The 56,403-nt window shown below is 53.7% G+C and carries 56 protein-coding genes and 1 pseudogene (1 of these 57 running past the window's edge); 31 read left to right on the top strand and 26 right to left on the bottom strand.

Annotation, left to right across the window (positions count from 1 at the left end):
* The 7 genes from KOL70_RS16845 to KOL70_RS16815 all read right to left on the bottom strand — a co-directional run.
* Positions 1–198, bottom strand: the start of a protein-coding gene (locus KOL70_RS16845; protein ID WP_215481094.1) for an anti-virulence regulator CigR family protein. Its footprint begins 309 nt before the window's first position; only the first 198 of its 507 coding nucleotides appear in the window; it begins with the start codon at positions 196–198; its stop codon lies off the left edge, out of view.
* A gap of 285 nt (positions 199–483) precedes the next feature.
* Positions 484–795 carry a hypothetical protein gene (locus KOL70_RS16840; protein ID WP_215481093.1) on the bottom strand — a complete coding sequence of 104 codons (312 nt, stop codon included), beginning with the start codon at positions 793–795 and terminating at the stop codon, positions 484–486.
* Between the two features lie 193 nt (positions 796–988).
* The gene (locus KOL70_RS16835; RefSeq protein WP_215481091.1) at positions 989–1,684 is read right to left on the bottom strand and encodes a DJ-1/PfpI family protein; all 696 of its coding nucleotides are present in this window, start codon (positions 1,682–1,684) and stop codon (positions 989–991) included.
* A 91-nt stretch (positions 1,685–1,775) separates the two neighbouring features.
* The gene (locus tag KOL70_RS16830) at positions 1,776–2,429 is read right to left on the bottom strand and encodes a LysE family translocator (protein ID WP_236569452.1); all 654 of its coding nucleotides are present in this window, start codon (positions 2,427–2,429) and stop codon (positions 1,776–1,778) included.
* A gap of 74 nt (positions 2,430–2,503) precedes the next feature.
* Positions 2,504–3,370: an AraC family transcriptional regulator gene (locus tag KOL70_RS16825; protein WP_215481089.1), complete on the bottom strand. Its 867-nt coding sequence runs from the start codon at positions 3,368–3,370 to the stop codon at positions 2,504–2,506.
* 317 nt (positions 3,371–3,687) lie between these two features.
* Positions 3,688–4,041, bottom strand: a complete 354-nt coding sequence (locus tag KOL70_RS16820; RefSeq protein ID WP_215481087.1) for a DUF4406 domain-containing protein — start codon at positions 4,039–4,041, stop codon at positions 3,688–3,690.
* Complete coding sequence (locus KOL70_RS16815; RefSeq protein WP_215481085.1) at positions 4,035–4,628, bottom strand: NUDIX domain-containing protein; 594 nt, start codon at positions 4,626–4,628, stop codon at positions 4,035–4,037. The genes KOL70_RS16820 and KOL70_RS16815 overlap by 7 nt, the downstream gene beginning before the upstream one ends.
* 80 nt (positions 4,629–4,708) lie before the next feature.
* Between KOL70_RS16815 and KOL70_RS16810 the strand changes: the two genes are divergently transcribed.
* Positions 4,709–5,458, top strand: a complete 750-nt coding sequence (locus KOL70_RS16810) for a DeoR/GlpR family DNA-binding transcription regulator (RefSeq protein ID WP_058781963.1) — start codon at positions 4,709–4,711, stop codon at positions 5,456–5,458.
* Between the two features lie 149 nt (positions 5,459–5,607).
* Here the strand turns inward: KOL70_RS16810 and KOL70_RS16805 are convergent, their stop codons facing one another.
* The 3 genes from KOL70_RS16805 to KOL70_RS16795 form a co-directional block, all read right to left on the bottom strand.
* Positions 5,608–6,045 carry a VOC family protein gene (locus KOL70_RS16805; RefSeq protein ID WP_215481083.1) on the bottom strand — a complete coding sequence of 146 codons (438 nt, stop codon included), beginning with the start codon at positions 6,043–6,045 and terminating at the stop codon, positions 5,608–5,610.
* Positions 6,046–6,556: 511 nt separating this feature from the next.
* Positions 6,557–6,967 carry an ASCH domain-containing protein gene (locus KOL70_RS16800; protein WP_058776179.1) on the bottom strand — a complete coding sequence of 137 codons (411 nt, stop codon included), beginning with the start codon at positions 6,965–6,967 and terminating at the stop codon, positions 6,557–6,559.
* A 153-nt stretch (positions 6,968–7,120) separates the two neighbouring features.
* Positions 7,121–8,011, bottom strand: coding sequence for a DMT family transporter (locus KOL70_RS16795; protein ID WP_233209809.1), 891 nt, complete (start codon positions 8,009–8,011; stop codon positions 7,121–7,123).
* 106 nt (positions 8,012–8,117) lie between these two features.
* On the opposite strand from KOL70_RS16795, the gene KOL70_RS16790 reads away from it, so the two are divergent.
* The 6 genes from KOL70_RS16790 (at position 8,118) to KOL70_RS16765 (ending at position 16,296) form a co-directional block, all read left to right on the top strand.
* Positions 8,118–9,452 (top strand): PLP-dependent aminotransferase family protein, encoded by a 1,335-nt coding sequence (locus KOL70_RS16790; RefSeq protein WP_215481081.1) that lies wholly within the window; start codon positions 8,118–8,120, stop codon positions 9,450–9,452.
* 473 nt (positions 9,453–9,925) lie between these two features.
* Positions 9,926–10,912: an autoinducer 2 ABC transporter substrate-binding protein gene (locus KOL70_RS16785; protein WP_215481079.1), complete on the top strand. Its 987-nt coding sequence runs from the start codon at positions 9,926–9,928 to the stop codon at positions 10,910–10,912.
* A 257-nt stretch (positions 10,913–11,169) separates the two neighbouring features.
* Positions 11,170–12,690 (top strand): sugar ABC transporter ATP-binding protein, encoded by a 1,521-nt coding sequence (locus KOL70_RS16780; protein WP_127835124.1) that lies wholly within the window; start codon positions 11,170–11,172, stop codon positions 12,688–12,690.
* A complete protein-coding gene (locus KOL70_RS16775; protein ID WP_021508774.1) occupies positions 12,683–13,672 on the top strand; it encodes an ABC transporter permease in 990 nt (329 codons plus the stop codon). The genes KOL70_RS16780 and KOL70_RS16775 overlap by 8 nt, the downstream gene beginning before the upstream one ends.
* Position 13,673: 1 nt before the next feature.
* Positions 13,674–14,627 (top strand): ABC transporter permease, encoded by a 954-nt coding sequence (locus tag KOL70_RS16770; protein ID WP_058781969.1) that lies wholly within the window; start codon positions 13,674–13,676, stop codon positions 14,625–14,627.
* Between the two features lie 28 nt (positions 14,628–14,655).
* Complete coding sequence (locus tag KOL70_RS16765) at positions 14,656–16,296, top strand: FGGY-family carbohydrate kinase (RefSeq protein ID WP_104187689.1); 1,641 nt, start codon at positions 14,656–14,658, stop codon at positions 16,294–16,296.
* A 55-nt stretch (positions 16,297–16,351) separates the two neighbouring features.
* On the opposite strand, the gene KOL70_RS16760 is transcribed toward KOL70_RS16765, so the two are convergent.
* Entirely contained in the window at positions 16,352–16,759 is a 408-nt protein-coding gene (locus KOL70_RS16760; protein WP_021508771.1) for a Rid family hydrolase, read from the bottom strand.
* Between the two features lie 251 nt (positions 16,760–17,010).
* On the opposite strand from KOL70_RS16760, the gene KOL70_RS16755 reads away from it, so the two are divergent.
* The 9 genes from KOL70_RS16755 (at position 17,011) to KOL70_RS16715 (ending at position 25,882) form a co-directional block, all read left to right on the top strand.
* Positions 17,011–17,949, top strand: coding sequence for a GlxA family transcriptional regulator (locus KOL70_RS16755; RefSeq protein ID WP_215481077.1), 939 nt, complete (start codon positions 17,011–17,013; stop codon positions 17,947–17,949).
* 151 nt (positions 17,950–18,100) lie between these two features.
* A complete protein-coding gene (locus KOL70_RS16750; RefSeq protein WP_127835070.1) occupies positions 18,101–18,916 on the top strand; it encodes an SDR family oxidoreductase in 816 nt (271 codons plus the stop codon).
* Between the two features lie 56 nt (positions 18,917–18,972).
* Positions 18,973–19,734, top strand: coding sequence for an SDR family oxidoreductase (locus tag KOL70_RS16745; protein ID WP_058758698.1), 762 nt, complete (start codon positions 18,973–18,975; stop codon positions 19,732–19,734).
* Positions 19,735–19,779: 45 nt separating this feature from the next.
* On the top strand, positions 19,780–20,982 hold the full coding sequence (locus KOL70_RS16740; RefSeq protein ID WP_058758697.1) for an MFS transporter: 1,203 nt from the start codon (positions 19,780–19,782) through the stop codon (positions 20,980–20,982).
* A gap of 289 nt (positions 20,983–21,271) precedes the next feature.
* Complete coding sequence (locus KOL70_RS16735; RefSeq protein ID WP_215481076.1) at positions 21,272–22,270, top strand: ABC transporter substrate-binding protein; 999 nt, start codon at positions 21,272–21,274, stop codon at positions 22,268–22,270.
* Positions 22,270–23,307 carry an iron ABC transporter permease gene (locus tag KOL70_RS16730; protein ID WP_215481074.1) on the top strand — a complete coding sequence of 346 codons (1,038 nt, stop codon included), beginning with the start codon at positions 22,270–22,272 and terminating at the stop codon, positions 23,305–23,307. Before KOL70_RS16735 ends, KOL70_RS16730 begins: the two co-directional genes overlap by 1 nt.
* Positions 23,307–24,068, top strand: a complete 762-nt coding sequence (locus tag KOL70_RS16725) for an ABC transporter ATP-binding protein (RefSeq protein WP_132463501.1) — start codon at positions 23,307–23,309, stop codon at positions 24,066–24,068. The genes KOL70_RS16730 and KOL70_RS16725 overlap by 1 nt, the downstream gene beginning before the upstream one ends.
* Positions 24,069–24,079: 11 nt before the next feature.
* A complete protein-coding gene (locus KOL70_RS16720) occupies positions 24,080–25,330 on the top strand; it encodes an MFS transporter (protein ID WP_215481072.1) in 1,251 nt (416 codons plus the stop codon).
* Positions 25,331–25,495: 165 nt separating this feature from the next.
* Complete coding sequence (locus tag KOL70_RS16715; protein ID WP_104093502.1) at positions 25,496–25,882, top strand: VOC family protein; 387 nt, start codon at positions 25,496–25,498, stop codon at positions 25,880–25,882.
* Between the two features lie 114 nt (positions 25,883–25,996).
* On the opposite strand, the gene KOL70_RS16710 is transcribed toward KOL70_RS16715, so the two are convergent.
* The 4 genes and pseudogenes from KOL70_RS16710 to KOL70_RS16695 form a co-directional block, all read right to left on the bottom strand.
* Positions 25,997–28,096, bottom strand: coding sequence for a peptidase domain-containing ABC transporter (locus KOL70_RS16710; protein WP_215481070.1), 2,100 nt, complete (start codon positions 28,094–28,096; stop codon positions 25,997–25,999).
* A pseudogene (locus KOL70_RS16705) lies at positions 28,089–29,363 on the bottom strand (HlyD family secretion protein). The gene KOL70_RS16710 and the pseudogene KOL70_RS16705 overlap by 8 nt, the downstream one beginning before the upstream one ends.
* A gap of 49 nt (positions 29,364–29,412) precedes the next feature.
* Entirely contained in the window at positions 29,413–29,856 is a 444-nt protein-coding gene (locus KOL70_RS23630; RefSeq protein WP_215481068.1) for a CPBP family intramembrane glutamic endopeptidase, read from the bottom strand.
* Between the two features lie 469 nt (positions 29,857–30,325).
* Positions 30,326–30,679 carry a hypothetical protein gene (locus KOL70_RS16695; RefSeq protein ID WP_072208585.1) on the bottom strand — a complete coding sequence of 118 codons (354 nt, stop codon included), beginning with the start codon at positions 30,677–30,679 and terminating at the stop codon, positions 30,326–30,328.
* 860 nt (positions 30,680–31,539) lie between these two features.
* On the opposite strand from KOL70_RS16695, the gene KOL70_RS16690 reads away from it, so the two are divergent.
* Positions 31,540–32,307 carry a GntR family transcriptional regulator gene (locus KOL70_RS16690; protein WP_058775537.1) on the top strand — a complete coding sequence of 256 codons (768 nt, stop codon included), beginning with the start codon at positions 31,540–31,542 and terminating at the stop codon, positions 32,305–32,307.
* Positions 32,308–32,318: 11 nt separating this feature from the next.
* Here KOL70_RS16690 and KOL70_RS16685 read toward each other — a convergent pair whose 3' ends face one another.
* Positions 32,319–33,188, bottom strand: a complete 870-nt coding sequence (locus KOL70_RS16685; RefSeq protein WP_072209026.1) for an N-acetylmannosamine kinase — start codon at positions 33,186–33,188, stop codon at positions 32,319–32,321.
* Complete coding sequence (locus KOL70_RS16680; RefSeq protein ID WP_104093507.1) at positions 33,185–33,883, bottom strand: N-acetylmannosamine-6-phosphate 2-epimerase; 699 nt, start codon at positions 33,881–33,883, stop codon at positions 33,185–33,187. Before KOL70_RS16680 ends, KOL70_RS16685 begins: the two co-directional genes overlap by 4 nt.
* A 330-nt stretch (positions 33,884–34,213) precedes the next feature.
* On the opposite strand from KOL70_RS16680, the gene KOL70_RS16675 reads away from it, so the two are divergent.
* The 6 genes from KOL70_RS16675 to KOL70_RS16650 all read left to right on the top strand — a co-directional run bounded on the left by KOL70_RS16675 (position 34,214) and on the right by KOL70_RS16650 (position 40,236).
* Positions 34,214–35,227, top strand: coding sequence for a Gfo/Idh/MocA family protein (locus KOL70_RS16675; RefSeq protein ID WP_104093508.1), 1,014 nt, complete (start codon positions 34,214–34,216; stop codon positions 35,225–35,227).
* A 29-nt stretch (positions 35,228–35,256) separates the two neighbouring features.
* Positions 35,257–36,525 carry a sugar ABC transporter substrate-binding protein gene (locus tag KOL70_RS16670; protein ID WP_104093509.1) on the top strand — a complete coding sequence of 423 codons (1,269 nt, stop codon included), beginning with the start codon at positions 35,257–35,259 and terminating at the stop codon, positions 36,523–36,525.
* A 68-nt stretch (positions 36,526–36,593) separates the two neighbouring features.
* Positions 36,594–37,454, top strand: a complete 861-nt coding sequence (locus KOL70_RS16665) for a carbohydrate ABC transporter permease (RefSeq protein ID WP_058775541.1) — start codon at positions 36,594–36,596, stop codon at positions 37,452–37,454.
* Entirely contained in the window at positions 37,447–38,274 is an 828-nt protein-coding gene (locus KOL70_RS16660; RefSeq protein ID WP_104093510.1) for a carbohydrate ABC transporter permease, read from the top strand. The genes KOL70_RS16665 and KOL70_RS16660 overlap by 8 nt, the downstream gene beginning before the upstream one ends.
* Positions 38,275–38,298: 24 nt before the next feature.
* Positions 38,299–39,444 carry an ABC transporter ATP-binding protein gene (locus KOL70_RS16655; protein WP_104093511.1) on the top strand — a complete coding sequence of 382 codons (1,146 nt, stop codon included), beginning with the start codon at positions 38,299–38,301 and terminating at the stop codon, positions 39,442–39,444.
* 249 nt (positions 39,445–39,693) lie between these two features.
* On the top strand, positions 39,694–40,236 hold the full coding sequence (locus tag KOL70_RS16650; RefSeq protein WP_233210711.1) for a hypothetical protein: 543 nt from the start codon (positions 39,694–39,696) through the stop codon (positions 40,234–40,236).
* 227 nt (positions 40,237–40,463) lie between these two features.
* On the opposite strand, the gene KOL70_RS16645 is transcribed toward KOL70_RS16650, so the two are convergent.
* Positions 40,464–41,411, bottom strand: a complete 948-nt coding sequence (locus KOL70_RS16645) for a sulfonate ABC transporter substrate-binding protein (RefSeq protein ID WP_215481066.1) — start codon at positions 41,409–41,411, stop codon at positions 40,464–40,466.
* 241 nt (positions 41,412–41,652) lie between these two features.
* On the opposite strand from KOL70_RS16645, the gene KOL70_RS16640 reads away from it, so the two are divergent.
* From KOL70_RS16640 to KOL70_RS16630, 3 genes are all read left to right on the top strand, one after another.
* Entirely contained in the window at positions 41,653–43,707 is a 2,055-nt protein-coding gene (locus KOL70_RS16640) for an FUSC family protein (protein WP_215481064.1), read from the top strand.
* A gap of 106 nt (positions 43,708–43,813) precedes the next feature.
* On the top strand, positions 43,814–44,035 hold the full coding sequence (locus KOL70_RS16635) for a YdgH/BhsA/McbA-like domain containing protein (RefSeq protein ID WP_010615756.1): 222 nt from the start codon (positions 43,814–43,816) through the stop codon (positions 44,033–44,035).
* A 150-nt stretch (positions 44,036–44,185) separates the two neighbouring features.
* Positions 44,186–44,887: an aspartate/glutamate racemase family protein gene (locus KOL70_RS16630; RefSeq protein ID WP_088517497.1), complete on the top strand. Its 702-nt coding sequence runs from the start codon at positions 44,186–44,188 to the stop codon at positions 44,885–44,887.
* Positions 44,888–45,012: 125 nt separating this feature from the next.
* Here the strand turns inward: KOL70_RS16630 and KOL70_RS16625 are convergent, their stop codons facing one another.
* From KOL70_RS16625 to KOL70_RS16600, 6 genes are all read right to left on the bottom strand, one after another.
* Entirely contained in the window at positions 45,013–46,284 is a 1,272-nt protein-coding gene (locus tag KOL70_RS16625) for an alanine racemase (RefSeq protein ID WP_215481063.1), read from the bottom strand.
* 11 nt (positions 46,285–46,295) lie between these two features.
* Positions 46,296–47,033, bottom strand: a complete 738-nt coding sequence (locus KOL70_RS16620; protein WP_215481061.1) for an amino acid ABC transporter ATP-binding protein — start codon at positions 47,031–47,033, stop codon at positions 46,296–46,298.
* Complete coding sequence (locus KOL70_RS16615) at positions 47,030–47,674, bottom strand: amino acid ABC transporter permease (protein ID WP_021508751.1); 645 nt, start codon at positions 47,672–47,674, stop codon at positions 47,030–47,032. The genes KOL70_RS16620 and KOL70_RS16615 overlap by 4 nt, the downstream gene beginning before the upstream one ends.
* Positions 47,671–48,408 carry an amino acid ABC transporter permease gene (locus tag KOL70_RS16610; RefSeq protein ID WP_021508750.1) on the bottom strand — a complete coding sequence of 246 codons (738 nt, stop codon included), beginning with the start codon at positions 48,406–48,408 and terminating at the stop codon, positions 47,671–47,673. The genes KOL70_RS16615 and KOL70_RS16610 overlap by 4 nt, the downstream gene beginning before the upstream one ends.
* A gap of 53 nt (positions 48,409–48,461) precedes the next feature.
* The gene (locus KOL70_RS16605) at positions 48,462–49,298 is read right to left on the bottom strand and encodes a transporter substrate-binding domain-containing protein (protein ID WP_021508749.1); all 837 of its coding nucleotides are present in this window, start codon (positions 49,296–49,298) and stop codon (positions 48,462–48,464) included.
* Between the two features lie 193 nt (positions 49,299–49,491).
* Positions 49,492–49,884, bottom strand: coding sequence for a RidA family protein (locus KOL70_RS16600; protein ID WP_021508748.1), 393 nt, complete (start codon positions 49,882–49,884; stop codon positions 49,492–49,494).
* A gap of 381 nt (positions 49,885–50,265) precedes the next feature.
* Between KOL70_RS16600 and KOL70_RS16595 the strand changes: the two genes are divergently transcribed.
* From KOL70_RS16595 to zigA, 3 genes are all read left to right on the top strand, one after another.
* Positions 50,266–51,018 carry an IclR family transcriptional regulator gene (locus KOL70_RS16595; RefSeq protein ID WP_010615761.1) on the top strand — a complete coding sequence of 251 codons (753 nt, stop codon included), beginning with the start codon at positions 50,266–50,268 and terminating at the stop codon, positions 51,016–51,018.
* 150 nt (positions 51,019–51,168) lie between these two features.
* Positions 51,169–52,275 carry an ABC transporter substrate-binding protein gene (locus KOL70_RS16590; protein WP_104093516.1) on the top strand — a complete coding sequence of 369 codons (1,107 nt, stop codon included), beginning with the start codon at positions 51,169–51,171 and terminating at the stop codon, positions 52,273–52,275.
* 158 nt (positions 52,276–52,433) lie between these two features.
* Positions 52,434–53,651 (top strand): zinc metallochaperone GTPase ZigA, encoded by a 1,218-nt coding sequence (zigA, locus tag KOL70_RS16585; RefSeq protein WP_215481059.1) that lies wholly within the window; start codon positions 52,434–52,436, stop codon positions 53,649–53,651.
* Positions 53,652–53,692: 41 nt separating this feature from the next.
* Here zigA and KOL70_RS16580 read toward each other — a convergent pair whose 3' ends face one another.
* Complete coding sequence (locus tag KOL70_RS16580) at positions 53,693–53,926, bottom strand: hypothetical protein (RefSeq protein ID WP_058781352.1); 234 nt, start codon at positions 53,924–53,926, stop codon at positions 53,693–53,695.
* A gap of 57 nt (positions 53,927–53,983) precedes the next feature.
* The gene (locus tag KOL70_RS16575) at positions 53,984–54,664 is read right to left on the bottom strand and encodes an O-methyltransferase (protein WP_031279936.1); all 681 of its coding nucleotides are present in this window, start codon (positions 54,662–54,664) and stop codon (positions 53,984–53,986) included.
* A 93-nt stretch (positions 54,665–54,757) separates the two neighbouring features.
* Between KOL70_RS16575 and KOL70_RS16570 the strand changes: the two genes are divergently transcribed.
* On the top strand, positions 54,758–55,396 hold the full coding sequence (locus KOL70_RS16570; RefSeq protein ID WP_104187797.1) for a TetR family transcriptional regulator: 639 nt from the start codon (positions 54,758–54,760) through the stop codon (positions 55,394–55,396).
* Between the two features lie 135 nt (positions 55,397–55,531).
* Positions 55,532–56,353, top strand: coding sequence for a Cof-type HAD-IIB family hydrolase (locus KOL70_RS16565; protein WP_021508741.1), 822 nt, complete (start codon positions 55,532–55,534; stop codon positions 56,351–56,353).
* The last annotated feature ends 50 nt before the right edge of the window (positions 56,354–56,403 follow it).

Genomic DNA, 56,403 nt, shown 5'->3' with positions numbered 1-56,403 from the left:
TTCGTTTTTCGACGATGCGTAACCCTGCTCTTTATTTCCGTGCGCGCCATTATTACCGTGATTGCCATTGCCATTGCCATTGCCATTGCCATTGCCATTGCCATTGCCATTGCCAGGGTTTGCATAAGCCGGTGCAACAAAAACGGCGAAACCAATCATCAGAGCAAAGGTTGTTTTGAGCGTGCGTTGCGTGAGCATGACAGATGTCCTTAATAGTATGTGTTGCCTTATTGAAATATAGAACGAGGCGGCAATCTTAACCATCACCTCATTTCTGAAATATCAGTAATGTAATAAGCCGGACATGTCTGGGACTCACTCTGAACGCGGGCATTCCACTGCTCATCCTCTGAATCCAGGGAGGTACCTGCCGGCTCGTGACTATTGAGAGAAACGTCCGCTCGTCGCGCAAAGCGGACATTGACGCTTCGAATCAACTTAGAGACGAATCAGGACAACCGTTAGGTCGCCCTGAAAAGGGGGCTAAAGCGGTAAAACGGTTTCCACGGTGTGCTGAAAAACGTATGGATCGGAAAGTAACTCAGATTGTTCGTCATCCGGATACGTCACTGCCACGTGATAGTTTTCTCCCGCGAAGGTCTTTACTGACTGCAGATCCTTCCAGTAAGTTGCCAGAAAGAAATGCTCCCAGTCGCCCTGTGTTTCTCTGCGCACATAAGCGCCTATATTCCCTGCAATGCTTCGTGAATGTTTCACACCTGTCTTCTCAAGGTGTTTCGCAAAATCTTCAGCGTGTTTGAGTGGAACACAACCGTGCCAGGTCCTTACAATCATTCGTTTTTCCTCTTAATGTGGCAAGGATGTCACCCTAACATCGCAAGCCACTTAACGGTGTAATTTCTGTAGGGCACGTTCTTTAATGCAAAATAAATTTATGACGACAAAAGCCTATTTACTCTTACCTGTAGGTCCGTTTTTCGCTCATCGAGGCATTCGTCGGTGGGGAAGTCCGCTCCGTGCCGACCCGTTATTTCTGCAGTCTGCCTGCGGCTTTCAACGTTGCCTGTCGCCGCTTTTCAATAAATGGCGCAACCTGTTGCTGAGCTTTTTTTAGCTGTTCTTCAGATGCGGAGCGGGGCGAGCCACAGTCAAAGGGCGGGGCAGGGTCATATTCCATATGCAGCTGAATGTTTTGCGCGATATCCGGTCCGAACATCTCTGATACGACGCTGAGGGCAAAATCGATACCTGAAGTCACACCGGCGCCCGTTATGCGATTGCGGTCGCGTACAACGCGCTCATTTACCGGCTCTGCGCCCAATAGCGCCAGCTGATCCAGCGAAGCCCAGTGTGTCGTCGCTTTATATCCCTCAAGAAGCCCGGCCGCGCCCAGCACAAGCGATCCGGTGCATACCGACGTTACCAGCTTCGCCTGTTTACTTTTAGCCCGGATAAACGAAAGGACTTCTTCATCCTCCATCAGGTTTATCTGCCCCGGCCCGCCGGGAATACAGATGATATCCAGCGCGGGACACGCGTCGAACGTGGTGGTTGGCTGAATCGCCATCCCCCGGTCTGACACCACAAGGTCCAGATTTTTCCAGATGAGATGCACTTTCGTGTCTGGTGCCCGCGCAAAGACTTCAAACGGACCGGTCAGGTCAAGCTGCGTAAGCGCAGGGAACAGCAGCAGACCGATGGATGTTGATGCAGAATCATTCATAAATAATGCCTTCATCTAAAAGGTGATAGTGGCTTTGCCATCAGCAAAGGCAATGGTTGTGCAATAAAAAATGGAAACCCGTTACTGTCTGTCAGACTATCGAAATTAAATTAACCACGATGACACTCAATGCCAGGCCAATCAACATCATTCCTGAGATACGTTCCAGCCAGGGTAATAACCGGGAAAAGTGCTGAAGTACCAGACGATTGCCAATGAAAGCGGCGACCAGTAAATCCCATAGCAGCACGACACTAAACATCCATATGCCATAGACGACTTTCACATTCACCATCGCATCGCCGCCACCAATAAGCGTGGCCAGACTCACGTAAAACAGCGCATTCTTGGGATTGAGTATTCCGGAGAGAAAACCCATGCCCAGTTCACGGTAATGGTTCGAGGCACCAGCAGGCTGAGTTACTGATTCCGCTGTTTTGACGCTGCAGGCAGACAATGAGCTCATGCCAGCAAAGCGGATAAAAAGCAGACCGACATAGAGTAAATAAGCACAGCCCGCGAGCTGAATAACGATAAAACTGATGCTCTCAGGATGGAAAAGCGTGATACCGCTGAAGGCAGCCAGTATAAACACGCCGTTCGCTATGGCTATCCCTAGGCAGACATTGGCGGCGCGCCGCCAGCCGGCTCTGATTGAGGTGCGTGCCACGAGAAAAAAATCCGGGCCAGGCGACAGCAACGCCAGAAAATGCGCTGCTGCCACGATAAGAAATTGCTGCAACACGGTATTACCCTCTTAAAAATTTTTAACAGGGTGCAACTCCCGGGCAGGATTGTATTGAACAAAATTGCACTTGCTCAGGTTCGATAGCAGCCTGGCGTCACGCCAGTGTGGGCCTTAAATACGCGCTGAAAATGACTCTGGTCAGCGAAACCCAGCCGGTAAGCGATATCGGTAATATCACAGCCTGACTGAAGCCAGTGACGTGCTTTGTTTATGCGCAAATTAAGCTGATAAGCATGCGGTGTCATGCCAGTCGCAGCGCGAAATGCTCTGATGAGCTGATAACGACTCATGCCCGAGAGGTTTGCCAGCTCCGACAACGCCCACGGCTGCCTTTCAGCCTGCTGCAATACTTCAATCACGTTGTGTAATGCCCGACTGATGTCAGACGTCATGACAGGAAAGGCTTTCACCGGGCCGGTGCCATATTTACTGTCGCCAATAAACTCGATTAGCGCTGTATTTTTGTCTTCTGTACTGGCAGTCGAAAACAGGAGGTTATCCAGTTCACAGAAGCGATGATAGCGCTCTTGATTATTCGTCACCCGAACTTCACCTTGACTGATGAAGCCGCCTGAAACATCGTCCATTTCAGCAAGTAAAGCATTTAACCACGCGGCATCCATATGTAACATCTGATAGCTCCAATGCTTGTGAGGCAATGGATTACAGGAGTGAACCGCGCCGGCGGGAATAAAAACCATCATTCCAGGTTTTAAAGAACAGGGACCACCGGATGCGCCTGTGAACAGGCTGCCGCCTGCGTCAACTGCGCCAATTGAAAAGGTTGGATGACTGTGTGGTCTGTAACATGCGCGGCTGTGACACGCGCGACGACTTTCGACAAAATCCAGCGACGGATCGCGCCAGAACTCTGTACGAGTGGCTGCGCTGTCATTATCGCAATCGCAGTCGGAAGGGGATGTGCACGGAATGAGCATGCCTGTTTCCATCCTGGTACCAATTATCGTTGTCATGCCTGTGAGGCGTTAAGCCAGACACGATAGCATTAATTCAAATGCCTGACTCAGACTGGCACGATGTTGTCAGCCTGCTGCGGATAGGGCCGCCCGGTGTTATGAATCACTGCAACAGATGATGCAGAGAAACCACCATCTGCAATAGTGGCATATTTTCCGGGCATCAATAGGTTTGTTTTATTCGCGAAAAATACCCGTGTTTGAATGACGGCGACAAGCCAAATGTCCATAAGCCTGAATGGCCGCGCGGGCATCGTCGCCATCCAGTGAAAGCATAATCACCCGATCGGAATCTCATCTATGTGAGTATAAATTTTTAACCCGCGTTCTCTGCCAATCCGTATATCGTGATCGGCGCCTTGCGACGCGCCCGGCATACGTAAGATCGCGTCGCAATGCTGAATCAGCCGATGTGCAACCGGATAAAGATAAGCCTCACTGATTTCATCACCGATTGCCTGTGAACCTGCGGCGGCGGCAAGAGGTAATGCCAGCCATTCTCCAATTACCGGCGTATGCCCTTTGTGATAAACCTGCAGTGCGGCTTCGTCTAATTTCCGCATATTCGCGTCAATTAAAACCGGGTCTCCTTCGGTGCCGCTGCGCACAGGGCCGGCAATCAGGATCAGCATGGTATTGGCTCCTCAAAATGGACATTCATGGCAACGTATTGCAGTAACATTATGGTTTTCGCATCCATAATCTCCCCGCTGCGAATTGCGCTCAGGGCCTGAGTCAAAGGCCATTCCAGTACTTCAATATCCTCGCCCTCATCGGCAAGGCCACCGCCTTTGCTCTGGCGATCGTCATCAGCATATTCGGCGATAAAGAAATAGAGTTTCTCGGTAACCGAACCCGGACTCATAAACGCTTCCATAACTTTTTCAATATGCTGCACCCGGTAACCGGTTTCTTCTTCTGCCTCCGCGACAATGCGGGTTTCCGGCGAAGCGTTATCGAGCAGCCCGGCAGCCGCTTCAATCAAAAAACCTTGGTGACCATTAATAAAAACCGGCAGACGAAACTGGCGGGTCAGCACCACGCTGCGCTTTTGGCGATTATAGAGAAGCACGACGGCACCATTACCGCGGTCATACGCTTCACGCTGCTGCTCCTGCCACGAGCCGTCACGGCGCTGCAATTCGAAGCTGTAATTTTTCAGGGTGTACCAGTTGTCGGACAACAGCTGCTCACGGATATTGCGTATTTTCTGCTGCATAGCTTGCCTCCTGAAGATGACAAAACAGACGCTATCATGCATAATCGTGCAAATTCAAGAAAAAACGTGAGCGGGTAATTATGCTATCGAGCCAGCGTAAACAACAGATTCTGAAGATTCTGGCGGCTGAAAATCAGGTGATGTCAGGTGAGCTCAGTCAGCGTTTTGGCATATCCGAGGACTCAATACGCCGCGATTTGCGGGAACTGGCCGCTGAAGGATTGTTACAGCGCGTGCACGGCGGCGCGCTGCCGGTTTCAGCCGCGCTGGCATCCTTCGAAAAACGCAAAAACGTGCAAATGAGTTCCAAACAGTGTGTGGCACAAAAGGCGGTGAAGCTGATTCAGCCCGGTCAGGTGGTGATTATTGATGGCGGCACTACCACAGCAGAACTGGTGCAGTTACTGCCAGCGGACCTGGCTTTCACGGCGATCACTCACAGCCCCGGTATTGCGGTTGCGCTGGTGGATTTTCCGCGGGTAGAAGTGATAACGCTGGGCGGCTTGCTTTATCGCCACTCGGTGGTCGCGGTGGGATCGGCGGTCCATGAGGCGGCTGCGCGCATCAATGCCGATCTGTTTTTCATGGGCGTTACCGGCGTGCATAAAACGGCCGGACTTACGACCGGCAATTATGAAGAGGCTGGCATTAAACGCGCACTGGCAGGAAGATCCGCTGAAACCGTTGTCATGGTGTCAAAAGAGAAACTCAATTCCGCCTCTGCCTTCGCAATTGGTGACCTAGAGCTGGCCAATACGCTGATTGTTGATGGCGAGCCCGATAAAGAGCTGCGCCAGATTTTACAGCAGAAGCATGTCACGCTGTTGTAGTGCTAATAAGCGTGTTTTTGCAAAACAGATCGGTACATGATCTTCTATGGCCTGCCGGGTAAAGCGATCAATGTCGGCTGTGTGTCAGAAGCGGACGTCGAAAACGTCACTGTTTTAATTAGCGGATAACAGATCGTAGTTTATGGGCTTCAATGACTAAGCTCCATTAATTCAAGCGTCTGACCATCAGGGCTTTGTAAATATATTACTCTGGTTCCCTTCATCGGTCCTGACAACACTGTCTGGGGTTTACCCGGCGTCTTCCAGCCATAGTCCGATGCTTTGCTCAACAGCGTATCAAGATCCTCAACTGTAAAAGCAAAGTGAGCGTAGCCTGGGATATAAGGTGCTGAAGGTTCTGCTGGCTGCTCAATATTACTGTATTGTAGTAATTCAATTTTGATACCAGCCAGTTCAAGCAAAGCCATCCGTACATCAGCTCCCCTTGCACCTGTGACTTCATCGATTATGGGTCCAGACATTTTTCCTTCGCGTAATAATTCACCTCCAAGGATATGAGTCCAGAAGAATACGGAGTCTTCAATGTTTTTAACTGAAAAACCAACGTGATTAACACTTAAGATCATTCGATTACCTGCTGAGTTTCGAAAGTTGACCATCCAACTATATGATAAGCCTGCTTTATTGCTATACACTAAACGCGATGGGGTTTTTTCCAGGAAAAAGCATTACTGAAATCGGTTTAACTATGCATTTATGATGGATACACAGCAGCAGATGGATAGAAACCAGCTCCCGTTGATAAATAAGCAACCATGCTATAAGCCTTAATGCCGTTCAGTTAAGTCCCAAATTCACTTACCGCACATTTCGTAGCGGCGCGATTAATCGCGCCTACTAATAGCAGCACCGTGCCCATCAATGCTTCGCGCAATAAATTGCACCGCTACAAAAATGTGCCTGCTGTTTACTCTCAATTGATAAGCATTATGCTATAAGAATGCATTTTTTGTCGATAAATAGCTGATGACCGCTTCGCGCTCATAGCAGACATGGGCTTGTGCTCAGTCCTCTGTAGGCTAAAAGCGGATATTATTATTGATGGCCGCCGATAAAATGCTAACTATTTGCCTGATCTTACAGCACTTCCACCACTTCAAATTCTTCAGCAATCAACTCCATATCTTCTGAAAAATGACCTTCACGGCTAAAAAAGCGCTGGTGTTCTTTCTGCCAGAATTCAAGACTTAAATCGCCTTCACCTTCTTTGCGGGCAAACTCTTCTGTTACATCACAAAAACGCACCAGCCGCAGTGAAATCAATCTGATCACACAGACCGGGGTATTCTGACCATCAAGAATAATGTTATAGCTCCCAATCTTCGGAGCAGACTCCTCCTGCTGGTAAGCGGTAAACGATCCGCAGGAAGCTGTTTTGATGCCTTTTTTTACCAGTTCCGCCAGCTTGCTGGCCAGTTCCGCACTGTCACCCATTTGCCAGGCATCTGCGCCAGGATACTTCTTTTTTATTTCCTCAACCGCAAACATGAAAATTCCCTCAATCGTCGGTGAATGAAAAGTTTCATCGTTTATAGCATGAACTGTACCGGTATTAAGAATCAGGCTGATCGTCGCATATTGTGGTTCACTTTTTGCCCAACGCGGACACTTACGTAAATCCAGACGACATGAGGCTAAGGACTAATCTGCAAACCTGCGCGAGCCAACGACACACAGGATCACGCCCAGTGTTATGAGAATCATCATCGGCCTTACCGTTTCAGACAGTAACGTTGCTGAAAGTCCGAGACCAAAGAATGGCTGCAGCAACTGTAATTGTCCCACAGCGGCGATGCCGCCCGCAGCCAGTCCCCTGTACCAGAAAATGAAACCAATCAGCATACTGAACAGCGATACATATCCCAGTGAAAGCCACGCCTGCAGGCTTATTTCGCCCATGTTCTCCGGCAAGGTCTCCAGGGTGGCAACAAGCATCAGCGGCAGGGACATAATCAGTGCCCAACAGATAACCTGCCATCCTCCCAATTCACGCGAAAGCTTTGCACCTTCGGCATAGCCGAGGCCACACACAATCACGGAAGCCAGCATCAGAAGATCGCCGGTTACTGATACAGAACCTTTCTGGAGTAGGGCAAATCCCATCACCAGCAGGCTGCCGGCGACTGAAAAAATCCAGAAAGCCAGCCTGGGCCTTTCGCCTCCTCTGACAACGCCGAAAATAGCCGTCGCCATGGGTAGCAGACCGAGGAAGACAATAGAGTGAGCCGAGGTAACGTGCTGCAGCGCCATGGCTGTCAGAAGAGGAAAACCAACCACTACACCTGCAGCAACGACAACCAGAGAAATCAGCTGATGCCGCTGAGGACGAGCCTGACTTAAAAAGAGAATCAGCATAATGGCCAGTACACCGGCAATTGAAGCGCGTGAAAAAGTCAGAAAAAAGGGATCCATTTCCCGCACTGCTATGCGTGTTGCGGGCAAAGAGCCACTGAAGATGATCACGCCGGTCAGCCCGTTCAGCCAACCTGATTTCAGGCCAGAATGTGTATTTTTTACCCTGGTAACTGTCACAACAGACCTCATTAAGTTCGATAAATGATTTAACAGATAACGTTGACAGCCCCCATGCTAAGTACTAGCATTCAGGACAATCAAATAATTGTCATAGATACAATTCATGAAAGCTCGATACAAAGTCATCGTGGATGAATTCGCTTCCGCGATACGAACAGGCGCGCTCCTGCCGGGCGCCCGCCTGCCTACCCACAGAGCGCTGTCGGCTGAAAAGCACGTGTCACTGGCAACGGCTACCCGCGTTTACGCTGAGCTGGAAGCCATGGGGCTGGTGAGCGGAGAAACCGGAAGAGGAACATTTGTCAGGGAAATTTCGCTGCCCGCCGGGCTGGGTTTGGATCAGTACGCAGTGGCGTCTGACGTGCTCGATCTGAACTTCAACTATCCTACGCTACCGGACCAGGCGGAACGGTTACGCCAGGCAATGCGACAGCTGGCCACATCTGGCGATCTGGCTTCACTGTTGCGTTACCAGCCGCACGCTGGTAGGCAAAGCGACAGGGAGACAATCGCGTTATGGCTCAATGCCTCCGGCATGACCGCGTCTGCTGATGAGGTTTTGATTGTAAATGGCGCGCAGCACGGTCTTAGCATTGCTGTTATGGGGCTGCTGAAACCCGGGGATGTGGTGGCTGTAGATGCTCTGACCTATCCTGGCTTCAAAGCCCTGGCCAGCCTCTATCATCTGGAGCTGGTGGCGATACCCGCTGATGCCAGTGGACCGGACCTGACGGCATTCAGGCAAATCTGCCAACGCCGGCGCCTGCGCGCGGTGTATACCATGCCAACACTGCATAACCCGCTTGGCTGGGTTATGAATGATGCCCAGCGCAGGGAGCTGGCCCGGATTGCCAGAACGTTCGATCTTCTTATCATCGAAGACGCGGCCTATGCATTTCTTGTCCGTCGTCCACCGCCGCCGCTTGCCACTTATGCGCCCGAAAGAACCGTTTATGTTACCGGTTTTGCTAAAAGTGTCGCCACTGGCCTGCGCGTCGGTGCCGTGGTGTGTCCCGCTGAAATGCGAATTGCCCTGGAGCGAGCCATCAGGGCAACGACCTGGAATACTCCCTCCCTCATGGTTTCGATTGTCTGCGACTGGATTAAAGATGGCACACTTAAACGCTTTGAGGCGCTGAAAAGACGGGACGCGCGTCACCGGCAGGCGCTGGCGCGCAAAATACTTGTGAACTGTGAATGGGTAAGCCATGACAACTCTTACTTTATCTGGCTATCACTGCCTCAGGAAGTAAGGGCTGACAGGCTTGTTCACCGATTGATGCAGCAACATATCTCTGTTTCCACAGCAGAACCCTTCAGCACCTCAAACTGTGTGCCGCATGCTATTCGTCTGGCTCTTGGCTCAGTCACGATGAATCAGCTGAGCGAGGCCCTGGCGAAAATTAAAGAGGCTATTGAGTATGAGATTGATCTTTGAGCGCTGTCCGCTCCTCGCTCATAAGGAATTATAGCTGCGTGCATGTCCGACCTGCCTCTGGTGCGGATGTGGTTTCATCGTGCCCGGGCATCTGTACAGGCAGTGCAAAACCTCTGCGCCAGCTCCCGTGACGCTGTTCACAATCCGTGCAATTTAAAAGACACCGCGGTGACTTTCCAGTCGTAAAACCCTTAGCGTGGTGTTTTATATGTAACTTTATTGTTAATTTATAGATCTATTAATGTTGCAGGATGGTAGTGGAAGCCATCATAAAGCTCAAAAGCGTGCCAGAATCCTCTCTTAATTAACTTTTATTTAACATATGCAATTATATAATTTAACATTCATGGACTTCGCTCACATTTCCTTCACATCTGCGCGAAAACCTATGTACCGGTAAGTTAATCTCTGAGCGTGAATTAAATAGCAACCGCCTGTTCCCTATATCAGAACCTCATCAGAAAGGTACCAAAATGAAATTTAACCTCGCATTAGTCAGTGCATGTGTGGTTTCAGCGTGCATGTTATTCACAACACCCTCATTCGCTGCCAAACCTTACGATATCGCCGTTGTGGCCAAAGTTACCGGTATTCCGTGGTTCACCCGCATGGAAGTAGGCGTAAAAGAAGCCGCGCAGAAACTGGATGTCAACGCCTATCAGGTTGGCGCCTCGACGCCCGATCCGGCGCAGCAGGTCAAGGTGATTGAAGATCTGATTGCCAAAAAAGTTGACGCCATCATTGTGGTGCCAAACGATGCCAAAGTACTGGAGCCGGTACTGAAAAAAGCGCGCGACCAGGGCATCGTGGTATTAACCCATGAATCGCCGGACCAGCCAATTGGTCAGTGGGATGTCGAAACCATCGACAGCCAGAAATATGCGCAAGCCAATATGGACGAGCTGGCAAAAGATATGGGTGGCAAAGGCGGTTATGCCATTTATGTCGGCTCACTGACCGTGCCATTGCATAATGCGTGGGCCAATGCGGCAATCAAATATCAGAAAGAAAAATACCCGGACATGCATGAAGTCACGTCACGCCTGCCAGTGGCTGAAAATATTGATAAGTCATACTCCACCACGCTGGATTTGATGAAAACCTATCCTGATCTGAAAGGGATTATCGGTTTCGGCTCGCTCGGTCCGATCGGTGCCGGTCAGGCGGTTCAGCAGAAGCGGGCGAAAAATAAAATCGCGGTTGTCGGTATTGCGATGCCAGCACAGGCTGCGCCATACCTGATGCGCGGTGACATTAAGAAAGTCCTGCTGTGGGATCCAAAAGATGCCGGTTACGCCCTGGTTTCGGTGGCCGATCAGCTGCTGCAGGGTAAAGAAGTCACTAAAGACCTGAGCATTGAAGGTCTGGGCAAAGCCGATGTCGATATGGATAAGAAAGTGATTCGCTTTAATAAAATTCTCGAAGTAACGCCAGAGAATGCGAAATCACTTGGCTTCTGATCAGAATGTTTAACACCTTAATTTAACGGAGATAGATTATCTCCAGCGCCACACCAGGCAAATAGAAACAGATACGGCGTTGTATGTTGTGCTGTATCTGAACTTCTACTCAGAAATTGAAAACATATACCCTGAATAATTCGCGTCAGGCGCGGCGAAAGTCAGTGAAATTCGATGAGATTTAAATAAATGATTCGGATAAGCGAGCATCGTCAACACCCGACTGGAAATAGGATGGGCAGGCTTAAGGATCTATGATGAATACGCTCAGCACGTCCCCCGCCAATGCTGAGGCCTTTATTAGCCTCGAAAAAATCAGTAAAAAGTTCCCCGGCGTATTAGCACTGGATAATGTCAGCCTGACGCTGAATAAAGGTGAGGTGCATTGTCTGGCCGGGCAGAATGGCTGCGGCAAAAGCACCATAATTAAAGTCATTTCCGGGGTTTATCAACCGGAAAAAGGCGCGGCCATCACGCTGGACGGAAAACTCTTTCATACCCTGACGCCACAGCTATCTTCTTATTACGGCATTCAGGTTATTTATCAGGATTTGTCGTTATTTCCCAATCTGTCAGTCGCCGAAAATATCGTTATTCACCGCTATTTACCGGGCGGTGATTTCTGGGTACATCGCGAGTCAATGCGCAAAAAAGCACTGGCGGCGATGCAACGGGTCGGCGTTGCTCTGGATCCGGATCGTAAAGTTGAAAAGCTGTCGATCGCCGACCGCCAGTTAGTGGCAATATGCCGTGCCATCGCTGCTGACGCCAGCCTGGTGATTATGGATGAACCGACGGCGTCACTGACCCGCAGCGAGGTGAATGGTTTGCTGCGGGTGGTGAATGAACTCAAAGCCGCCGGTATCTGCGTGGTGTTCGTCAGTCACCGTCTCGATGAAGTGATGGAAGTGGCCGATCGTATCAGCGTGATGCGCGACGGCAAACTGGTCGGCACCTATCCGGCCAGTGAACTCGACAGCCATGAACTGGCGTTCCTGATGACCGGGCAGCGCTTCACCTATAGCCATCTGCCGCACCGGGCGCCCGCCGATGTGACGCCACTGCTGGAAATCAGCCAGCTGAGCCGCAAAGGGCAGTACCACGATATTTCGCTGTCGCTGCGCCAGGGAGAAATTACGTCGATTATCGGCCTGCTCGGTTCGGGCCGCACGGAACTCTGTCTGAGCCTGTTTGGCATGAGCCAGCCGGACAGCGGAGAGATCCGCATTAACGGCAAGGTGGTGAAATTCCACTCTAACCGCGACGCCATTCGTCACGGCATCGCCTATGTGTCGGAAGACCGACTGACGCAGGGGCTCATCATGGATCAATCCATTTATGACAACACGCTGGTATCGATTTTCGACAAGCTGCATACCGGCACCGGATTAATGGATCACCGCAAAGCCGCGGCGGTGGTTAAAGACCTGATCCGTGACCTGAACATTAAAGTCCCGGACAGCAGTTTACCGGTTAAAACGCTCTCCGGCGGCAATGCACAACGTATCGCCATCGCCAAATGGGTGGCGACGCGGCCCCATATCCTGATCCTCGATTCACCAACGGTAGGGGTGGATATTGCCAATAAAGAAGGCATTTACCGCATTGCCCGCGATCTGGCGGAATCCGGCATGGCGGTGCTGATGATTTGCGATGAAATCCCGGAAGCGTATTACAACAGCCATCGCGTGCTGGTGATGCGCAAAGGCGAACTGGTAGCGGAGTTCGCGCCGCACCAGAGCAGCGAAGCGCAGATTGCGGAGGTGATTAATGGGTAACAAATCGCTATCGAAACTGTTTACTCAGCACGAATTCTGGCTGGGATTACTGGTGCTGCTGCTGGTGGTGGGTCTGAGCGCCAGCAGCAGTGAATTTATGACGCTGGGTAACCTGACAGACGTCGCCACCAGCTATGCCATTCTGGGCATTCTGGCCTGTGGTCTGTTTGTGGTGCTGATTGCCGGCGGCATCGACATCTCCTTTCCCGCTGTCACCTCCATCGGTCAGTACGTGATGGCGAGCTACATCATTCATCACGGTGGCAGCTTTCCGCTGGCGTTTGCCATGTCGATGGGAATCGGTTTGCTGCTCGGCCTGGTCAACGGTTTTCTGGTGTACTGGCTGCGCGTGCCGGCCATCATTATCACTATCGCGACACTCAACCTGTTTTACGGTTTGCTGGTGTATCTGACTAACGGCACCTGGTTGTACGGTTTCCCCGACTGGTTTATGAATGGGATCAGCTGGTTCTCGTTCACCGCCGCCGACGGTTACGACTATGGCCTGACCCTGCCGCTGCTTTGCCTGTTGGGAGTGATCATCGTTACCGGCGTCCTGATGAATCGCACCCGCGTGGGTCGCCAGATTTACGCCATGGGCAGCAACCGTGACGCCGCATCGCGTCTCGGTCTGAACATCCTGCGGCTGCATTTTTACGTTTACGGTTTTATGGGATTGCTGGCGGGTATTGCTGCGGTGGTACAGGCGCAAATTACCCAGTCGGTGGCACCTAATTCCCTGCTCGGTTATGAACTGACGGTGCTGGCGGCGGTGGTATTAGGCGGCACCAGCATGACCGGCGGGCGCGGCTCGCTAACCGGCACCATTCTGGGCGTGATGCTGCTGGCCTTCCTGCAAAATGGCATGACCCTGCTGAGCATTTCATCTTACTGGCATCAGGTGTTCAGCGGCGCGATCATTCTGGTCAGCATTAGCAGCACCGCGTGGAACGAAAAACGCAAACTGGCGAAGGGGATGTGACATGACCACCTTAAACCGATTCTTCCCCGGCGACCGCATCATCCGTTTGCAGTTGCTGATCATTGTGGCCGTTGCCGTGCTGTTCTCCTTTACGCTGGGTGGCAGCTTTTACAGCGTCGGCAATTTCCAGTCGATCTCCTCGCAGTTACCGATTCTGGGCATGCTGGCGCTGGGGATGGGCATTACCATGCTGACCGGCGGGATCAACCTTTCGATCATTGCCGGTGCCAACGCGTGTTCGCTGGTGATGGCGGCGATTCTGGTGGCGCATCCGAACCAGCCGGAATATGTCGCGCTGGCGCTGCTTGCGGGTCTGGCGGTGGCGCTGGTGATTGGGGTGCTCAATGGCGCGCTGATCGCCTTTATCGGGGTTTCACCGATTCTGGCAACGCTCGGCACCATGACGCTGATCGCCGGACTGAATATTCTGCTGACCAACGGCGCGGTAATTTCCGGCTTCCCGCCGGTGATTCAGTACCTCAGCAACGGCAGCCTGCTGGGTATTCCGGTCGCCCTGGTGCTATTCCTGCTGGTGGCACTGCTGCTGTGGGTGTTTCTGGAACACACTACGCTCGGCCGCAGCCTGTATCTGATGGGTTCCAGCGAGCAGGCGACGCGGTTCAGCGGGGTCAACACGCATAAAGTCACCATCGCGGTGTACGTGCTTTCAGCTCTGCTCGGGTGGGGCGCGGCACTGCTGATGATGTCCAAATTTAACTCGGCACAGGCTGGCTACGGCGACTCCTATTTACTGGTGACCATTCTGGCCTCGGTGCTTGGCGGCATTAACCCTGACGGCGGTTTTGGCCGGGTGATTGGGCTGGTGCTGGCGCTCATCGTGCTGCAAATGCTGGAAAGCGGCCTGAACCTGATGGGCGTCAGTAGTTACCTGACCATGGCGCTGTGGGGTTGTGTCCTGATCCTGTTTATCGCTCTGCAAAACAGAAAATCATAAGCGAAAGCTTTTCAAGAAAGGAAAGAACATGGCGAGTTATTTTATTGGCGTCGACGTAGGAACCGGCAGCGCCCGCGCGGGCGTCTTCGATATGACTGGCCGTATGCTCGGCCAGGCCAGCCGGGAGATCACGCTCTACCGCCCGAAAGCTGATTTTGTTGAGCAATCCTCTGATGAGATCTGGCAGTCCGTGTGTAACGCGATTAAAGACGTGGTCAGTCAGGCGGATATCAACCCGATTCAGGTGAAAGGCATCGGTTTTGACGCCACCTGTTCGCTGGTGGTGCTGGATAAAGAAGGAAAACCGCTGACCGTCAGCCCGACCGGGCGCAGCGAGCAGAACATTATTGTCTGGATGGATCACCGCGCTATCACGCAGGCAGAACGCATCAATGCCACCGGCCATCGCGTGCTGGAGTTTGTCGGCGGGATTATCTCGCCGGAAATGCAGACCCCCAAACTGCTGTGGCTGAAACAGCACATGCCGACCACCTGGAGCAACGTCGGGCATCTTTTCGACCTGCCGGATTTCCTCACCTGGCGTGCCACCCAGGATACTACGCGATCGCTGTGCTCAACCGTCTGCAAATGGACCTATATCGGCCATGAAGACCGCTGGGATCCGAGCTATTTCCGCCAGATTGGCCTGGAGGATTTACTGGAAAACAACGCGGCAAAGATCGGCAGCGAAGTGAAAACCATGGGTGAGCCGCTGGGGCATGGCCTGACGCAGCGCGCCGCCGCAGAGATGGGGTTAATGGCGGGCACGGCGGTCAGCGTTTCGATTATTGATGCGCACGCCGGCAGCCTCGGTATTCTCGGTGCCAGCGGCGCATCCGGCGAATCAGCGGATTTTGACAACCGCATCGCGCTGATTGGCGGCACGTCCACGGCCCATATGGCGATGTCGCGCAGCGCGCGCTATATCGGCGGCATCTGGGGGCCGTACTATTCGGCGATTTTGCCGGATTACTGGCTGAACGAAGGCGGGCAATCCACCACCGGCGCGCTGATTGACCATGTGATTCAGTCGCATCCGTGTTATCAGGATCTGCTCAAGCAGGGCAAAGACAGCGGCAAAACCATCTATGAAGTGCTCAACGGCATACTGCGCAAGATGGCGGGAGAACCCGAGAATATTGCCTTCCTGACCAAAGACATTCATATGCTGCCTTATTTCCATGGCAACCGCTCACCGCGTGCCAATCCGACCCTGACCGGCACGCTGACTGGCCTGAAACTGTCACGCACGCCGGAAGACATGGCGCTGCATTATCTCGCCACCATTCAGGCGCTGGCGCTTGGCACTCGCCACATTATTGAGACCATGAACCAGAGTGGTTACTGCATTGATACCATTATGGCCAGCGGGGGCGGCACCAAAAATCCAATCTTTGTGCAGGAGCACTCCAACGCGACGGGCTGCGCAATGCTGTTACCGGAAGAGAGTGAAGCCATGTTGCTCGGCAGCGCCATGATGGGCACCGTGGCGGCGGGTGCGTACGACTCTTTACCCGAAGCGATGGCCGCCATGAGCCGCATCGGTAAGACCATCACGCCGCAGACCAACAAAATCAAAGAGTATTACGACCGTAAATACCGTGTATTCCATGAGATGTACCACGACAGCATGAAATACCGGCAGCTGATGCAGGGAAAAGTCGAATAATTGCCGAAGAAGCAGGGCTGTAATCACAGCCCTGTGACGTAAGCGGCGGTTGCGGTTATTTTTGCCCATCCGCCTGAAGCACCCTTTTCGCCACAATCCGCATTTCCACCAGGGCGTTTTCCGGAATGAACTCTGACACGCCGATGGCAGACCATGCCGGGTAGGGGGCTTTGATATACACATCTTTGACCTTGGAAAATACCCCGATGTGTTTTTTAAGATCGATATGAAAGGTGGTCATCTCCAGTATATGTTCATAGTCCAGTCCGGCAGCGTTTAAATACACACCCAGCTTATAAAACGCATCATGGAATTGTTCTTCAGGGTGGGTACTTATCGGTTTGTCTTTCCGCGCTGCCGTCACCCCGGAAAGATACAGGGTGCCATCGGCTTCGATAACGGGAGAGAAGTGCCAGTCATGGTAATAGTGCTGAAATTCTTCAGGAACGATCGATTTTTTCATGGTTTTTTCTCTGATTGATGACCTGGGCAATGGCCGCCTGTTTAAAATCGTATGCCTGGCGAACTGCCCGATCGGGTACTCTTAACATAAAACGGCGCAGAAGATCCGCAGCAGGTCGGTGTCATCGCCTTTTTTATTTTTCCGCAGGTGATACCGCTGAACGAAATCGGGTTATTGTCATCGCTCACCCTGCTTAAGATCAGGCCGGACACAGTGTGGCAGACGGTGCCGGACGACTGAAGGAGACGACGATGCACCGGGTAGGTTTACTGATTTCCGATGATTTTCAGGTTCTGGGATTATCCACGCTGAGCATTTTTGAGTTTGCCAATCAGGTCAGCGGCGAACCGTTTTATCACTGCACGGTTTATTCAGAGCGCGGTGGCACGGTGCAGTCCTCTGCCGGCTTCGGCGTCGACAGCCAGCCGATTCATGCCGACCTGGAAATGGATACCTGGCTGGTCGCGGGCGTGATGGCGCCGCTGGAGCTGCCGGCCACACCGGGTATCGTTGATTTTCTGCAGGCGCAGGCTCCCCGTGCCCGGCGGGTGGCCGGGATCTGCACCGGCGCGTTCGTGCTGGGTCAGGCCGGTCTGTTATCGGAGCGCCGCGCCACTACGCACTGGGTACATGCCCAGAGTCTGCAACTGCTGCACCCGACGACGCGGATAGAAGAAGACCGCATCTTTATTATTGACGATCACATCTGGACCTCGGCGGGACTCACCGCCGGACTGGATATGGCGCTGGGAATGGTGGAGAAAGATCTCGGTACCGAAGTGGCGCGCAGCGTGGCACACCTGCTGGTCATGCATCACCGCCGCTCCGGCGGACAGACGCAGCACTCTGAGATGCTGATGCTCTCTCCGCGCAGCGACCGGCTGCAGTCGGCGCTGGAATATGCGCGCAACAATCTCAACAAAGCGCTGACCATCGAAGACCTTGCGGATGCGGTTCACCTCAGCGCGCGGCAGCTCAGCCGCCTGTTCCGTTCTGAGACGGGCAAGTCGCCGGCCAAAGCCATTGAGGGATTACGACTGGAAAACGCCCGCTTGCTGATCGAGCAGAGCAGGCTACCGATGGAGGTAATAGCCCGTGAATCCGGCTTCCGCGATCGTCGACATATGCGGGAAGTGTTCATTCGCGGTTACGGCATCCCGCCGCAGTCGCTGCGTACCGGTAAAGCCTGACGCGCGCTGTCCCTCCTGAACGCCCTCTGATTATGATGGCCGGCATCCCGGTCATCATGTTGTCCGAAATCACGACCTTTCTCGTCAGCCGCGCCGGTGCGCGACTGCGTACTATGAATTCACCAACCCGATAACTGACAAGGTGAATATCATGACGCAGCAGACACACACCAACCGCGGCACTGCCGTTGTCACCGGTGCCTCTACCGGTATGGGCGCACTGTACGCCGGCCGCCTGGCACGTATGGGCTATGACCTGATCATCGTGGCCCGCAATCACAACCGTCTGAACCAGCTGGCTGAACACATCACCACCGACAGCGGTCGCAGCGTGGAAGTCATCACCGCGGACCTGGCCGATGCCGCACAGCTGAACGCGCTGGAAGAAAAGCTGCGTCAGGACGCGAGCATTACGCTGCTGGTGAATAACGCCGGCATCGGCACCCATACCCCATTGCTGGACAGCGACGTGGCGCAGATGAACGCCATGATTAACCTCAACGTCATCGCGCTGACCCGCCTGACCTATGCGCTGGTGCCGGGCATGGTGGCGCGCGGACGCGGCGCCATCATCAACATCGCCTCGATCGTCAGCATTGCGCCTGAGCTGCTCAACGGTGTTTACGGCGGCAGCAAGGCTTACGTGCTGGCGTTCAGTCAGTCGCTGCACCATGAACTGGCCGGTAAGGGGATTCAGGTGCAGGCCGTACTGCCTGGCGCTACCGCGACGCCGTTCTGGGATAACGGCGGTCTGCCGGTTGACCAGCTTGACCCGAACATCGTCATGAGCGCGCAGGAGATGGTTGATGCGGCGCTCACCGGCTTCGCCCGCGGCGAGCTCATTACCATTCCGTCCCTGCAGGACGAAGCGCTCTGGACCCGCTATGAGCAGGCGCGTCAGGCCATGATGCCGCACCTTGGCAGCGACGCGCCGGCTGAACGCTATCGGCCCGTCTCTGTGCACTGAACGCCCCCTTATTCAGAATCGCAATCCCAATAACTGTCCCATTAAGGAATCAGATCATGAAACTGACCGATAACACCATCTTCATCACGGGCGGCACTTCTGGCATCGGCCGCGCCATGGCAGAAAAATTTCATCAGCTGGGCAACCAGGTGATTATCTCCGGACGCCGCGAGGCGCTGCTGCAGGAAGTCACCGCCGCCAGTCCGGGCATGGACTATGTGGTGCTGGACGTCACGCGCGCCGACAGCATTCAGGCCGCCGCACACCACGTGCTGGAACGCTATCCGGCCCTGAACGTGGTCATCAATAATGCTGGCATCATGCCGTTTGACAACGCGGCGGGCGAACTGGATGACGCGCAGGCGGTGACGCTGCTCAACACCAACATTCTGGGACCAGTACGCGTCAGTGCAGCGTTTATCGAACACCTGAAGCAGCAGCCGGACGCGGTGCTGATTAACAACAGCTCGGTGCTGGCCTTCCTGCCGCTGGCGACCAACGCGCTTTACTCGGCCACCAAGGCCGCAATTCACTCCTATACCCTGTCGCAGCGCTTCCTGCTGCGTGATACCGGCGTGCAGGTCATCGAAATTTCACCGCCGTGGGTGGATACCGATCTGATTTATAAAAGCGGCGACCCGCGCGCCATGCCGCTGGACGACTTCATCAGCGAGACGTTTGAAAAGCTGGGTACCGACACCATCGAAGCGATTGTCGACCGCGTGCTGCCGGTGCGCGATAACCCGGGCGCGAACGAGCATACGCTGGTGAATCAGTTCAACCAGTCTGTGGCGAATAACCCGATTCCTGTTCAGTAAACATTTCAGGGGCAGCGCCCCTGAAGTTTATGCCGGAGAGAAATAATGAACGCTGTCATCACCTCTTCCCAGCGCCGCGCGCTGCGTGCGCTGAGCATTGCCTACTTCGTACAGGCTACCGGCGCGCTCTCTGTGGCTGGTAGTCTGCCCGCCATATCCGCTGCCTGGCAGCTGACTGATGCGCAGAGTGCGCGCTTACTGAGTGTTTTCGGACTCACCTTCGCGCTGGCGGCTCCGCTGGTACAGGTGCTGTTTGGTCACCTGCGCCGTCGCCGGCTGGTGCTCACCGGCATTGCACTGTTTAGCCTGGGCGCCTTCGCGTTTGTGCTGTCGCCGGGCTACAACGCACTGCTCGCCTCACGCATCCTGATGGGGGCCGGCGCCGGGTTCATCGGTCCGGTGCTGGTTGCGCTGGGCTCCGAACTGGTCCATGAACAGCAGCGCGGCCGGGCCATCGGCATGGTGCTGCTCGGGGTATCGATGGCAAGCCTTGCCGGTATTCCGCTCGCCGCCTGGGTAGCCAGCCTGTGGGGCGCGAAAGCCCTGTTTGTGCTGGTCGGATTGCTAAGTCTGCTGAGCGGGCTGAACATTTTGCTGACGGTGCCGGATGACAGTGCCGGGACGCGCATCCGCCTGCGTGAGATGGCCGGCGTGCTGGCCGATGGCAAATACCTGACGGCTTTCCTGGTAGTGTTTTTTATTACTTCCGGCGTTTACAGCTTTTACGCTTTTATCGCGCCGCTCATTCGCGACACCTACACTGGCGGCACGCATGCGGTCTCCGCAGCGCTGGCCGTGCTGGGCGTTGCCGGGGTGCTGGGCAATCTCTGGGTCACCCGCGCGGCGATACGCTTTACCGCTGAGAAGCTGCTGCTGAGCGGCATGACGTTGCTCATCGTCGATACGGCGCTGATCGCCGTGCTGCCGAAAGCGCTGGGCGTGCTGCTGGCGGCACTGGTGGTCTGGGCGTTTGCCACCGATCTGCTCTGGCCCAGCCAGCAGCGCCGGATCGTCGAGCTGGCATCAGTCCGCCATCGCGGCATTGCGCTGGCGCTGACCAGTGCCTTCATGTTTGGCGGTATCGGCTTTGGCTCGGCGGTCGCATCATGGATATATCCACTGGCCGGCTTTTACGGGCTGATCGGCATGTCGGTGGCCTTTATTCTGCTGGCGATGGTCAGTCTGCAGCTGTCAGAAAAGCGCAGGCAACCGGTAAACATCGCTGAGTGCGGTCAGCGTCAGGCCTGAATCGGTGGACGCCTCTTACCCGGTGCCGCGAAGCGAATGCTGGCCTGGCATGCTCTGCGTATTAAATACGTGACGCCAGCAGGGAAGGGGACCGGCTGGCTGCGGACAGGCTTTTACCGAACGTCCGGTATGCGATCCCGGCAGGCCCATGACGATGATAACTCAGGGAAACAATCTCCCGTTGACACCTTAAAGTGCCCATTGTATAAAAGCCCGCTTCGTTAATGAGTTTCATTTGCATTAAAGCGGCGCGGGCTTCTCAAAACAATATCAATGGGGATAGGGGTAAATGAAAAAGGTCATCTGCACGTTATGTTTGGTGTTTGCATCGGTTAGCTCTGCGCTGGCCACCACCTATCCTCTCACGATTGAAAACTGCGGCTATAAAGAGACCTTTACCAAACCGCCTGAGCGCGTGGTGGCGCTGGGGCAAAATACCGCAGAAATTTTGCTGCTGCTCGGCCTGCAGGGTAAGGTCATCGCCAGTGCATTCTGGCCGACTAAAGTGTTGCCACAGCTGGCTGAACAGAATGCAAAAATCAAAACGCTGACGGTTGAAATCCCCACCCTTGAATCCGTGCTGGCGCAAAACCCGGGCTTCGTTCCTGCCCAGACGCCGCTGCTGCTGGGACCCGAGAGCAAGGTGGCAAAACGCGAAGATTTAATCACCCTTGGCGTAAACAGTTATGTGTCGCCAGGAATGTGCGCCACCAAAAAAGCCGCAGGGGATATGTATGGCAGTCGCCAGCAGTTGTGGGATATGACGTACCTGTATCAGGAGATTCAGGACTTCGCCAAAATTTTCAACGTGGAAGATCGTGGCCAGGCGGTGATTGCCGATTTCAAAAAGCGTGAAGCGGCACTGCGTCAGGAGTTTGGTAGCAGCAAGAAAGATCTCTCGTTTGTGTTTTGGTTCTCAAGCTCGTCACCGTCTGCAGATGCCTATGTGGGCGGTAAAAACAGTCCATCCGGATTCATCGCTAACGTACTGGGCGGGCACAACGCCATCACGTCAGAAACCGAATGGCCGACGGTCAGCTGGGAGAGCATCATTGCTGCCAATCCGGATGTGATCGTGGTCTCCAGTCTCGATCGCAATCGCTGGGCGCTGGATAAGGCCGAAGAGAAAATCAAATTCCTGAAAAGCGATCCCGCCGTCAGCCAGCTGGATGCGGTGAAAAAAGGCCACATCGTGGTGATGGACGGCCAGGCCATGAACCCGACCATCCGCACTATCTACGGAGCCGAACAGGTGGGTGAGCAGCTGAGAAAACTGGAACTGAACTGATGACCATCGCTGTTGTTCAGGCGCGACAGGGGCTGTTCCTGACCGCCTCGCTGGTGGCTGCCGTGGCGTTATTATTGCTGGTGATTGCGACCGGTGTCAGCGTCGGGGAGCTGTCGATCCCGCTAAAAAGCGTCTTTTATGCCATCAGTAATAAAATGGGGCTAACGCACGTTCCCCTCAGCCGCATCTACGAAAGTGTGATTTGGGACTTTCGCCTGAGCCGGGCGCTGGTGGCAGCGTGTTGTGGCGCTGGATTGGCGATTTGCGGTGCCGTTTTGCAAAGCCTGCTGAAGAATGCGCTGGCTGAGCCTTATGTGCTCGGTGTCTCTGCCGGTGCCTCCACCGGGGCGGTTTCTGTCGTGGTGTTGGGCATCGGCAGCGGAGCCGTCTCGCTGTCGGCGGGAGCCTTCGCCGGCGCCTTCACCGCCTTTGCCTTTGTCGCTTTTCTGACGAAAGGGGCACGCGGCGGTAATGAACGCACCATCCTGGCTGGCGTTGCGGCTTCCCAGCTGTTTAATGCCATCACCGCTTATACCATCAGCACCTCTGCCAGTGCGCAGCAGGCGCGCGATGTGATGTTCTGGTTGCTGGGCAGCTTCAGTGGCGTGCGCTGGCCGGAACTCCAGCTGGTGCTGGTGGTGGTGACCTTCGGACTGGCCATTTGCCTCTACTATTCCCGGGCGCTGGATGCGTTCACCTTTGGTGACGATGCGGCTGCCTCGCTGGGTATTGCGGTGCCTCAGGTGCGCCTTGCGCTCTTTATCACCACCGCGCTTATCACTGCCACCATCGTCAGCATGGCCGGTTCGATTGGTTTTATTGGCCTAGTGGTGCCGCATGTCATGCGTTTCTTCTTTGGTCCGCTGCATCGCACATTGCTGATTGCCACCGCACTGGCCGGTGCCATTCTGATGGTGCTGGCAGATATCGCGTCACGCTTGCTGATTGCCCCGCAAAGCCTGCCGGTAGGCGTGGTGACCGCGCTGGTTGGCGTACCGTTCTTTGCGGTGATTATCTGGCGTTCGGGGAATAAATAATGAGTATCTCCGCTGACAACATTAGCTGGAAGGTCGGAAAAAAGGTCATCGTCGATAACGTATCGCTGCACATTTCCCGTGGTGAAACGGTAGGGCTGATTGGTCCAAATGGCTGCGGCAAATCTTCCCTCCTGCGCATCCTCGCCGGCCTGCGGCGCCCGGATGCCGGCAATGTGACGCTGGACGGGCAAAATATCGCCCGCATCGCCCGCAAACAGCTTGGCCGCCGGGTGGCATTCGTCGAGCAGCACGGCATGACTGACGCCAACATGCGTGTGCGCGATGTGGTGAAACTGGGGCGCATTCCGCATCATTCGCCATTCTCCAACTGGAGCGCGCACGATGACGAGACTGTGACGGCCGCTCTGCAGCGCGTGGACATGCTGGAGAAAAGTGAGCAGGGATGGCTGAGTCTCTCCGGTGGCGAACGTCAGCGTGTGCACATTGCCCGCGCACTGGCGCAAACGCCGAGCGAAATTCTGCTGGACGAACCGACCAACCATCTGGATATCCATCACCAGATGCAATTAATGCAGCTCATCAGCGAGTTACCGGTTACCAGCATTGTCGCCATTCACGATCTCAACCACGCATCGATGTTCTGTGATTCGCTGATCGTGATGCAGAACGGTCAAATCATCGCAACCGGCACGCCGCAGGATATCCTGACCGAGGCGCTGCTTTGGCAGGTATTCCGGGTGAAAACCAAAATTGAGATCTCCCGTTTCCATGGCAAGAAGCACATTCATTTCATTCTTTAGGGTCAGGTAGCATGCTTCCGTTCTCGCTGCGTCCTGTCTCTACCCTGCGCCCGGGCGTTTTGCTGGGCAGCCAGTTTGTTTTCAACATTGGCTTTTACGCGGTCGTTCCCTTTCTGGCGATATTCTTACGCGATGATATGTTGCTCTCCGGCGGCGTTATCGGGCTGATTCTGGGATTACGCACGTTCTCCCAGCAGGGGATGTTTCTTCTCGGTGGGGCGCTCTCTGACCGTTACGGCGCAAAGATCATTATCCTGTGTGGCTGTCTGGTCCGGATTGCGGGTTATCTGTTGCTGGCGCTGGGGCAATCGCTGTGGCCGATCATTCTGGGTGCATGTCTGACGGGCATCGGCGGTGCGCTGTTTTCCCCGTCGATCGAAGCGCTGCTGGCCAAAGCGGGAACGCAAAGCGAGGCCAAAGGCATGCGCGGCCGCGCGGAGTGGTTTGCACTGTTTGCGGTGTGCGGCGAACTCGGTGCCGTACTGGGCCCGGTGGCTGGCGCACTGCTGACCGGATTCGGTTTTCGCCAGGTGGCGCTGGCAGGGGCCGCGGTCTTTGTCATCGCGCTGATTGTGCTGTACTTTTTTCTCCCTGCTACAGGTAACAGCAAACAGGCGCTGAAAATAGTCTCCTGGTGGATGACCTTCCGCCAGCCGCGTTTTGTCGCTTTCATCGTGGCTTACAGCTCGTGGCTTTTGAGCTACAACCAGCTGTATCTGGCGTTGCCAGTGGAGATTCGGCGAGCAGGCGGCAGCGAGAAAGATCTCGGCCCGCTCTTTATGCTGGCCTCGGTGTTGATTATCGCTTTTCAGCTGCCGCTGGCGCGCTTTGCACGACGCGTGGGGACGGTAAAAGTTTTACCGGTGGGTTTTTTGTTGCTCTCCGCCGCGTTTGCCAGCGTGGCCCTGTTCGCGTCAACCACGCCGCCTGACGGCTGGCTGCGGTTAATCCCTGCGGTGTGTCTGGTGACTTTTCTGACATTCGGCCAGATGCTGCTGGTGCCGTCGGCCAAGGATTTGATTCCCCGGTTTGCCGACCCCGCGACGCTGGGTGCACATTACGGCGCCCTGGCCACCGCCGGCGGCTTCGCGGTGCTGGCCGGCAATTTAATGTTTGGACCGCTGCTGGACAACGCGCTTGTCCCTTCAACGCAGGCTATTTATCCCTGGCTGCTGCTGGCACTGTTTCCCCTGTGCAGCGCCGTTGCCATGAGCGTGATTTGTCGCCCGCTGCGCAGTGCGCCGGTCGGGAAACCTGAATAACCGTTGCTGCCATTCGGGTTATACCGCCGCGGTGCTGTAGCATGACGTGCACAACGCGGGCAGGGAATGTTGCGCAGGCTCTCATCGACAAATGACCAGCCCGATCATGTGTAAACTCTACCTGGTTAACAACACCCAGAAAAACGTTTTCAGGAGTCAAGCCAGATGTTTACGCACATGCGCATTGCCAGACCCGTCTCCCAGCTTGAACGATCGGTTCTGATGTTTAGTCAGGGACTGGGTCTGCAAAAAATTGCCGAATTCCACGATCACGACGGTTTCAATGGCGTGATGCTGGGGCGAAAAGACCTCGACTGGCACCTCGAATTCACCTGCTGCCCGGGACATCCCGTTATACCCTCGCCAACCGAAGACGATCTCCTCGTCCTCTATTATCCGGATGAAAATGCATGGAAGCTGGCATGCGAAACCATGATCGAAGCGGGTTTTAAACGGACGAACTCTTTCAATCCTTACTGGGATGTGAATGGGAAAACCTTCGTTGATCCCGACGGGTACCGGGTGGTGATGCAAAACAGGGCGTGGGGCTAGAGGGGACTAATTAGTGCGACGTTGCTGTTTGTATCTGTTTGCTTTTAATCTAAGCAGACATGATAAATGACGAAAAGCACCATGAATCCTTTTGTTGACGATATCCAACTGCGATCAATCCAGAGTAATAACTCTGTCAGCTGAGGCGATCGTACTTTCCCTGTGTGCGACAATGATTCTGGTAATGTTGAGCTCTCTGATTGCCCGGTTCACCATCGCTTCACTCTCATTATCCAACGCACTTGTCGCCTCATCCAGAAACAAAATTGATGGTTTTTTATAAAGTGCTCGCGCAATGAACAGGCGTTGCTTTTGTCCGCCAGAAAGCCCTTCACCCAGCTCGCCTATAAGAGTTTCATAACCCATCGGCATACGCATAATCACCTCATGAATGTAGCTGGCGCGGGCGCATTCTTTCATCCAGACTTCATCAGCCTCGTCTGCAAAACTACAGATATTTTCCCTGATTGAACCACTGAACAGCTTGTCATGCTGCATGACGCAGGCGATCATTTTATGGTAGTTATTGATTCCAATCTGCTGAATATCAACACCCTCTATCTCTACTCTTCCGCTGTCGGGGGAAAATAGCCCGCATAATATTTTAAGTAACGTAGATTTTCCTGCCCCGGAAGGGCCCGTGATTGCCACGCTCTGCCCCGGCAGGATTGAGATATTCATTTTACGAAATATGTAAGGTGACTGAGTGTCGTAACGATAGCTAATTTCATGGGTCTCCAGTCCTAAAGGCTTTAACCCTGTTTCGTAATAGCGGTCAGGTTTATGATTTTCCCGCGGATTTAGTGCAATATCGGCAATGCGTTCATTATGCAGGCTCATCATGCGCAGCTGTAATACAAACTCCGTCAGTGAACTGATGCGATCAGAGAATTGTCCCCGAAAAGCACCGAATGCAACAAACATTCCGATAGTCATTTGGTTATCGATAACCTGACTCGTACCCAGCCAAAGCACAGTAATTTGATCGCAGGCAATAATCAATGTGTTGATACCGCCAAACAGCATGTCCATTTTAGTAATGCGAATGCTGGTATTAATTGAGTCAATTTCAAGGTTTAACCAGTGGGCGGCGCGACGCCGTCCCATTCCCTGTATTTTTACAGCGGCAATGCCGTATAACGTTTCCATAAAGTAAGAACTGGCACGAGCTTCTCTGACAAGTGATTCTTTTGACAGCTGTCGGTAGCGTCCATAAGTTAGCAGGCGCAGCAATACATAAAGGACGGTAAATGCCATCACAATCCAGGTCAGCCATCCACCATAAAGCACCATCATAATCACCACTCCAATGACCATGATACTGTCCATGATGGCACCGACTATACTGGTGGTGAAAGTGTTGCGCAGCGTATCCAGTGAGCTAAATCGTGACTGGATATCACCCATCTTACGTCGCTCAAAATAGCTGAGCGGCAGACATAACAGATGACTGAAGAGGCTGGATTGCCACTGCACGTTTATAAGCGTTGCCATAATTAGTGCTGACCAGGCGCGTACCATACCGACTACGGCCCTAAGCAGGATGAAAAAAATCAGTCCGACGCAGATTACCGTCAGTAAACTCTTGTCTCCTGCCGGTATGGCATGATCCATTACCAGCTGTGTACCGATCGGCATTACCAGATTGATGGTTTCAAACACCAGCGACAGACAAAATATTTTACCGAGCGCTCGCTTTAGACCGTGTACGCTGCTAATAAGGGATCTGAGGCTAATTTTGTTGAGGACGTTTTCGGCAGTAAAATTACTCCCAGGACAGGCTTCCAGCGCCACACCGGTAAAACTCTGCGAAAGTTCTTTAAGGCTAACCGTCCGCCGTCCGCGCGCCGGATCGTGTAGCACCATGCGATTGTTCCTGGCGCTGACCAGCACTACAAAATGATTAAATTCCCAGTGTAAAATGCACGGCATCTTCAGAGCCCCAATCTCGTCGATGTCGAGCGAAAGAGGGCGGGTTTTCATTCCCAACTGTTCAGCCATATCCGTCAGTCCGGATAGCGAAGTACCGCGAGATGACAGATTAAACTGTTGCCTGAGCGCTATCAGGTCCACATTCTTGCCATAATGTCCGCAGATCATTGCCAGGCAGGCAAGGCCACATTCAGCAGACTCGGTCTGGTGGATCATCGGCAGTCGGTTGCGTAACTTTATTTCCAACTTCGCGACCAAAGTTTTAAAGGTCATTCTATTCATTGACTGGTCCTGAAGTACTGACCTTCATATCGTAGAAGGGGGCGATCATCCATTGATAGATTTTCCTTTTCTCCAGAAACATTGTGCTCTGCGCTTGAATGCCATTTTCCAGGCGCAGTCGTTTTCCGACATACCTGACTTCCTGCATTTCAGGCCTGACGATGACCTTGTAATAGGGAGAAACAGTGTTTAAAGCGGATGAGGGAGCGCTTCGGTAGCTGTGCATTTCCTGCAGCGATGCAGGCGTTCTTGAGATAACAGAAACCGTGCCGGCAAACTGGCCGAACTTCTCTACTGGGAAAGCCTCATAACGAATATTGACCCGGTCACCGGGATTAATATAAGGAATGGCGTTATCAGGGACCCAAAGCACCAGAGCGTAATATTCTATTTTTTCTGGAGTAATCTGTAGCAGGCTATCACCCGGATTAACCATTTGTCCCACTGTAACGCTCAGCGAATCTATACGACCAGCGGCTAGTGCCCGCACGATAATGGTGTCATCGGCATCAATACGGGTTCGCTCTTTTTGAAGTTCAAAGCGCTGTAGTTCCATCTGATAGATTTGATTGTCAAAATCGGCTGCCTGAGTATGGATCTGGCTATCCAGTGACGTTATCTGAAGAGAATTATTATCATTTTGAACTGACAAACCGAGAAGACTGTTCTGTTGCTGGTAATAAAGAGCTACCTGGCTAATGAGTTGTTCTTTGTTAACGAGTCCAAGCTTCTGATACTGGCGATAGTTATCCATATTTTCTTTCATGATACGGAGCCCTTCCTGTGCGCGACGCAGAATATTCGTAGAGTGCATGAAGGCTGAGATGTATTGTTCTTTTTGCTTCTCTAACATGTCCAGCGTAGCTTTCTTATTGCTTTCCAGGCGACTGACTATCTGTGAAATCCGGTTAAGCTAGTTGTCAATATCCCTGCGTTCATTTTCGCTTATGACACCGTTACGTGTACTTTTGCTTACATCAATTTGGTATACGGGCGAGCCTGCCTCAACTGATTGCCCTTCGTGAACGTATCGTTTTACAACTGTACCCTGAACACCGGAGTAGAGAGTTGCAGCGCGGGGATAAGTCGATATCTCACCTGAGACGTTGATCCTGCGGCTATAGGTTCCGGCGATAATGAATGTCAAAAATGCTGCAATAAAAAAGAAACACAGGCTCGCCACTGCCCAAAAAGGGATTCCGGGAAGCAGCAGTGTCCGGCCACGCAATCTCATCCTCTGATAATCAACCGCCTCCCTGCGAAACAATGTCATCTCCTTATAAAAGTATACTATATGGTGGGAAATCCTTTTTCATTTAACTGCCAAAAATATAGCTTTTATTTATGATGATACAATTCATCAGCGCATGCAGTATGACTGGCAATAATAATCCCTTTGACCGAACTCTCGCTGCTGTAAGCGTTAATGAAACAAAAAAAAGAATGATTAATGGCTTGTAGCCTGAATACTGAGTATGTAAAACGGCGAAGATCAGAGAGGATAAAATTGTCGCAGGGAATTTTGCTTTGAGAAAAATGGTCAGTGATCCGAATAGCGCACCTCTGATTGCAATTTCCTCATAAACAGGCGCCATTAAAATATAAGATATTTGTATAAAAATAAAGGTGATTGCAGGCAGGATTGTCTCAGAATGACTGTCATAGGTTTCTTCTTCGAAGAACAGTTTTGGGAGGATGAACTGTATAATCAAAATAATGGATAAATAAAGGATGAAATCTTTCAGGTTGAAATTTCCCACCCCAAAACCTTCTTTTTCTCTCAAAAAAAATAAAGAGGTGTAATAACCAGGATCTCCACCGTGAACATCAATGGGAAAAACATACCAGACACGATCGACATCATTCTTAACTGTTCAGGTAAAAGCAGTGGAGCCCCGGTAAGAATAACCATAACAATAAAAACAGATAAGAATAAATATCCATCTTTTTTGTTCATTTAATGTTACCATGTGCTTTTATATCATCTTTAAATAAAATCTTTATAATCTTACCGCCTAGCAACACAAAAGATATTAATGAGCTGATAGTGATGACTAACCTGGATAATTAAACGGGAGGTTTAAAGGTGTTGAATCCTGGGAAGATACCTGCACCACTGAGAAACAAAAAGCCAGTCATTATTGATGAAAATAAAATAATATTTTTTATGATAAGTTTCAATTAATCCTCCTTAATACCCGCCGCAAAAGAAGCGGCGGGTGATTATTTTTAACGGCTGCAGGAGCCACCCATTCCACCGGAGTTACAGCTTCCAGAAGAGCTATTATTACCAGAGTTATTTCCACCGTTACCGCTTCCTGTAAAGCAGCCGCCAGCAAATGCGCCACCCGCTATGCCCAATGCTACACCACCGATTCCCCCGGCTGCACCGGAAATAGCTCCGCCAATAATACCATTATTACAGTTTACCACGCCTGATTCATTATATCGGGGATTACCATTGGATCCTGAACTCGAGCCACCCTTATTACTGGTGTTATTACGCCCTGAGCTATAGGAGGAATCGTTACGACCCCCGGCTCCAGATATTTCGTCTAAAAGGTCTCTTGCGATTACTTTCATAAATAACTCCTGTTTATGGCTGTGGTGAGCTTAATAAAAAACATTGCCAGACAAACAAATACACCGTGAGTAATTTACTTTCAACTTTTTTATTTTTATGAAAACAAGACAAAACTGGTGTGATTTTGCTAATTTATCTTTTTGGTGATTTTATCTGGCGTAATTGAATAACGTTTCTGTTTAACGGTTTCCTGTTAATTCATAATTTTACGGTTTTATACGGAAATTATTTCTTTTGCTTACATGTAGTTTCTTAGATTTTAAGCAGTTATTTGATTTATCACTCATTTTTAGAAATATATACTGCTATACATTCTCTCCTATTTTCGGTTTTTTTTAACATGTGACTGGAAGATAAAATCTATTTTTTGGGGAGAGCATGGCTATGAGTGAGGGCGCAATTCGTACTATTTATGGCGCTCGCCGTATATGGGCGCTGCGGCAATAGGGGGCAGGACGGGAAGGCTCGCTTACCTCCGGATCGCTGAGCGCTAAGGTGGGTGCCATGCTGCGGGTTGAAGTAATCATCCGCGAACTTACGGCGATGGGGAACTTGTATTCAACGGCAAGCCAGCAGACGGCCAGTGCGACGCTACCTGTGCTGTTTTAAGTCTTCAGCCGGATCAGTAGCTGAAATGTCTGGCCTGAATCCGGCAGGTCAAACTGGTAGTTTTTCGACCTTTCATTATTCTTCATGAATGCCGGGATCTTCTCGCGGCCCCTCATCATTGCTGCATCCTGTTAAAATAACGCGAACCATACCAGAGGATACCAGTTTTGTTAAAACGGGAGTTTCATCCCTATGCCAGCAGGTAAACATCAGGTATCTTTGAACTCTCATGAGGAAGGGACGGCTGAGCATGGATACGAAATTCATCGAGACACTGAAAACTTACTGTGACGATACAAATCGTGCCGTCGGCCCGCTGTATCTTCGCCTCGAGAAAGGTTTTCGCGACATGATCACCCGCGGTGATTTGAAAGCCGGATACGCCATTCCAAGCGAACGCGAGCTGTCCGAACAACTGAACCTGTCTCGCGTGACGGTGCGCCGGGCATTGAGCGAACTGGCGAATGCGCAGATCATTATTCAGCGACGCGGTGCACGCAGTACGGTCGCTGGCAGAGTCGAAAAGCCGCTGTCATCGCTGACCAGTTTCAGTGAGGACATGATTTCACGTGGCTATCAACCAGGTGCCCAATGGCTTGAGAAAGAGCTGACGCACGCATCGCCTTCGGAAATCATTGCGCTCAACCTCTCTCCTGGCGCGCTGGTTTGGCGTCTGAAGCGCCTGCGAACTGTCGACGATCGTCCGATGGCCGTTGAAATTGCGGTTGTGCCACAGACATTTATTCCGGATATGAATGAACTGAAAGATTCCCTGTATGCCGTGTTTCAGTTGCATGGGTTCATGCCTGCTCGGGCGCTTCAGCGTATTCGTGCAGAACCGCTGAACCGCGAACACAGCCATCTGCTGGATATGCCAGCGCACAGCCCGGCATTACACGTAGAACGCCACTGCTATCTGGAAGATGGTCGGCCGATTGAATACACCCATACCTGGTATCGGGGCGACAGTTACGACTTTCTGGTTGAGCTACAGCGAGATATCTCGTCGGGCCAGTAAACCAGTGCCATCTAATTGCGCTGTGCCCAGTCAGCAGCGCCCAGTAAACCGGCATCACCCTCGCCCAGTGCTGCCGTCACGGGCAGGTTAAACAGTGCCGGGAAGGCCTGAAGTGCCTTATTAACCCGCGCTATCATGCCTTCTGCCAGACCTACGCTTCCACCCAGCACCACCTCCTGGATGTCTACAACCATGAGCGTATCGGCAATGGCCTGTGCTACAGCCGTGGCTGCGTTATCGAGGATCGCACTGGCCTGTGGTTCATCTGCCGCCAGGGAAAACAGTTCGCGGCTGTCGATCCGGCGGCCAAAAAGTGCCGTGGCCTGGCGGGCAAGGGCAGTGCCGGAAGCGATATGTTCCAGACAACCCGTGCGTCCACAACCACAGCGCCCTGCGTCCGGATCCAGCGGTGCAACGCTCACCGTCGCATGCCCGATATGTCCGGCCAGCCCCTGCGGACCAATCCGTAGTTTCCCGTCGCAAATGAGGCCACCTCCGACCCCGGTAGAAAGGGTAATGAAAAGCAGATCTGTACGATTATGCTGGCGTGGAAGGTACTCTCCCCATGCCGCAGCCTGTGCATCATTGAGCATGATCACCGGACAGTTAAACTGCTTCTCCAGCACTTCGCCCAGCGCAAAACCTTTCCAGAAGGGGATGGTGTTGAGATTAACCGACCACACGCGGCCTTCGCGCAAATAACCCGTTGCGGCAACAGCCACGCGCTCAACTGGATAGTCTGATTGGGTGACCTCGCGTAACGCCGCCAGAAAACCCGCCTCATCATGCTGCATGGGTACCTGCCTGCGAGCAATACATTCCTGCCCCTCAATCCATGCGGCGGACAGTTTTGTCCCGCCAATGTCCAGCGCCAGTATCATGCCGTTGTTCTCCCCTTAATCACGTCAGCCAGTGCTGCTTTGTACCAATCAGTGATGTGCTCGACGCGGGTGATGGCAGATCCGACCGTTACTGCAAACGCGCCTGCTTTCAGCGCTGCTGCGGCGTGATCCGGCGTGCGGGTACGGCCTTCCGCCATCACACGATAACCGCGAGCTGCCAGCGCTGAGATGAGTTCAAGGTCTGGTCGATCCATCGGCTGATCGGCAGTTTCATCGGTATAACCTGAGAGGGTGGTGCCAATAAAATCAAAGCCCATCTCAGCGGCAGCAATGCCATCTTTCAGTGACGAGCAGTCGGCCATAAGTAACACATTTGACTGACGGCCAAGCTTATAGAGATCTGTAACGGGAACCGGGCGCTGACGATCGGTAGCATCCACTGCAATAATGCTGGCTCCGGCAGCTATCAGATCAACAACGTCTTGCAGGAAAGGTGTAATGCGCACCGGCGAATCATCCAGATCACGCTTCACAATACCAATCACCGGGATTTCCAGCGACTTAGAAACCTGCTTCACGTTCTCCACACCTTCGATACGCACGGCACCCGCGCCTGCCAGTTCTGCGCTACGCGCCATCGCGACCACGATGTCGACGTGATCCATTGGCCCACCAGTTACGGGCTGGCACGAAACAACCAACTGATTTTTAAGTTTATTCACATCGAGCGTCATCTTCCGTTCCTGTTGGTTTTGCAATTACCCATCAGATAACCACAATAATACCAGATCTGTAAATTGGTATTTTAAAGACATACTTCTCGCACCGTGATGGTGCTCTGATTTTGACCAAAAGCACCATGATCGTGCTGGACAGCAGTCAGGATTAGGCGTTATAACAGGTTAAATATGTTGCAAAAATATTGATTTAACGCTGATTGCGTTGATATGCAACTAATTTTTACTTTGGTATTGATCTGGACTTATTCTGGCATGTTATTTGAATCACCTGATATGCCACGGGAACGTTATGTAGTTTTCAAACCAGGTACTGAGGAAAGTGAAATGACAGACAGCGTTATTAAAGTATGCGTCATTGGCGCAGGTTTCATGGGAGCAATGCATGCCCGCATCTGGCAGCAGATGTATGGCGTTGATGTGGTTGGCGTGGCCGACCCGGACCTGTCCCGCAGTGAAGCGCTGAAGGAGTGGATCCCGAAGCTGAACTGCTATGAAGATTTTAATCAGATGCTGGATCATGAAAAACCCAACATCGTCAGCATCTGCACCAAGGATGATTTCCACGTGGCACCGGCCCTCGCGGCCGCCAGAGTAGGTGCGCACATCTTCCTGGAAAAACCGATTGCCGCAACGATGGAAGACGGCGAAGCCATCATCCGCGCTGCCCGCGATGCCAACGTGAAGCTGGGTATTGGCTTCCTGCTGCGTTTCGACCCGCGCTACTCCCGTGCTCAGGAAATTCTGGCGACCGGTAGCGCAGGCGAAGTCAGCCACATTACTGCTCGTCGTAACAGCCCGGCAATTGAAGGTCCGGCCCGTTACGGTGGCAGCCTGCCGTTGCCGCTGCACGTTACGGTGCACGACGTGGACATGATCCTGTGGCTGCTGAAGCACACCCAGCCGGTGAGCGTGTATGCGCAGACCACCAACAAGTTGCTTGGCCATCTGGGTACCGAAGATTCCGTGTTCGCCATCATTCGCTTCGCGGACAGCACCGTCGTGAATCTGGAAAGCTCCTGGGCACTGCCGGCCGGTTCACGCACGCTGCTCGATGCCAAAATGTCGATCTTGTCGACAAAAGGGCTGATTGAAATTGAATGCGGTGAGTCAGGACTGTATCACGCGTCCGAAACGGCTAACCGTTATATCGACACCCAGCACTGGCCGCTGAGCCAGGGTGAAATCAAAGGCGACCTGCGTGAAGAGCTGATGTCGTTCCTCGGTGATGTCCGCAACGGCACGACGACAGTCGCGACCGGTGAAGAAGCTAACGAGGCGCTGCGCATTACGCTTGCCATTATGGACTCCGCCCGTACCGGCGAAATCGTCCGGGTCTGACATTCTGACTGAATAAACCAGGTGATGAGATGAGCATAAAAAAAATGGGTATTGCAGGTGTTATTGGCACACTTCTGCTGGCAGGTAACGCCAGCGCAGAGGAAACCCTTCGTGTACTGCTTGAAGGACACAGCACCAGTGATTCCATCAAAGCGCTTTTGCCGGAATTCGAAAAAGAGACCGGTATTAAGGTTCAGGCAGAAATTGTACCTTACAACGATCTTACCTCTAAAGCCTTGCTGGCCTTCTCCTCGCACAGCGGACGTTACGATGTCGTTATGGACGACTGGGTTCACGCCGTGGGTTACGCCTCGGCAGGCTATATCACACCCGTTGATAAGTGGATGAAGAGTGATACCAAATTTTATGACAAAGCGGATCTGGTACCGAGCTATGCAGATACGCTGCGCTATAAAGATGCTTATTATGGCCTGCCAGTATACGGGGAGAGTACCTTCCTGATGTATCGCAAAGACCTGTTTGAGCAGTACGGTATCGCCGTGCCGAAAACCTTTGATGAGCTGACCGCAGCCGCTAAAACCATCAAGGAGAAAACGAACGGTCAGGTCGCGGGTATCACTCTTCGCGGCGCACAGGGTATTCAGAACACCTTTGCGTGGGCTGCCTTCCTGTGGGGCTACGGCGGCCAGTGGATCGACAGTAACGGCAAGTCTGCCATCTCATCACCCGAGGCGATTGCAGCTACAAATGCGTTCGTGAATATCCTGAAGAATTACGGCCCGATTGGTGCGGCTAACTTTGGCTGGCAGGAAAACCGTCTGGTGTTCCAGCAGGGCAAAGCGGCGATGACCATCGACTCTACCGTGAATGGTGGTTTCAATGAAGACGCGAAACAATCTTCAGTCGTCGGGAAAGTCGGTTATGCCCCGGTACCTGCACAGCCGGGTGATCATCCGGGGAACAGCGGCGCACTTCAGGTTCACGGTATGTTCATCAACAGTGACAGTAAGCATCAGGATGCCGCCTGGAAATTCATCAGTTGGGCAACCGCCAGCCAGACGCAGATGAAATCAGTTGAGCTGAATCCGAACGCTGGTGTGAGTTCGCTCAGCGCCATTAACAGTGATGCTTTTGCTCAGCGCTATGGCGCTTTCAAGGACGGCATGCTTGCTGCTCTAAAGAACGGAAACGCGAAATATCTGCCTACCGTGCCGCAGGCTACGCAGATCATCAATATCACCGGCATTGCCCTGTCTGAAGCGCTGGCTGGCACCCAGTCTGTTGAAAGCGCACTTAAGGCAGCGAACACCCGTAACAATAAAGCGTTGTCTCGTTAACCTTTCTCCCTCAGTGCGTTCAGGCGTGCTGAGGGAAATGAATTTCTTACGCAGATCCAGGTAAAACTATGAAAGCAAAACTCACGCAGCAGGCGTTTACACTGCCTTTATTGATTGTATTGCTGCTGGTTTCGTTCTACACGCTGGGTTACGCCATCTATTTGTCCGTGTATGACATCGATTTGATGTCGCCACCGCCGTTTGATTTCATCGGTCTGGCGAACTTCATTGAGGTGCTGAAAGAACCCCGCATGTGGCTCTCCCTGTGGCATACGCTGGTCTATGTGGCGGGATCCACGGTGGCAGAGCTGGTACTCGGCAGTGCTATTGCGCTGTTCATCAGCCGCGACTTTTTTGGCCGCAAGCTGGTACGAGCGCTGTTACTTTTACCCATGATAGTGACCCCCATCGTGGCGGGACTTATCTGGCGTATTTTCTACGATCCTAATGCCGGGCTGTTCAACTGGATCGCGGGCATGTTTGGCATCGCGCCAATTGACTGGTTAGGCAATCCCGGCACAGCAATGGCCTCGCTGATTCTGGCGGATATCTGGCAGTGGACGCCTTTCATTATCCTGCTGGTATCCGCAGGGCTGGACGCGTTACCAAATGAACCTCTTGAAGCGGCAGAGCTGGATGGTGCACGTAGCTGGCGGTTGCTGGCCTTCATCAAGCTGCCGATGATGAAGCCCATTATTCTCATGGCGCTGTTCCTGCGCATGATTGATGCATTCAAATCTTTTGACCTGATTTATGTGATGACCCGTGGCGGCCCGGCCCTGGCGACGGAAACCACCAACATGTACGCCTACCTCACCGGGTTCCAGGATTTTCGTATCAGCGCAGCGGTGGTGATCGCCATCATCAACACGCTGCTGGTGATCGTGGTGCTGTCATTCGCCAGTAAGAAGGTAATGAAAGATGAGTGATTCACTGAAGTTAATCTGCCGGAGAACCGGCTTCTGGCTGGTGCTGATGGTCATACTGGCGTTTTTCCTGCTGCCGATCTACTGGCTCGTGACAATGTCATTTAAAACGTACTTAGATGCCTTCGCCATGCCACCAAAGCTCTGGTTTACGCCGATTCTGGACAACTATCGGCAGGTGCTGAGCAATGGCGATTTCATTCGCGCATTCGGTAACAGTCTGCTGATTTCGCTGGTCTCAACGTTCCTGTGCCTGGTATTCGGGTCGCTCTTTGCCTACGGACTGGTGTTCTTTATTGAGCGAAAAGGACAGGCTAAGCAGTTCATCATGAGCCTGCGCTACGCACCGGTCATTATGCTGGTTATCCCGGTGTATTACCTCATTACGAAGCTTGGCATGACGGATAACTATCTGGTGCTGATTCTGGTTTACACCGTAGCTAACGTGCCATTTACCATTCTGATGATCACTACTTTCTTTGAAGATATTCCCCCTGAAATTCGTGAAGCGGCGCGCGTTGATGGTGCCAGCGAATGGCGCGTGTTTCGCAGTATCATGCTGCCGCTGGCAAGAACCGGCCTGGCCGCATCAGGCGTATTGACGCTGTTCTTTATCTGGAATGAATTCCAGATTGTCCTGACGCTCTCTGGCGACTCTACACAGACGCTGCCAGTCGCGATCACCTCATTCCTAACCTTCCAGGGGACAGAGTGGGGGCCGCTGACTGCGGCAGGAACCCTGGTGATGCTGCCGATGCTGGTGCTCGGTCTGCTGGTACAAAAACATCTGGTGCGCGGTTTAACCATGGGCGGCGTCAAGTAGCTCAGAAGAGAGGAGTATTGAATTATGTCAGGTATACGTCTGAGCAATGTGTTTAAGCGCTTTCACGATACGCAGGTTATCAATCAGGTCGATCTTGAAATTAAACACGGCGAGTTTTGCGTGTTTATCGGGCCATCAGGCTGCGGTAAGTCCACGCTGCTGCGTATGATCGCCGGGCTGGAGACCATCTCCTCGGGTGAAATTCGCATCGGCGATAGGGTCGTCAATAAGCTGGCACCCGCCGATCGCGGTGTAGCGATGGTATTCCAGAGCTACGCGCTTTATCCGCACATGACTATTTACGACAACATGGCGTTTAACCTAAAGCTCGCTAAAACCGAAAAGGCGGAGATTGAGTCTCGCGTGCTGAATGCGGCCAAAATTCTGCAGCTTGAGCCGTTACTCCAGCGTCTTCCGAAAGCGCTCTCCGGTGGGCAGCGTCAGCGCGTGGCCATCGGGCGCGCGATTGTGCGTAACCCGGAGGTGTTCCTGTTTGACGAACCGTTGTCGAATCTGGACGCGTCGCTGCGTGTAGCTACCCGTGTGGAAATCGCCAGGCTGCACCATAAACTTGGCAATACGATGATTTACGTCACGCACGATCAGGTTGAAGCCATGACGCTTGCCGATAAGATTGTGCTGCTGAACAGTGGCGCGGCCATGCTCAATGAAGGTTCAATTGCGCAGGTGGGTCATCCGCTTGAACTCTATCACCACCCGGTCAATGCGTTTGTCGCCGGCTTTATCGGCTCACCCAAAATGAACTTCCTTCCTGCAGAGTTGATCAATAGCAGCGCGCAGAGCAGCAAAGTCCGGCTGGGTCATGCAGGAGAGGTCATTGATGTTGAGGTCAATACTGCCGTGGCGCAGTCCGGTGAGAAGGTGAAAGTAGGCATTCGTCCTGAGCATCTGCGTCTGTGCAATAAGTCTGAGGCGCATTTTACAGGTCAGATCCAGCACATCGAGCATCTGGGGGAAGCCGCCTACTTTTACATTGCGGTAGAAGGCTTCGATCCTGTTCTGGTTAAACATGCGGAAGAGCTGGAGCTGAGCCTGGGTGATGACGTTGGGCTGATGATCCCGCCACAGCACGCACATCTGTTTGATGAAAAAGGCGTGGCCTTCCGCCGCACAGCCCTGGCCGTACAGAAACAGTTTGCTGCAGCTTAAGCCTCAGATGATATCTGTAAAAACAAAACCGGGCGATTGCCCGGTTTTTTTTATCCTGATGAAAACTGACATGGGCTGGCCGACGCTCAGCGTGATGTAACTGAAGGTGGCCAGGTAGCCATTAGGGGACTTAATGGAGAAAAGATGGAACCTGTACGCAGCCTGCTTCCTGTAACATAAATCAAGTTTTCAAAGAGGCTGCCGTTAATACCTTTGGCTTATAAGTATAAAATCAACAGGATGTGAGCGGTGAATATCAAACTTACTTTAGCAGTCTTGACCTCAACATTCTTGCTCTCAGGCTGTTCTGCATTGCTGCCGTTAAATTACAAATCGTATAGCGGTAAAGATGCTGCCACTGTGGTGATACAACAGAGGGAAGAGCAAAGTGGGATGCTTTATATCTTGTTCTACGAGAAAAAAGGCGAATGCTATGATCGCATAGAGCGCTTTCAACTAAGCCCTAATATGTGGGATATGAGTAAGAAACTCATAGTGCAAAAAGTACCACCGGGCAAACTAATTGCTATACAGCAGATTTACAATGCCAAAGATCCTGTAGTGACTATGACCACGTCTACAACCTACACTGGTGTGCAGTGGATCCCTATCATTTCTCAGCCGGGTAAGCGTTACTACTTTGCGGTGAACTATGGTGTTCGTGAAGTTCCAGCAGGTTACCCCATTAGCGTGAATACCGCCCCAGCACAGGTGTTCAGCGAATTTAAACAAGTTCCCCAACCTAACTGGGATGCACACAAGATTTGTAAGCATCTTATTGGCGGAAGCTAATGCCAGCCTGATGCCAGAAGCGGACATACAGAAATCCGTCGGATGATGCTTAACATAAGCCGTTAACGTTCGGATATGGCAATGTAAGAACTTTCGTGAAGATTTATCGACGTAAAAGCGGAGGGCGATACGTTTTCCCGCAGGATGCGGTAACTTACCGTCCGGCCGTGGAAAACAGGCTTACTCCGCTTCAGGTCAGGGCGCCAAATCGCCAGAACTTAAAGAGGTTATTTCTTATCCAGCGACCAGGTCGCGCTGCGCACATCAACCTTCACCGGCAGCAGGCCGACGCGGGTGAAGGTGTCCGCCAACGCCTGCTGTTCCGCAAACACCTGCGGTGACATGCGTGACGCGCCATAAGGCAGGCGTTGCAGCGTGGTCTGCCAGATGGATTTATCCAGACCGGTGGATTTCGCCAGAATCGCGGCGGCTTCATCCTGATGCTGATTGGCCCAGTTGCTCAGTTTGCTCAACTCGTCAACCACCTGCTTAGCCGTTTGCGGGTGGTTTTCGGCAAACGGGCGGCTGGCAAGATAGAAGGTGTAGTGCGGCACCAGACCTTCGGCGTTGCGCACTTCACGCGCGCCGGCGTTGGCTTCGACCTCAGCCAGGTAAGGATCCCAGATCACCCAGGCATCGATTGCGCCCTTCTGGAAGGCGGCGCGCGCATCGGCCGGCGGCAGGTAAACCGGCGTGACATCTTTATAGCTCAGCCCGGCATCTTCCAGTGCTTTCACCAGCAGATAATTAACGTCTGAACCCTTGTTCAGGCCAACGCGTTTGCCTTTGAGATCGGCCACGCTTTTGATGGGTGAGTCTTTCGGCACCACAATGGCTTCGGTTTTAGGGTTGGCGGGTGAATGTCCGAGATAAATCAGATCGGCTTTTGCCGCCTGCGCGAAGGCGGGTGGCGCATCGCCGGTGGCGGCCAGATCGATACTGCCCACGTTGAGCCCCTCCAGCATTTGCGGGCCGGCGGGGAATTCCACCCAGCGCACCGCGATACCCTCTTTTTTTAAGGTCTCATCCAGCGTGCCGCGATATTTCAGCAGTGCAAAAATGTTGGCTTTCTGATAACCGATGGTGACGGTTTCCGGGTTGGCGGCAAAGGCGTGCGTGGCGAGCAGGCCGAAGCTGAGTGCCAGTGCGCTCAGGGCAAAACGTTGTGCTTTCATGGGGCGTCTCTCGTGGTTTTTCTCCATCCTGGCAAAGTTGTTATATAACCAATAAATAACTTTTTAATATCGCTTATAACTCTAATTTCAGCCTGAATCAGCATTCACTGTAATGGGCAAGTTGCATAGAGAACCGGATAATTAGCACGGTAATAATTTGTATAACAAATCAAAATGTCATCGCCGCAGGCTTCTGTCAGGATAAGCGATAACGTTGCCTGCTATAGGTTGCTCCTGTTCTATGAAGTGGTTTTCCCGAAGCGCCGTACTGTTCTCTGCCAAAACCTGTCTGGCCGCCTTTCTGGCTTTTTATCTTGCGCTGGAACTCAACCTGGACAAACCCGCCTGGTCACTGACCACCGTGTATGTTGCCTCGCAGCTTTATTCTGCTTCGACGGTGTCCAAATCGGTGTTTCGTTTTTTTGGCACCGTGCTGGGCGGGCTGTTTACTCTGTTGATCTATCCGGCTACGGTCCAGTCGCCGATGCTGTTTAGCCTGTGTATTTCACTCTGGGTTGCCGTCTGTCTGTATCTCTCGCTGCACGATCGCACGCCAAAAAGTTACGTCTTCATGCTGGCCGGCTACAGCGCCGCCATTATGGGCTTTCCCGATGTGACCTCGCCCGGCGCCATTACCTATACGGTGATTTCCCGCATTGAGGAAATCACCGTGGCGATTGTCTGCAGCAGCCTGGTGCATCGGCTGATCTTCCCGGTTTCGATGCGCCATCTGCTCGAACAGAGCGTCGGGCTGTGGTATCAGAACGCGCGTAAATTGTGTAGCGAGCTGATGACGGCGATGCCCGCGGCAAAATCGCTGGAGCGCGAGGATATTCTGGTGCAGATGGCCAACTATCCGCTTAACGTCGAAACGCTGATCACCCACTGCGTCTATGAAGGGGATGCCGCGCGGCGGCTGGTGCGGCTGGTCAGCGTGCAGTATCAGCATCTGTCGTACCTTATCCCGACGCTCACCGCCATTGAATCGCGGCTGAATCTGCTGGCACAGCAGCAGATCCGCTTTCCCGATTATGTCGCGACGGCCTTTCAGCAATTTTTACAATGGCTGAACGGCGACGCGCAACAGCCGGTGCGCGATCGCCTCACCGGCGCTCAGGAGCAGCTGCAGCAGGCCTGGCGCGCAGGGCGGCTTAACAGTGAAGAGAGCATTTTGCTCATCGGCCTGCTGGAACGGTTACTCAATTTTGTCCGTATTGCCGATGCTTACCACAGCGTCAGCGAGCGCGTCAGTGACTGGACGCCAGCGGTGAAACCGGGCAAGGCGTCACGCGCGCACAAGCATGTCGATAAAGGGCTATTACTGCTGTCGTGCTTTACTGCCTTCATCGCCACCTTTGCCAGCTGCCTGTTCTGGATCGGCAGCGGCTGGCGTGATGGTTCAACCGCGCCGATGATGGCGGCGGTGCTGTGTTCGTTCTTCGCCGGGCTGGATAGCCCCATCGCGCCAATGAAGCTGTTTCTGAAGGGCGTACTGATCTCTATGGCGATCAGCCTGATTTACGTCACGCTGCTGATCCCGCAGGCGGTGACGTTTGAAGCGCTGGTGATTTGCCTCGCGCCGGGATTGTTTGCTTTAGGGCTGGTGATCGCCAATCCGTCCACCAACCTGATCGGTCTCATCGTCGCCACGCAGATCCCCGGTTTGATCGGCATGAGCCACCATTTCAAACCCGATTTGCAGCTTATAGTGAATGCCATGATCTCGACGCTGGTGGGCATTGCCGTTGCGCTGGTGCTGACGCTGCTGATTCGCAACAAACGCCCGGCGTGGACGGCCACGCGTGCGCTGCGTAAAGGCATTCGCGATCTGCTGCAGTTTATTACCGCGCTGCGCATGAACACCGCAACGCTGACGGCGCGGCAGCAATTTGTCGCACGCACGCTGGACAGGGTAAACGTGATTCTGCCGCGTAAACGCGTCGATCCGGCACCGGAGCTGGTGGCGGGCGGTAATCTGATTGCGGAGGCCTGGCTCGGTGCTAACTGCTATGACTATTACACCCGTCATCGGCACCTGCTGCTGGCGAATCAGATAGAAAGCGCGGCCATGTTTCACGAGCTGAGTCAGTTTCTTAAGCAGCGGCTGAAAACGCTGTACAGCACGCCATCGCCTGCGCTGCTGCATGAGCTTGATGTGTTACTGCTGCGGCTGGAGGCGGCGGCGCAGCAGGAAAATGCGCTGTTTGCGCCGCTGTTTCATCTGTTCAATATCCGTCTGTCGCTCTTTCCTGGCGCGCGCTGGCCGCAGCCGCTGCCAGAGCAAAACCGCACATAGTGTGATTAAGATCGCACTTTTTGTTAGGTCGGTAATAATAACAATGGTTACTATAACTCCCATGCAGAGCATTCAGCTCTGACCCAAACATTGAAGGAATATGACCATGAAAAACGTAAAAACTCTGACCATCGCTGCTGTTGCTGCTCTTTCTATGATCTCTTTCGGTAGCTTCGCCGCTGAAAGCATCTCCGTCCACGGCAGCACCCTGGATAGCGCTGAAGCCCAGGTTGCCGCTCAGGCTAAAGCGAGTGGTGCAGACAGCTACAAAATCACCAGCGCCCGCGCAGACAACGGCGTGGACATGACTGCTGAGCTGTACAAATAATAACAATCCCTTTCTCCGTTAACGTGCTTAGCCCGGGTTATCCCGGGCTTTTATGTGCCTGCGATGCGGTTCAGCGCCGCGACGCTTTCATGCCTTCATTGAATACCGTACAGTGCCAGACGAGCTAATTTCCGTGGGGAACGGTAACTGATGAAAATGATTGGCCTGATTGGCGGCATGAGCTGGGAATCCACCGCGCTCTATTACCGCATCATCAATGAACAGGTAAAGCAGCAGCTGGGCGGATTGCACTCGGCGCGCAGCCTGATGTACAGCGTCGATTTTCAGCAGATTGAGAAATTGCAGGTCGCCGGTGAATGGCAGCAGGCCGGTGAAATCCTGGCCGAAGCCGGCCGTAGCCTGGAGAAGGGCGGGGCGGATTTCATTGTGCTGTGCACCAACACCATGCACAAAGTCGCCGATCAGATCACCGCGGCCACCCGCATTCCGCTGCTGCATATCGCCGACGCCACGGCACAACGCATTCGTCAGGCCGGCGTGAAACGCGTCGGTCTGCTGGCGACCGCGTTCACCATGGAGCAGGAATTCTATAAAGGGCGCCTTGAGCAGCAATATGACATCGAGGTGCTGGTACCGGACGCTACCGGACGTAAAACGGTGCACGACATTATTTATCAGGAGCTGTGCCTTGGCGTGATCCGTGAAGAATCACGCGCGCAGTACCGTGACATCATTGCTCAGCTGGTGGCACAAGGGGCTGAAGCCATTATCCTTGGCTGTACCGAAATCACGCTGCTGGTTAAAGCGGAGGATGCGGCGGTGCCGCTGTTCGATACCACATTAATCCATGCGCAGGACGCGGTGAAGCTGGCGCTGGCAACAAATAACTAGCCTGCTAATTATAAGCTGTGTTATTATGTGTTCATTGAAGGCACAACGCCGACCCGCATGGTCGCACAGGGATGTGCCAGAACTGGCTGCCAGCACTGGCAGCCTTTTTTGTGGCTGAAAAAGCGTCAGAACGCTGTTTCCAGTGAATCGGTGACGCAATAGTCATCATCCACCAACGGTAGATAACGCCACTTGTCAAATGCGGTACAGGGATGGGAAATGCCGCAGCCAATCCAGTCGCCCGGTTGCAGCGGATCGTCCGCCGGTAACTGCAAATAAGCGTGCTGATCGTTGACGTCGGTGATGCGCAAATGCGTGGCCGCGCGCGGTGCGCTGCCGTCCACCTGACGAATCCACAGCGGATTGGGCAGATCCTGATCGAACGGCACATCGCGCCGGCCGAAATCAACAAAGGCCAGCCCCGGCTCCGGACGCGATAACACGCGGCCCCAGATCTCCAGTGCGGCGCTGAAATGGTGCGTTGCTCCCGGCTGCGCAAAGGGGGCAATGCGTGCATACAAGCCGCTGTCATGTGCCATGTACGCACCGGATCGAATCAGCGGCGTGACCGGCAGCGGCAACTGTGCCGCGCTGAAGCAGGCCGCGACCACATCGAACCACGCGCCACCGCCGGCGCTGAGAATAATTTCTCCGCTGGCAAACAGCTGGTGTTCAGCCAGCAGCGCGGCGGTCGCGATCATCATCTCGCAGTAATCTTTCACGCGCTGCACGCCTGCAGCATCGCGTCCGGCACCCAGCGCACCTTCATAACCGGCCACCCCCACCAGCTGCAGCGAGCGACTGTCTTGGATTGCCTGGGCGATTTCCAGCGCGGCCTGCGGCGAGCGACAGCCGGTGCGGCCGCCGCTGACCGACATCTCCAGCAGTACGGCGATCTGCGCGCCGCCGAGATGCTGCTCAAGCAGTTTTACACCCTGCAGCGAATCCACATAACAGAGAAAGCCGTGGTCGGGATGCTGCTGTTGCCACTGGCCAATCCAGCGGATCCCGGCGGGATCGACCAGTTCATTGGCGAGAAACACGTTGCGGATGCCAAACTGGCGCAGTGCGCGCACCTGGGCCGGCGTCGCTGCGCTCAGGCCCCAGGCGCCGCCTTCACTGACGGCACGGCGCAGAATCGCCGGCGACATCGAGGTTTTGCCGTGCGCGGCCAGCATCAAACCGTGTTCCCGGCAGAACGCTGCCAGTTGCCGCAGGTTATTCTCCAGCGCCGATTGTTTCATCAGCATCAGCGGTGAAAAAACTTCAGGGCTGTTAAACACCGGCGTGCCGTTAGCCAGCGGCTGATTGCCCGTTCCGGCCACTGATTTAAACCGCGGCGCAGGCTGCAGCGCATCCAGCGCGCCGTCGGCCTGCAAAGGGAAGTGAATCGACATCCTGCCTCCTGTTAGTGTTCAAGCACGCGCGACAAAAACTGCTGGGTGCGCGGATTCTGCGGATTAACAAAAATCTGCTCCGGCGAACCCTGTTCGGCGATCACCCCCTGGTCCATAAACACCACGCGATCGGCGGTTTTACGCGCAAAGCCCATCTCATGCGTCACCACCACCATGGTCATGCCTTCCCGTGCCAGACTGCGCATCACTTCCATCACTTCACCAACCAGTTCGGGATCGAGCGCGGAGGTGGCCTCATCAAAGAACATGATTTTCGGCTCGACCGCCAGCGCGCGGGCAATCGCCACACGCTGTTGCTGCCCGCCGGACAGCTGAGCCGGATAGTGATGCGCGCGCTCCGCCAGGCCAACGCGCGTCAGCGCCGCCATGCCGCGTTTGTTCGCTTCCGCTTCGGACAGCTTCTGTGCTTTGATCAGCGCCAGCGTCACGTTGCCGAGTGCGGTTTTATGCGGGAACAGGTTGAACTGCTGAAACACCATGCCGACGTGGCCGCAAATTTCGCTGCTGCGTTTACGGTCGTGCAGCGGTACTTCATTAACCCAGATTTCGCCGCCGTCGGCGGTTTCCAGACCACTCATAATGCGCAGCACGGTACTTTTTCCCGAGCCGGAGGCGCCAATCAGCCCCAGCACTTCGCCCGGCGACACGTCCAGGCTGATCTCTTTCAGTACCTGAGTTGCGCCAAAGGATTTGGTAATACGGCTCAGCGTAATGGCGGATTTGCTCATGATAACTGGCTCCTGGTTTGATGATGTTGAACCCAACGGGAAAGCGGAAAGCAGACAGCGAAGTAGAGCAGGGCGACCAGGCCGTAAACCACCACCGGCTGGCCAATGCGATCAACAATCGCCTGCCCCTGGTGCATCAGCTCCGACATGCCGATCATGCTGACAATCGACGTATCTTTGATTAGCGAAAGATACTGACCCACCAGCGGCGGCAGCACGATGCCGCGCGTTTGTGGCAGCACTACGCTGAGAAACGTCTGGCGTTTTGATAATCCGAGGATCCACGACACTTCCCACTGCCCTTTCGGCACGGCTTCAATGCCGGCCCGGAACACTTCAGCAATGTAAGCGCCCTGATAAATGCTCAGGCCCAGAATGCCGGCGGCGAACAGATTGATTTCATAGCCAAAATAGGCCACGCCGAAGTAAATGAACATCAAGGTGATCAGCACCGGCGTGCCGCGAAACAGCTCGGTGTACAGCACGGCAATCTCTCTGGCGATCGGCAGACGGCTGGTGCGAAGCACCGCGGCCAGTAAACCGAGCAGGGTGCTGCCGGCGATAGCGGCGATGGACAGCAGTAAGGTGATGACCAGCCCTTTCAGCAGAATTGGCAGCGAGCTAATGATAAGTTCGCTCATAACGCATTCTCCCGTTTCACTGGATTAATCAGCCATTTTTTTGCCCACCGCCAGCCGGACTTTTTTACCGGCGTCACCAGCGGCGGGTGGAACAGCCGGCGTCCGGCCACGGTGCCAAGCCATGAAAACAGGTTACTCAGCACCAGATACACCAGGGCAACGACGCTGAAGGTCTGGATATAAAGCAGGGTGCGCGCGTTGATCACCGTGGCGGTGCCGGTCAGCTCCGGCAGTGCGATCGCCGAGAGCAGCGACGTACCGAGTAGCAGCTGAATCAGGTTATTGATGATCGCCGGCCAGACGGCGCGAGCCGCCTGCGGCAGCACCACGCTGAGGAAAATCTGGTGGCGCGGAATGCCGAGGATATACGCCGCTTCCAGCTGGCCCTTCGCCACGGACTGAATACCAGCGCGGAAGGTTTCCGACAAATAGGCACCAACGTTAATCCCCAGTGCCAGCACCCCGGCGGTAAAAGCGCTCATGGTGATACCGAGCGACGGCAGGCCAAAAAAGATGATAAAAATTTGCAGCAGCACCGGCGTATTGCGGATGAATTCAACATAACAGTGGCTGATCCAGCGCAGCGGCGCCAGCGGTGAAGATTTCGCCAGCGCGGCCAGCAGACCGAGCGCCACCGCCAGCGCGAACGCCAGCAGGGTAACCTGCAGCGTGAGCCACGCGGCCTCCAGAAAGGTGTCGGCGTAACGCCACAGGGTTAGCCATTGATAACTCATGGTATGACTCCTTCAGGCGGCGCAGCCTGTGCGACTGCGCCGTGGGCGGACAATCAGTATTGCGGATTCAGCGGATAACGCGGTTTGCTGCCGAACCATTTCTCATACAGCTGGGCGTTCTCACCGGATGCGTTGATTTCAAACAGGAATTCGTTGAGGTAATTGGTCCATACCTGGTCGCCCTGTTTCACCCCAAAGGCGTTGTACTCCAGTGGGACCAGCGCTTCGTTGGTCACGGCCAGTGACGGATCGAGCTTCGCCTGGTAAGCGAGGAAGTTGTTATCCTCGATCATCGCATCGGCCTGACCCTGTTTGACGGCCAGAATCGCCGCCTGGGATGAGTCGTACTCCTGAATTTTCACGTCGATGCCGAGGTTGCGCACTTCGTCGCCATTGGTCGAGCCTTTCACCGTGGCAATGGTTTTGCCGGCCATGTCATGCGCAGACTGAATGCCGCTGTTTTTGCGCACCAGCATTGCCTCACTGGCTACTACGTACGGATGGGTGAAGCCAATCTCTTTGGCACGTTCCAGATTGCGGGTGAAGTTACAAAACACCACATCGACTTTGTTGGTTTGCAGATTAGGGATGCGGTTGGCGCTGGTGGTGTTGACCATTTCCAGCTTCACGCCCATCTCTTTGGCCAGCGCTTTCGCCAGGTCAACGTCGTAACCATCCGGGTTGCCGTCTTTGTCATAAAAACCGAACGGTGCGAAGCTCAGGCAGTCACCGACGCGCAATGTGCCGCGCTGCAGTACGGTTTGCAGCGCCGACTGTGGCGCAGCGCCAGCCTCTTTTTTCTCTTCGGTGGGCGTACAGCCTGCTATCGCCAGCAAGACCAGCGCACCGGCCACGGTTTTGGCACTTAATTTCAGCGATGTTGCATTCATCTTTATGCTCTCTTTAAATGTTTGACGAGACGGCGTTATTCCGCATCACCCGTTTAATAGACGATCGCCAGCGCAGCGGCAGCACCGCCTGTTTCGGGTTATTTTTTTGAAAAAGCAAATGTATTAATTAATATCAGGCTGGCCTGGTGTTGGCGAAGAAAATGAACATCGCAGCCTGGTTGAACGGTATTACTTATTTACGGTCGGCGCGGAAACATTTCATGTCCACTTCGACTTTGCAGTCGACCACTAAATCCTGCACGCTACAAATACGCGCCGGTGGATGACCACTGAATATCTCACTGAATACTTTGTTGAAAGAACTGAAATAACGCGCGTCGGTCAACACCGCCGTCACATGGACCACATCCTCCACGCGATAACCCGCTTCGCGCATGATGGTGAGGCAGTTGTCGAACGCTAACTGTGTCTGTTCGATGATGCCGCCCTCTACCACTTCGCCGTCGCGCATCGGCGTCTGGCCTGAGATATACAGCCAGCCATCGGCCTCCACGGCGCGGGCGAACGGCAATTTTTGCCCACCGGTACCGGTACCGCCCTCAATGCCATAACGTTTGATCGTCATGTCTTTCTGCTCCTTTGCACACTACCGTTTCTGTCTGATATACCAGACTGCTATCTGCAATACCAGATAGGACGAGATTTGCACAGCTGTTGCTTTTTTGCAATATGGCAATCGGCAATTAATTTTTTGCCGTGCTGGTGCGATCGCAAAATAAAATCCAGTGCGTGATTTTTTTGAATGGAAATGTGACCGCTATCGAATTTAACAGCGAGTCCCATCTTTTTTATGCGCCACAATGGGGCCCGAAAATAGCGCATGATAAATAAAGTCGCCGGAAAGATTTTTATTATTGCGGGGATGGGTAATTTCGTTTGCCGGGTGTATCATGCAGCTCTTTTTAAACGCAGATGAGTAGCACCATAACGACAGGGGAGTGAGCGTATGCCGGATGAAAAAACGTCCCGGGCACGCGGTGTTGACCGGGTTATTGATATTTTTCGCCAGCTGCATATCGCGCGTCAGCCTATGGCGATGCGGGATTTAATCGAAGCGACCGGTGCACCGCGCTCCAGTATTTATGAGCTGGTCAGTTTGCTGAGTGAAGCGGGTCTGGTTGAGCTTGATGCGGAAGGTGCCGTGTTTTTCGGTCGTGAAATGCACTATTACGGTGCGGATTACATGGCCCACAACGATCTGATCCGTCGTGCACATCAGCTTATGGTTGAGATCGTGGCGCGTCATGGCGAAACCGTGCAGCTGTGTATGCTGGAAGGTAACAAATACACCGTGGTGCTGTCGGAGAGTAACGCCCATCCGTTTAAAATCACCTCTGATATCGGTGTGCGCGTGCCGATCACCTGGACGGCGACCGGTCGTTTACTGCTGAGTAACTGGTCGGACAGCGCCATTCTCGACCTGATTCCAGAGGAGGATTATCGGCTGGCCAGCGGTCAGATTCTCGACAAGCAGACCTTCCTCGAAGAGATTCACCGTGCCGGCCAGCTGGGCTACTGCATGACCGAAGGTCTGTCCGAAAGCTTTACCTGCTGTATGGCTGCACCGATTCGCTCGCGCAGCGGCCAGGCGGTTGCGGCAATCTGCTTTATGGTCAGCCGTGATACTCCGGCGGAACGCCGACAGATGCTGCTGCAGGAACTGATCGCGTCTGGGCAGAAATTGTCTGATTTCACCTGAGCCGTTGCTTCGCCACAGCGTAATGCGGCGGGCTCCCGGCGCCGTATTATTCGCTTACAACCGCGTGCCGTCGGGTTTATTTTGCCGTGATTAAGGTTGTGTTAAGGTAATTGATAATAATAACTATTTCTTTTACCACGGAGTTTTGGCATGAAAACGCGCCTGTTACTGGCAATGGGGATTCTGGTCTCAACCGCAGCCTGCGCGACTGACTATCCGCTCACCGTCACCGACATGGATGGTCACACGCAAACAATCAGCAAAGAACCGCAGCACATCATTCTGCAGGATGGGCGCGATGTGTTGACGCTGGCGCTACTCGATCGCGACGATCCGTTTAAACGCGTTGTGGCCTGGAACAATCTGCCGAAAAAGCAGGATACGCAAACCTGGGATATGCTGAAGCGCCGCTGGCCTGAAGCGACAAAAATTGTCGATATGGGCTTCAGCGATCAGGGCCAGGTTAATCTGGAAAGCGTGCTGGCGCAGAAACCGGATCTGATGATTGCGCAGCTGCGCGCTAAGCCGGCGCTGGAACAATCCGGCGTGCTGAGCACGCTGAACAACCTGCACATCCCGGTGCTGTTCGTCGATTATGAACTGCATCCGGCACAAAACACCGCCCCGAGCGTCACGCTGCTGGGCAAAGTGCTGAACCGCGAAAGCGAAGCCAAAGCCTACACCGATTTTTACCAGCAGCGCTTCGACCGCATCACCCAAGCCGTTGCGAAGGTCAAAAACAAACCCACGGTATTTATCGAACCCATTGCCGGTAACAGCGATAACTGCTGCTTTACCCACAGCCATAATGGCTGGGGTGGGCTGGTAGAAGCGGTCGGCGGCAAAAATATTGGTTCGGCACTGCTGCCAGGCAATGCCGGCTTTGTCGCGCTGGAAAAAATCATCGCCATGAAACCGGATGTTTACATCATGACCGGTTCAAAGCGGCCAAACAGCAATGTGCTGCCGTTTGGTTACGGCGTGCAGCCGCAGGAAGTACGTGCCACGTTTCAGACGTTATTGCAGCGTACCGGTCTGGCGCAAATCGCGCCGGTGAAGCAGGGGCGCGTGTATGGGGTGTATCATCACTTCTACAATCACCCGTACAACATTATCGGCATGGAAATCCTCGCGAAGGATCTCTATCCGCAGCAGTTTGCCGATCTCAAACCGGTGGCTGATTTCCATACCCTCGTAAAGACCTTCACTCAACTGCCGGACGATGCCATCGAACTGAGCTATCCGGACAACCAGTAATTGCCCGCAGCGGGCGCCCGGCCCGCTGTTCCCATCCTGCCCAAAGCAAAACCCCACAAAAAGTGCACGACGATCATGACACTGCATATTGTTATGTTATAACATATCAATATCAGCACCCTTTCAGGTGCGCGTGATGTCATTATTCAGGAGTGATTATGTCAGCTTTATCCACAAACGGCGGCTTCAGGCGGCTGCCGGTCACCGTACTCTCTGGCTTTCTCGGTGCCGGAAAAACCACTTTGCTTAACCATATTCTCAACAACCGCGAAGGCCGCCGCGTGGCGGTGATCGTCAACGATATGTCGGAAGTGAATATTGATGCCGCGCTGGTGCGTGAGGGCGGGGCGGCGTTGTCACGTACCGACGAGAAGCTGGTGGAAATGAGCAACGGCTGCATCTGCTGCACGCTGCGCGAAGATTTACTGCTGGAAGTCAACTGGCTGGCTAAAGAGGGGCGTTTTGATCATCTGGTGATTGAATCGACCGGCATCTCTGAGCCGTTGCCGGTGGCGGAAACCTTCACGTTTGCCGATGAAGAGGGGCAAAGCCTGTCCACCGTGGCGGCGCTGGATACCATGGTGACCGTGGTGGATGGCTACAATTTCCTGCGTGACTATGATTCCAGTGAAAGCGTCCGCTCGCGCGGCGAATCGCTCGGCGAGGAGGATGAGCGCACGGTGGTCGATTTGCTGATCGATCAGATTGAATTCTGCGATGTGCTGATTCTCAACAAAACCGACCTGATTGATGCGGTAGAGCAGACACGGTTGACCGCGATTCTGCACTCGCTCAATCCTCGCGCGCGGATTATTCGCGCACAGTTTGGTCAGGTGGCGCTTGATCAGGTGCTGAATACCGGCCTGTTTGACTTCGATGCTGCGGCACAGGCCCCCGGCTGGCTGAAAGAGTTGCGCGGCGAGCACACGCCTGAAACTGAAGAGTACGGCATCCGCAGCTTTGTTTTCCGCGCGCGTCGTCCCTTCCATCCGCAGCGTTTTTATCAGGTGATTACGCAGCACATGCAGGGCGTGGTGCGGTCGAAAGGGTATTTCTGGCTGGCAACCCGCCCGCGTCACGCCGGATCCTGGTCGCAGGCCGGCGGCGTCACGCGGCAGGGGCTGGCCGGGATGTGGTGGGCCTGCGTGCCTGAAGATCGCTGGCCGCAGGACGCAGACACGCTGCACTACATCCGCGAAAACTGGCATGAAGGCACCGGCGATGCGCGGCAGGAGATGGTGATCATCGGTATCGATATGGATGAAACCGTGCTGCGTCAGCAGCTGCACCATGCGTTACTGACCGATGAGGAAATGGCGCTGGGGCCAGACGGCTGGGCACAGTTGCCGGATCCGTTCCAGCCATGGTTTGACTGATGCGTCGCCGCGCAGCGGGCTGTGCGGCGACGAACCTATCATCATAATCCGGTATTCATCAGCCGCATCTGGGTGCAGAACGGACACTGACAGCCGCTCACCGCCGCCGCCAGGCGCGCATGCGCTTCGGCAATCGCCAGCGGCTGCGCCTGATCGGTGCTGGCAAGTGCATTGGCCGGTTTCAGCGCCAGCTTTAACGGATCGATTTTCGCCTGAAATGCCCCCGCTTTCGCCGAAGCAAAAGCAATCACTAACAGTGGAACGGTAACCTTCATCGCAGCAACCTCAATCAGAGCACGGGATTGTAACGATATAACATAAACGTGACGCTGTTAAGCGCCTTTATGTGGCGATCCCAGCCACATTGAAACTTCGACGCCATCAGCAAACGGCAGCGAGGTATAGAGGCGGCTGCCATGGACCATTTCCAGATACTCCGGGCTGAAATCGGCATCATCGGCCACAATCAGGGCACCCGGACGCAACCAGGGCTGCACCAGCTGCAGAATCTCCGGATAGATCGCCTTCGCGCCATCCAGCACCAGCATATCAACGCTGGCTGGCAGGTCCTGACTCAGCGTGTCCAGCGCATCGCCCACGCGAATTTCAATCAGATCACTGACGCCAGCATCGGCAAAATGATTGCGCGCCAGCGCCACTTTGCCCGGTTCAAACTCGCTGGTGATGATGCGACCGCCGCCGTTATCGCGCACCGCCGCCGCCAGGTGCAGGGTGGAGAGACCAAACGAAGTACCAAACTCAACGATATGCTGCGCCCGGCTGCTGCGCGCCAGCATGTACAGCAGTTTGCCGGTTTCCCGCGAGACCGCCAGCGGCACATCTTTTAAATGACCGTAAAGTTCGCGGTAATCGGTTTTGCTCTGCAGCAGACGTGTTTGCTCCTCATCGGACATCACGCGAAACGCTTCATTGGTGGGATGCGCCATGTTATCCGCCAGCTCAAACAGATAGTTAAGCAGCGGCGCCAGCGGCGCGGAAGTCAGGGTGTTCATCATCGGGGTTCCTGCATCAGAAGATGGATTTTGCGTCAGGAACAGAATACGATGAATTACTCGCATTTCACTATTCGCGTTCAGGAGCAGACGATGGCCGCACAACGTAACGCTAAGATTTCTGAAAGAAAAAAGCCGCAGCAGGCGCGATCCAGTGAGCTGGTGGCGGCTATTTTGCAGGCGGCGACTCAGGTTCTGGAGCAGGAAGGTGCCACGCGCTTTACCACTGCCCGCGTGGCCGAACGGGCGGGCGTTAGTATTGGATCGCTGTACCAGTATTTTCCCAACAAGGCCGCTATCCTTTTCCGTCTGCAGAGCGAAGAGTGGCAGCGAACCGGCGATCTGCTGGGTTCGATTCTGCGCGACAGCACATCCACGCCGCGTCAGCGCTTGCACCAGCTGACCTGGGCGTTCCTGCACTCGGAGTGTGAAGAGGCGGCGATGCGCACCGCACTGAATGATGCCGCGCCGCTTTACCGGGATGCGCCGGAAGTGCAGGCCGCGCGCGCCAATGGCGAGAATGTGATGTGCGAGTTTCTGCAACAGCTGCTGCCGCAGCGGGACGCGGCTGAGGTGGCGCGGGCGGCGGATTTAATCAACAGCACGCTGGGTGACGTCGGCAAGCATTTTTCCGAATCGCCGCGCAGCGCAGCAGAAATTCAGGCTTATGCGCGCGATATGGCAGACATGTTCTGTGCCTGGATCAGAGAAAAAGGGGCCGAATTGCAGTAAAAAATGGGCTGGAAATCTCTGAAAGCGGTTAACAAACTCATTATTCACATTCTCATTAATCCACACCGCGAGTAAGCTTGATAAAACCTTGGTAAAGCCGGATGGATTGACGGCACACAGAGACGGGAGAGCATGATGGCAGTAAAAATGATTGCGGTGGATATGGATGGGACATTTCTCGATGACAATAAGCAGTACAACGCGCAGCGTTTTGCGCGCCAGTACGCGCTGCTGAAGGAGAAAGGCATCCGTTTCGTGGTCGCCAGCGGCAATCAGTATTATCAGTTGCAGCACTATTTTCCCGCTATCAAAGATGAGATCGCCTTCGTGGCTGAAAACGGTGCCTGGGTATCCGACAGCAACGAAGAAATTTTCTGCGGTGAACTGGCGCCGGAACGTGTTCATCAGGTGCTGGATATTCTCGCCAAAGAACCGGAGATCAGCACCGTGGTGTGCGGTCGCAACGGAGCCTATGTGCACAAGTCAATGCCGGATGAGGTGGTCGCCATGCTGGCCAATCACTATCGCCGGCTGGAGAAGCGCGACAGCCTGTACGATATCGACGATACCATTTTCAAGTTTTCGCTGAATCTGGCACACGAAGGTGTCGAGGCGCTGCTGGCACGTCTGCACAGCGAACTGAACGCGATTGAAAACATCATGCATCCGGTCTCAAGCGGATTTGGCTTTGTCGATTTAATCATTCCCGGCTGTCATAAGGCGCACGGCATCGCGCTGCTGCAGGAGAAGTGGGGCATTGATGATTGTGAAGTGCTGGCGATTGGCGACAGCGCCAACGATATCGAAATGCTGCGCCAGGCCTGTTACAGCTTTGCCATGGCCAACGCCGCTGCACCGGTGGCAGCCGTCGCGCGTTATCGGACGGAAAGTAATAACGACGAGGGCGCTCTCAACGTCATCGCCCGTCTGCTGGCACGCGAAACGCCGTTTGGTTAACGGTCACTGGATCGATCCACGAACTGCGGCGCTATTTAATGTGTGATAAA

The sequence above is a fragment of the Pantoea sp. B270 genome (assembly GCF_018726825.1).
In the GTDB taxonomy this organism is placed as follows: Bacteria; Pseudomonadota; Gammaproteobacteria; order Enterobacterales; family Enterobacteriaceae; genus Pantoea; species Pantoea dispersa.
This window is presented reverse-complemented; position numbering and strand designations above follow the sequence as displayed.

What these genes read in the sequence shown, in the direction of transcription:
- KOL70_RS16840 (WP_215481093.1), bottom strand. Translation starts at nt 795, where the DNA reads ATGATTGTAAGGACCTGGCACGGTTGTGTTCCACTCAAACACGCTGAA.
- KOL70_RS16835 (WP_215481091.1), bottom strand. Translation starts at nt 1,684, where the DNA reads ATGAATGATTCTGCATCAACATCCATCGGTCTGCTGCTGTTCCCTGCG.
- KOL70_RS16825 (WP_215481089.1), bottom strand. Translation starts at nt 3,370, where the DNA reads ATGCTCATTCCGTGCACATCCCCTTCCGACTGCGATTGCGATAATGAC.
- KOL70_RS16820 (WP_215481087.1), bottom strand. Translation starts at nt 4,041, where the DNA reads ATGCTGATCCTGATTGCCGGCCCTGTGCGCAGCGGCACCGAAGGAGAC.
- KOL70_RS16815 (WP_215481085.1), bottom strand. Translation starts at nt 4,628, where the DNA reads ATGCAGCAGAAAATACGCAATATCCGTGAGCAGCTGTTGTCCGACAAC.
- KOL70_RS16810 (WP_058781963.1), top strand. Translation starts at nt 4,709, where the DNA reads ATGCTATCGAGCCAGCGTAAACAACAGATTCTGAAGATTCTGGCGGCT.
- KOL70_RS16805 (WP_215481083.1), bottom strand. Translation starts at nt 6,045, where the DNA reads ATGATCTTAAGTGTTAATCACGTTGGTTTTTCAGTTAAAAACATTGAA.
- KOL70_RS16800 (WP_058776179.1), bottom strand. Translation starts at nt 6,967, where the DNA reads ATGTTTGCGGTTGAGGAAATAAAAAAGAAGTATCCTGGCGCAGATGCC.
- KOL70_RS16790 (WP_215481081.1), top strand. Translation starts at nt 8,118, where the DNA reads ATGAAAGCTCGATACAAAGTCATCGTGGATGAATTCGCTTCCGCGATA.
- KOL70_RS16785 (WP_215481079.1), top strand. Translation starts at nt 9,926, where the DNA reads ATGAAATTTAACCTCGCATTAGTCAGTGCATGTGTGGTTTCAGCGTGC.
- KOL70_RS16780 (WP_127835124.1), top strand. Translation starts at nt 11,170, where the DNA reads ATGAATACGCTCAGCACGTCCCCCGCCAATGCTGAGGCCTTTATTAGC.
- KOL70_RS16775 (WP_021508774.1), top strand. Translation starts at nt 12,683, where the DNA reads ATGGGTAACAAATCGCTATCGAAACTGTTTACTCAGCACGAATTCTGG.
- KOL70_RS16770 (WP_058781969.1), top strand. Translation starts at nt 13,674, where the DNA reads ATGACCACCTTAAACCGATTCTTCCCCGGCGACCGCATCATCCGTTTG.
- KOL70_RS16765 (WP_104187689.1), top strand. Translation starts at nt 14,656, where the DNA reads ATGGCGAGTTATTTTATTGGCGTCGACGTAGGAACCGGCAGCGCCCGC.
- KOL70_RS16760 (WP_021508771.1), bottom strand. Translation starts at nt 16,759, where the DNA reads ATGAAAAAATCGATCGTTCCTGAAGAATTTCAGCACTATTACCATGAC.
- KOL70_RS16755 (WP_215481077.1), top strand. Translation starts at nt 17,011, where the DNA reads ATGCACCGGGTAGGTTTACTGATTTCCGATGATTTTCAGGTTCTGGGA.
- KOL70_RS16750 (WP_127835070.1), top strand. Translation starts at nt 18,101, where the DNA reads ATGACGCAGCAGACACACACCAACCGCGGCACTGCCGTTGTCACCGGT.
- KOL70_RS16745 (WP_058758698.1), top strand. Translation starts at nt 18,973, where the DNA reads ATGAAACTGACCGATAACACCATCTTCATCACGGGCGGCACTTCTGGC.
- KOL70_RS16740 (WP_058758697.1), top strand. Translation starts at nt 19,780, where the DNA reads ATGAACGCTGTCATCACCTCTTCCCAGCGCCGCGCGCTGCGTGCGCTG.
- KOL70_RS16735 (WP_215481076.1), top strand. Translation starts at nt 21,272, where the DNA reads ATGAAAAAGGTCATCTGCACGTTATGTTTGGTGTTTGCATCGGTTAGC.
- KOL70_RS16730 (WP_215481074.1), top strand. Translation starts at nt 22,270, where the DNA reads ATGACCATCGCTGTTGTTCAGGCGCGACAGGGGCTGTTCCTGACCGCC.
- KOL70_RS16725 (WP_132463501.1), top strand. Translation starts at nt 23,307, where the DNA reads ATGAGTATCTCCGCTGACAACATTAGCTGGAAGGTCGGAAAAAAGGTC.
- KOL70_RS16720 (WP_215481072.1), top strand. Translation starts at nt 24,080, where the DNA reads ATGCTTCCGTTCTCGCTGCGTCCTGTCTCTACCCTGCGCCCGGGCGTT.
- KOL70_RS16715 (WP_104093502.1), top strand. Translation starts at nt 25,496, where the DNA reads ATGTTTACGCACATGCGCATTGCCAGACCCGTCTCCCAGCTTGAACGA.
- KOL70_RS16710 (WP_215481070.1), bottom strand. Translation starts at nt 28,096, where the DNA reads ATGAATAGAATGACCTTTAAAACTTTGGTCGCGAAGTTGGAAATAAAG.
- KOL70_RS16695 (WP_072208585.1), bottom strand. Translation starts at nt 30,679, where the DNA reads ATGAAAGTAATCGCAAGAGACCTTTTAGACGAAATATCTGGAGCCGGG.
- KOL70_RS16690 (WP_058775537.1), top strand. Translation starts at nt 31,540, where the DNA reads ATGGATACGAAATTCATCGAGACACTGAAAACTTACTGTGACGATACA.
- KOL70_RS16685 (WP_072209026.1), bottom strand. Translation starts at nt 33,188, where the DNA reads ATGATACTGGCGCTGGACATTGGCGGGACAAAACTGTCCGCCGCATGG.
- KOL70_RS16680 (WP_104093507.1), bottom strand. Translation starts at nt 33,883, where the DNA reads ATGACGCTCGATGTGAATAAACTTAAAAATCAGTTGGTTGTTTCGTGC.
- KOL70_RS16675 (WP_104093508.1), top strand. Translation starts at nt 34,214, where the DNA reads ATGACAGACAGCGTTATTAAAGTATGCGTCATTGGCGCAGGTTTCATG.
- KOL70_RS16670 (WP_104093509.1), top strand. Translation starts at nt 35,257, where the DNA reads ATGAGCATAAAAAAAATGGGTATTGCAGGTGTTATTGGCACACTTCTG.
- KOL70_RS16665 (WP_058775541.1), top strand. Translation starts at nt 36,594, where the DNA reads ATGAAAGCAAAACTCACGCAGCAGGCGTTTACACTGCCTTTATTGATT.
- KOL70_RS16660 (WP_104093510.1), top strand. Translation starts at nt 37,447, where the DNA reads ATGAGTGATTCACTGAAGTTAATCTGCCGGAGAACCGGCTTCTGGCTG.
- KOL70_RS16655 (WP_104093511.1), top strand. Translation starts at nt 38,299, where the DNA reads ATGTCAGGTATACGTCTGAGCAATGTGTTTAAGCGCTTTCACGATACG.
- KOL70_RS16645 (WP_215481066.1), bottom strand. Translation starts at nt 41,411, where the DNA reads ATGAAAGCACAACGTTTTGCCCTGAGCGCACTGGCACTCAGCTTCGGC.
- KOL70_RS16640 (WP_215481064.1), top strand. Translation starts at nt 41,653, where the DNA reads ATGAAGTGGTTTTCCCGAAGCGCCGTACTGTTCTCTGCCAAAACCTGT.
- KOL70_RS16635 (WP_010615756.1), top strand. Translation starts at nt 43,814, where the DNA reads ATGAAAAACGTAAAAACTCTGACCATCGCTGCTGTTGCTGCTCTTTCT.
- KOL70_RS16630 (WP_088517497.1), top strand. Translation starts at nt 44,186, where the DNA reads ATGAAAATGATTGGCCTGATTGGCGGCATGAGCTGGGAATCCACCGCG.
- KOL70_RS16625 (WP_215481063.1), bottom strand. Translation starts at nt 46,284, where the DNA reads ATGTCGATTCACTTCCCTTTGCAGGCCGACGGCGCGCTGGATGCGCTG.
- KOL70_RS16620 (WP_215481061.1), bottom strand. Translation starts at nt 47,033, where the DNA reads ATGAGCAAATCCGCCATTACGCTGAGCCGTATTACCAAATCCTTTGGC.
- KOL70_RS16615 (WP_021508751.1), bottom strand. Translation starts at nt 47,674, where the DNA reads ATGAGCGAACTTATCATTAGCTCGCTGCCAATTCTGCTGAAAGGGCTG.
- KOL70_RS16610 (WP_021508750.1), bottom strand. Translation starts at nt 48,408, where the DNA reads ATGAGTTATCAATGGCTAACCCTGTGGCGTTACGCCGACACCTTTCTG.
- KOL70_RS16605 (WP_021508749.1), bottom strand. Translation starts at nt 49,298, where the DNA reads ATGAATGCAACATCGCTGAAATTAAGTGCCAAAACCGTGGCCGGTGCG.
- KOL70_RS16600 (WP_021508748.1), bottom strand. Translation starts at nt 49,884, where the DNA reads ATGACGATCAAACGTTATGGCATTGAGGGCGGTACCGGTACCGGTGGG.
- KOL70_RS16595 (WP_010615761.1), top strand. Translation starts at nt 50,266, where the DNA reads ATGCCGGATGAAAAAACGTCCCGGGCACGCGGTGTTGACCGGGTTATT.
- KOL70_RS16590 (WP_104093516.1), top strand. Translation starts at nt 51,169, where the DNA reads ATGAAAACGCGCCTGTTACTGGCAATGGGGATTCTGGTCTCAACCGCA.
- zigA (WP_215481059.1), top strand. Translation starts at nt 52,434, where the DNA reads ATGTCAGCTTTATCCACAAACGGCGGCTTCAGGCGGCTGCCGGTCACC.
- KOL70_RS16580 (WP_058781352.1), bottom strand. Translation starts at nt 53,926, where the DNA reads ATGAAGGTTACCGTTCCACTGTTAGTGATTGCTTTTGCTTCGGCGAAA.
- KOL70_RS16575 (WP_031279936.1), bottom strand. Translation starts at nt 54,664, where the DNA reads ATGAACACCCTGACTTCCGCGCCGCTGGCGCCGCTGCTTAACTATCTG.
- KOL70_RS16570 (WP_104187797.1), top strand. Translation starts at nt 54,758, where the DNA reads ATGGCCGCACAACGTAACGCTAAGATTTCTGAAAGAAAAAAGCCGCAG.
- KOL70_RS16565 (WP_021508741.1), top strand. Translation starts at nt 55,532, where the DNA reads ATGGCAGTAAAAATGATTGCGGTGGATATGGATGGGACATTTCTCGAT.